This window comes from Caballeronia udeis (genome assembly GCF_044909315.1).
In the GTDB taxonomy this organism is placed as follows: Bacteria; Pseudomonadota; Gammaproteobacteria; order Burkholderiales; family Burkholderiaceae; genus Caballeronia; species Caballeronia udeis_A.
In genome coordinates, this window is sequence record NZ_JBIYEB010000014.1 from 111,608 (window position 1) to 169,278 (window position 57,671).

At 60.9% G+C, this 57,671-nt stretch carries 52 protein-coding genes and 1 pseudogene (1 of these 53 cut by a window edge); 34 read left to right on the forward strand and 19 right to left on the reverse strand.

Features of this window, described 5'->3' with window-relative positions; genetic code table 11:
* Positions 1-1,153 carry the 3' portion of a type II toxin-antitoxin system HipA family toxin gene (locus tag ABH944_RS22510; protein ID WP_404608934.1) on the forward strand. Its footprint begins 200 nt before the window's first position, so only the last 1,153 of its 1,353 coding nucleotides appear in the window; the start codon falls outside the window, past its left edge; the stop codon is at positions 1,151-1,153.
* Positions 1,154-1,223: 70 nt separating this feature from the next.
* On the opposite strand, the gene ABH944_RS22515 is transcribed toward ABH944_RS22510, so the two are convergent.
* Positions 1,224-2,519, reverse strand: coding sequence for an MFS family transporter (locus ABH944_RS22515; RefSeq protein WP_404608936.1), 1,296 nt, complete (start codon positions 2,517-2,519; stop codon positions 1,224-1,226).
* A 441-nt stretch (positions 2,520-2,960) separates the two neighbouring features.
* Here ABH944_RS22515 and ABH944_RS22520 point away from each other — a divergent pair, with 441 nt between their 5' ends.
* A complete protein-coding gene (locus ABH944_RS22520) occupies positions 2,961-4,004 on the forward strand; it encodes a DUF2891 domain-containing protein (RefSeq protein WP_404608937.1) in 1,044 nt (347 codons plus the stop codon).
* Between the two features lie 36 nt (positions 4,005-4,040).
* Here ABH944_RS22520 and ABH944_RS22525 read toward each other — a convergent pair whose 3' ends face one another.
* Positions 4,041-4,361, reverse strand: coding sequence for a YnfA family protein (locus ABH944_RS22525; protein WP_404608938.1), 321 nt, complete (start codon positions 4,359-4,361; stop codon positions 4,041-4,043).
* Positions 4,362-4,428: 67 nt separating this feature from the next.
* Positions 4,429-5,496 (reverse strand): alpha/beta fold hydrolase, encoded by a 1,068-nt coding sequence (locus ABH944_RS22530; protein WP_404609096.1) that lies wholly within the window; start codon positions 5,494-5,496, stop codon positions 4,429-4,431.
* Between ABH944_RS22530 and ABH944_RS22535 the strand changes: the two genes are divergently transcribed.
* From ABH944_RS22535 to ABH944_RS22550, 4 genes are read left to right on the forward strand one after another with little or no spacing between them, the layout of a single operon-like run.
* Positions 5,381-5,689 (forward strand): hypothetical protein, encoded by a 309-nt coding sequence (locus ABH944_RS22535; protein ID WP_404609111.1) that lies wholly within the window; start codon positions 5,381-5,383, stop codon positions 5,687-5,689. The two genes, ABH944_RS22530 and ABH944_RS22535, sit on opposite strands and share 116 nt — an antisense overlap.
* Before the next feature lie 54 nt (positions 5,690-5,743).
* The gene (locus ABH944_RS22540; protein WP_404608940.1) at positions 5,744-6,556 is read left to right on the forward strand and encodes a DNA/RNA non-specific endonuclease; all 813 of its coding nucleotides are present in this window, start codon (positions 5,744-5,746) and stop codon (positions 6,554-6,556) included.
* Positions 6,549-6,809 carry a hypothetical protein gene (locus ABH944_RS22545; RefSeq protein ID WP_404608941.1) on the forward strand — a complete coding sequence of 87 codons (261 nt, stop codon included), beginning with the start codon at positions 6,549-6,551 and terminating at the stop codon, positions 6,807-6,809. Before ABH944_RS22540 ends, ABH944_RS22545 begins: the two co-directional genes overlap by 8 nt.
* Positions 6,810-6,841: 32 nt before the next feature.
* Complete coding sequence (locus ABH944_RS22550; RefSeq protein ID WP_404608942.1) at positions 6,842-7,345, forward strand: methylated-DNA--[protein]-cysteine S-methyltransferase; 504 nt, start codon at positions 6,842-6,844, stop codon at positions 7,343-7,345.
* A gap of 137 nt (positions 7,346-7,482) precedes the next feature.
* Here the strand turns inward: ABH944_RS22550 and ABH944_RS22555 are convergent, their stop codons facing one another.
* From ABH944_RS22555 to ABH944_RS22565, 3 genes and pseudogenes are all read right to left on the reverse strand, one after another.
* Positions 7,483-8,184 (reverse strand): OmpA family protein, encoded by a 702-nt coding sequence (locus ABH944_RS22555; RefSeq protein WP_404608944.1) that lies wholly within the window; start codon positions 8,182-8,184, stop codon positions 7,483-7,485.
* Positions 8,185-8,573: 389 nt separating this feature from the next.
* Positions 8,574-9,274 (reverse strand): annotated as a pseudogene (locus ABH944_RS22560) (DUF2968 domain-containing protein).
* A 207-nt stretch (positions 9,275-9,481) separates the two neighbouring features.
* Positions 9,482-9,760 carry a hypothetical protein gene (locus tag ABH944_RS22565; protein WP_404608946.1) on the reverse strand — a complete coding sequence of 93 codons (279 nt, stop codon included), beginning with the start codon at positions 9,758-9,760 and terminating at the stop codon, positions 9,482-9,484.
* A gap of 209 nt (positions 9,761-9,969) precedes the next feature.
* Here ABH944_RS22565 and ABH944_RS22570 point away from each other — a divergent pair, with 209 nt between their 5' ends.
* The 4 genes from ABH944_RS22570 (at position 9,970) to ABH944_RS22585 (ending at position 12,596) form a co-directional block, all read left to right on the forward strand.
* Positions 9,970-10,176: a hypothetical protein gene (locus ABH944_RS22570; RefSeq protein WP_404608947.1), complete on the forward strand. Its 207-nt coding sequence runs from the start codon at positions 9,970-9,972 to the stop codon at positions 10,174-10,176.
* 215 nt (positions 10,177-10,391) lie between these two features.
* Positions 10,392-11,891, forward strand: a complete 1,500-nt coding sequence (locus ABH944_RS22575; RefSeq protein WP_404608949.1) for an RAD55 family ATPase — start codon at positions 10,392-10,394, stop codon at positions 11,889-11,891.
* A complete protein-coding gene (locus ABH944_RS22580; protein WP_404608951.1) occupies positions 11,888-12,244 on the forward strand; it encodes a response regulator in 357 nt (118 codons plus the stop codon). The genes ABH944_RS22575 and ABH944_RS22580 overlap by 4 nt, the downstream gene beginning before the upstream one ends.
* Positions 12,245-12,341: 97 nt before the next feature.
* Positions 12,342-12,596, forward strand: coding sequence for a CsbD family protein (locus ABH944_RS22585; protein WP_404608952.1), 255 nt, complete (start codon positions 12,342-12,344; stop codon positions 12,594-12,596).
* Positions 12,597-12,717: 121 nt separating this feature from the next.
* On the opposite strand, the gene ABH944_RS22590 is transcribed toward ABH944_RS22585, so the two are convergent.
* Entirely contained in the window at positions 12,718-14,217 is a 1,500-nt protein-coding gene (locus tag ABH944_RS22590; RefSeq protein WP_404608954.1) for an AarF/UbiB family protein, read from the reverse strand.
* 413 nt (positions 14,218-14,630) lie between these two features.
* On the opposite strand from ABH944_RS22590, the gene pqqA reads away from it, so the two are divergent.
* From pqqA to ABH944_RS22605, 3 genes are all read left to right on the forward strand, one after another.
* Positions 14,631-14,705: a pyrroloquinoline quinone precursor peptide PqqA gene (gene pqqA, locus ABH944_RS22595; RefSeq protein ID WP_404609098.1), complete on the forward strand. Its 75-nt coding sequence runs from the start codon at positions 14,631-14,633 to the stop codon at positions 14,703-14,705.
* A 640-nt stretch (positions 14,706-15,345) separates the two neighbouring features.
* Positions 15,346-15,894: a hypothetical protein gene (locus ABH944_RS22600; protein ID WP_404608955.1), complete on the forward strand. Its 549-nt coding sequence runs from the start codon at positions 15,346-15,348 to the stop codon at positions 15,892-15,894.
* Between the two features lie 197 nt (positions 15,895-16,091).
* Positions 16,092-16,457 carry a hypothetical protein gene (locus ABH944_RS22605; RefSeq protein ID WP_062090640.1) on the forward strand — a complete coding sequence of 122 codons (366 nt, stop codon included), beginning with the start codon at positions 16,092-16,094 and terminating at the stop codon, positions 16,455-16,457.
* Between the two features lie 113 nt (positions 16,458-16,570).
* On the opposite strand, the gene ABH944_RS22610 is transcribed toward ABH944_RS22605, so the two are convergent.
* The 5 genes from ABH944_RS22610 to ABH944_RS22630 form a co-directional block, all read right to left on the reverse strand.
* The gene (locus ABH944_RS22610) at positions 16,571-17,683 is read right to left on the reverse strand and encodes a porin (RefSeq protein ID WP_404608956.1); all 1,113 of its coding nucleotides are present in this window, start codon (positions 17,681-17,683) and stop codon (positions 16,571-16,573) included.
* A gap of 466 nt (positions 17,684-18,149) precedes the next feature.
* On the reverse strand, positions 18,150-19,406 hold the full coding sequence (gene boxA, locus ABH944_RS22615; RefSeq protein ID WP_404608957.1) for a benzoyl-CoA 2,3-epoxidase subunit BoxA: 1,257 nt from the start codon (positions 19,404-19,406) through the stop codon (positions 18,150-18,152).
* Between the two features lie 67 nt (positions 19,407-19,473).
* The gene (gene boxB, locus ABH944_RS22620) at positions 19,474-20,901 is read right to left on the reverse strand and encodes a benzoyl-CoA 2,3-epoxidase subunit BoxB (protein WP_404608959.1); all 1,428 of its coding nucleotides are present in this window, start codon (positions 20,899-20,901) and stop codon (positions 19,474-19,476) included.
* A gap of 67 nt (positions 20,902-20,968) precedes the next feature.
* On the reverse strand, positions 20,969-22,723 hold the full coding sequence (gene boxC, locus ABH944_RS22625; RefSeq protein WP_404608961.1) for a 2,3-epoxybenzoyl-CoA dihydrolase: 1,755 nt from the start codon (positions 22,721-22,723) through the stop codon (positions 20,969-20,971).
* 109 nt (positions 22,724-22,832) lie between these two features.
* On the reverse strand, positions 22,833-23,768 hold the full coding sequence (locus ABH944_RS22630; protein WP_404608962.1) for a helix-turn-helix transcriptional regulator: 936 nt from the start codon (positions 23,766-23,768) through the stop codon (positions 22,833-22,835).
* Positions 23,769-23,921: 153 nt separating this feature from the next.
* Between ABH944_RS22630 and ABH944_RS22635 the strand changes: the two genes are divergently transcribed.
* The 8 genes from ABH944_RS22635 (at position 23,922) to ABH944_RS22670 (ending at position 35,214) form a co-directional block, all read left to right on the forward strand.
* A complete protein-coding gene (locus ABH944_RS22635; RefSeq protein WP_404608964.1) occupies positions 23,922-24,395 on the forward strand; it encodes a DUF4863 family protein in 474 nt (157 codons plus the stop codon).
* Between the two features lie 42 nt (positions 24,396-24,437).
* Positions 24,438-26,033 carry a 3,4-dehydroadipyl-CoA semialdehyde dehydrogenase gene (locus ABH944_RS22640; protein ID WP_404608966.1) on the forward strand — a complete coding sequence of 532 codons (1,596 nt, stop codon included), beginning with the start codon at positions 24,438-24,440 and terminating at the stop codon, positions 26,031-26,033.
* A 140-nt stretch (positions 26,034-26,173) separates the two neighbouring features.
* Entirely contained in the window at positions 26,174-27,775 is a 1,602-nt protein-coding gene (locus ABH944_RS22645; protein WP_404608967.1) for a benzoate-CoA ligase family protein, read from the forward strand.
* 30 nt (positions 27,776-27,805) lie between these two features.
* Positions 27,806-28,633 (forward strand): alpha/beta fold hydrolase, encoded by an 828-nt coding sequence (locus tag ABH944_RS22650; RefSeq protein ID WP_404608969.1) that lies wholly within the window; start codon positions 27,806-27,808, stop codon positions 28,631-28,633.
* Positions 28,634-28,763: 130 nt separating this feature from the next.
* Positions 28,764-30,014, forward strand: coding sequence for an NRAMP family divalent metal transporter (locus ABH944_RS22655; protein ID WP_404608971.1), 1,251 nt, complete (start codon positions 28,764-28,766; stop codon positions 30,012-30,014).
* Between the two features lie 365 nt (positions 30,015-30,379).
* Positions 30,380-31,351, forward strand: a complete 972-nt coding sequence (locus ABH944_RS22660) for a ferritin-like domain-containing protein (protein ID WP_404608972.1) — start codon at positions 30,380-30,382, stop codon at positions 31,349-31,351.
* A 755-nt stretch (positions 31,352-32,106) separates the two neighbouring features.
* Entirely contained in the window at positions 32,107-33,858 is a 1,752-nt protein-coding gene (locus ABH944_RS22665; protein ID WP_404608974.1) for an ABC transporter permease, read from the forward strand.
* 12 nt (positions 33,859-33,870) lie between these two features.
* Positions 33,871-35,214, forward strand: a complete 1,344-nt coding sequence (locus ABH944_RS22670; RefSeq protein WP_404608976.1) for an ABC transporter ATP-binding protein — start codon at positions 33,871-33,873, stop codon at positions 35,212-35,214.
* A gap of 950 nt (positions 35,215-36,164) precedes the next feature.
* Here ABH944_RS22670 and ABH944_RS22675 read toward each other — a convergent pair.
* Entirely contained in the window at positions 36,165-37,562 is a 1,398-nt protein-coding gene (locus ABH944_RS22675; RefSeq protein ID WP_404608978.1) for an aminotransferase-like domain-containing protein, read from the reverse strand.
* Positions 37,563-37,707: 145 nt separating this feature from the next.
* On the opposite strand from ABH944_RS22675, the gene ABH944_RS22680 reads away from it, so the two are divergent.
* Together ABH944_RS22680 and ABH944_RS22685 are read left to right on the forward strand one after the other, a co-directional pair.
* Positions 37,708-38,016, forward strand: coding sequence for a DUF2917 domain-containing protein (locus ABH944_RS22680; protein WP_062086161.1), 309 nt, complete (start codon positions 37,708-37,710; stop codon positions 38,014-38,016).
* Between the two features lie 62 nt (positions 38,017-38,078).
* The gene (locus tag ABH944_RS22685; RefSeq protein ID WP_404608979.1) at positions 38,079-39,317 is read left to right on the forward strand and encodes a pyridoxal-phosphate-dependent aminotransferase family protein; all 1,239 of its coding nucleotides are present in this window, start codon (positions 38,079-38,081) and stop codon (positions 39,315-39,317) included.
* A gap of 18 nt (positions 39,318-39,335) precedes the next feature.
* On the opposite strand, the gene ABH944_RS22690 is transcribed toward ABH944_RS22685, so the two are convergent.
* The 4 genes from ABH944_RS22690 to ABH944_RS22705 all read right to left on the reverse strand — a co-directional run bounded on the left by ABH944_RS22690 (position 39,336) and on the right by ABH944_RS22705 (position 43,683).
* Complete coding sequence (locus tag ABH944_RS22690) at positions 39,336-40,250, reverse strand: ABC transporter permease (RefSeq protein ID WP_404608981.1); 915 nt, start codon at positions 40,248-40,250, stop codon at positions 39,336-39,338.
* A 1-nt stretch (position 40,251) separates the two neighbouring features.
* Complete coding sequence (locus ABH944_RS22695; RefSeq protein ID WP_404608982.1) at positions 40,252-41,166, reverse strand: ABC transporter permease; 915 nt, start codon at positions 41,164-41,166, stop codon at positions 40,252-40,254.
* 72 nt (positions 41,167-41,238) lie between these two features.
* The gene (locus ABH944_RS22700) at positions 41,239-42,477 is read right to left on the reverse strand and encodes an ABC transporter substrate-binding protein (protein WP_404609099.1); all 1,239 of its coding nucleotides are present in this window, start codon (positions 42,475-42,477) and stop codon (positions 41,239-41,241) included.
* Positions 42,478-42,624: 147 nt separating this feature from the next.
* Complete coding sequence (locus tag ABH944_RS22705; RefSeq protein ID WP_404608984.1) at positions 42,625-43,683, reverse strand: ABC transporter ATP-binding protein; 1,059 nt, start codon at positions 43,681-43,683, stop codon at positions 42,625-42,627.
* A gap of 319 nt (positions 43,684-44,002) precedes the next feature.
* Between ABH944_RS22705 and ABH944_RS22710 the strand changes: the two genes are divergently transcribed.
* From ABH944_RS22710 to ABH944_RS22745, 8 genes are all read left to right on the forward strand, one after another.
* A complete protein-coding gene (locus ABH944_RS22710) occupies positions 44,003-44,989 on the forward strand; it encodes a polysaccharide deacetylase family protein (protein WP_404608986.1) in 987 nt (328 codons plus the stop codon).
* Positions 44,986-45,705: a GntR family transcriptional regulator gene (locus tag ABH944_RS22715; protein WP_404608987.1), complete on the forward strand. Its 720-nt coding sequence runs from the start codon at positions 44,986-44,988 to the stop codon at positions 45,703-45,705. The genes ABH944_RS22710 and ABH944_RS22715 overlap by 4 nt, the downstream gene beginning before the upstream one ends.
* 116 nt (positions 45,706-45,821) lie before the next feature.
* Positions 45,822-46,412, forward strand: coding sequence for a flavin reductase family protein (locus ABH944_RS22720; RefSeq protein ID WP_404608988.1), 591 nt, complete (start codon positions 45,822-45,824; stop codon positions 46,410-46,412).
* A 17-nt stretch (positions 46,413-46,429) separates the two neighbouring features.
* Entirely contained in the window at positions 46,430-48,022 is a 1,593-nt protein-coding gene (locus tag ABH944_RS22725) for a gamma-glutamyltransferase family protein (RefSeq protein WP_404608990.1), read from the forward strand.
* 530 nt (positions 48,023-48,552) lie between these two features.
* Positions 48,553-49,833, forward strand: coding sequence for an MFS transporter (locus ABH944_RS22730; protein WP_404608991.1), 1,281 nt, complete (start codon positions 48,553-48,555; stop codon positions 49,831-49,833).
* A 78-nt stretch (positions 49,834-49,911) separates the two neighbouring features.
* Positions 49,912-50,166, forward strand: a complete 255-nt coding sequence (locus tag ABH944_RS22735) for an imidazolonepropionase-like domain-containing protein (RefSeq protein ID WP_404609112.1) — start codon at positions 49,912-49,914, stop codon at positions 50,164-50,166.
* Positions 50,130-51,257 carry a guanine deaminase gene (gene guaD / locus ABH944_RS22740; RefSeq protein ID WP_404609101.1) on the forward strand — a complete coding sequence of 376 codons (1,128 nt, stop codon included), beginning with the start codon at positions 50,130-50,132 and terminating at the stop codon, positions 51,255-51,257. The genes ABH944_RS22735 and guaD overlap by 37 nt, the downstream gene beginning before the upstream one ends.
* Positions 51,258-51,493: 236 nt before the next feature.
* Positions 51,494-51,934: a CBS domain-containing protein gene (locus tag ABH944_RS22745; RefSeq protein ID WP_404608993.1), complete on the forward strand. Its 441-nt coding sequence runs from the start codon at positions 51,494-51,496 to the stop codon at positions 51,932-51,934.
* 385 nt (positions 51,935-52,319) lie between these two features.
* On the opposite strand, the gene ABH944_RS22750 is transcribed toward ABH944_RS22745, so the two are convergent.
* Positions 52,320-52,754, reverse strand: coding sequence for a S8/S53 family peptidase (locus ABH944_RS22750; protein ID WP_404608995.1), 435 nt, complete (start codon positions 52,752-52,754; stop codon positions 52,320-52,322).
* 1,095 nt (positions 52,755-53,849) lie between these two features.
* Here ABH944_RS22750 and ABH944_RS22755 point away from each other — a divergent pair.
* The 3 genes from ABH944_RS22755 (at position 53,850) to ABH944_RS22765 (ending at position 56,998) form a co-directional block, all read left to right on the forward strand.
* Positions 53,850-54,629, forward strand: a complete 780-nt coding sequence (locus tag ABH944_RS22755; RefSeq protein WP_404608996.1) for a hypothetical protein — start codon at positions 53,850-53,852, stop codon at positions 54,627-54,629.
* A gap of 232 nt (positions 54,630-54,861) precedes the next feature.
* Positions 54,862-56,391 (forward strand): PLL family lectin, encoded by a 1,530-nt coding sequence (locus ABH944_RS22760; protein WP_404608997.1) that lies wholly within the window; start codon positions 54,862-54,864, stop codon positions 56,389-56,391.
* Between the two features lie 16 nt (positions 56,392-56,407).
* Entirely contained in the window at positions 56,408-56,998 is a 591-nt protein-coding gene (locus ABH944_RS22765; protein ID WP_404608998.1) for a hypothetical protein, read from the forward strand.
* A gap of 260 nt (positions 56,999-57,258) precedes the next feature.
* Here the strand turns inward: ABH944_RS22765 and ABH944_RS22770 are convergent, their stop codons facing one another.
* The gene (locus tag ABH944_RS22770; protein WP_404608999.1) at positions 57,259-57,591 is read right to left on the reverse strand and encodes a DUF4148 domain-containing protein; all 333 of its coding nucleotides are present in this window, start codon (positions 57,589-57,591) and stop codon (positions 57,259-57,261) included.
* Positions 57,592-57,671: the final 80 nt, after the last annotated feature.

The window sequence follows — 57,671 nt, forward strand, 5'->3', positions numbered from 1 at the left end:
CAACTACTTCGACAACCTGCTGCCGGACAGCGAGGCCATTCGAAAACGAATCGGCCGGCGATTCCGGACGGACACGCTGGATGCGTTTGATCTTTTGGAGGCCATTGGCCGGGACTGTGTGGGCGCGGTTCAACTGCTGGGTGCCGACGAAGAGCCTGCCGGTGTCGAACAGATCGACGGCACGCCGCTCAGTGACGGGGATATCGAGACCCTCCTGAACCAGACGGCGGGCAGCGGCACTTTTGGCCCCCAGGACGACGAAGACGACTTCCGGATTTCCCTGGCCGGCGCACAGGAAAAGACTGCACTCCTCTGGCACGAAGGCCAGTGGATGAAACCGCACGGCGCGACCCCCACCACGCATATCCTGAAGCTTCCGCTCGGCCTGGTGGGTAACCGGCGCGCCGACCTCACCACGTCGGTCGAAAACGAATGGCTATGCATGCATCTCCTGCAGGCCTACGGCGTACCGGTCGCCGAAACGGAGATCAAGACCTTCGGCAAGCAACGCGCGCTGAGCGTAAAACGCTTTGACCGCCAGATGCACTCAAGCGGCAAGTGGATCCTGAGGCTGCCACAAGAGGACTTTTGCCAGGTGATGGGGCTGCCCTCGCACAAGAAGTACGAGAACGAAGGGGGTCCGGGGGTGATCGATCTGGCGCAAGTGCTCCAGCAGTCCGAGACGGCCAGGGAAGACATAGAAACGTTGCTGACCACGCAGATACTCTTCTGGCTGCTGGCCGCCCCGGACGGGCACGCGAAGAACTTCAGCATCCGGCTGCTGGCGGGCGGACAGTATCGGCTGACTCCGCTTTATGACGTCATGTCCATCTGGCCGGTCGAGGGCAAGGGAGCGAACCAGTGGTCGTGGTTCAGGGCCAGGCTTGCCATGGCTGTGTCGGGTAAGAACCGTCACTACGCTTTTCGCGATATCCAGCGCCGTCACTTCAACGCAATGGCGCCGCGATGCTCATATGGGCAGGATGCGGAGCCGATCATCCAGCGGCTGATTGCACGGACGCCCGCTGTGATCGAGCGCGTGTCGGGTGAGTTGCCGGAGGGGTTCCCGGCCAGCGTCGCTGATCGTATCTTCGAGGGACTACGCCGGACCGTGGCCGCGCTCGAGGCAATGCCTGCGAAGGCGATTGCCTGAACGCTTCAATCAATTGCGCGGCACGCCGGTTGCGATGCAATCCAACGTGCACCGGGTTTGCATCACATCGTCAAGGCACGTCGCGCAAATACCTTTCCTTCGACGAATCGCGCATCCGCAGCGAGACTATTCCCGAAATCGCGCACAACGCCGTCACGTACCAGTAGAAGGTCGACTCGCTGCCGACTGACTTCAGGAACAGCGCCACATATTCCGCCGAGCCGCCGAACACCGCGTTTGCCACCGCATACGACAAACCCACGCCCAGCGCGCGCACTTCCGCAGGAAACATCTCGGCCTTGATCAGCCCGCTGATCGACGTATAGAGACTCACGATAGCCAACGCGATCACCACCAGCACGAACGCCAGGATGGGGCTCGTGACGTCCTTCAACGCGTGCAGGATCGGCACCGTGCAGAGGGTAGAGAGGCCGCCGAACCAGATCATCGACTTGCGCCGGCCGATCCGGTCAGACAACGCGCCGAATGCGGGCTGCATGATCATGTAGACGAAGAGCGCCGCGGTCATCACGTTGCTGGCCGTCTTTGCATGCATGCCGGCGGTATTCACCAGGTACTTCTGCATATAGGTGGTGAACGTGTAGAAGATCAGCGATCCGCCCGCCGTGAAGCCGACCACGGTGAGGAACGCGCCTTTATGCTGCATGAGTCCGCGCAGCGTACCGGCTTCCTTCAGCTTGCGGGATTCGGCGGTGGTGGTTTCATCGAGCGATTTACGCAAATACAGCGACACGACCGCCGCGAGCGCGCCAATCCCGAACGGGATGCGCCAGCCCCAAGCCCGCAGCTCTTCCGTGGTCAGCACTTGCTGTAACACGACCAGCACCAGCAACGCTGCAAGCTGTCCGCCGATCAGCGTCACATACTGGAATGACGCAAAGAAACCGCGCCGCCCCTGCAACGCGACTTCACTCATGTAGGTCGCGCTCGTGCCGTATTCACCGCCCACCGACAAGCCCTGGAACAGCCGCGCGATCAGCAGGAAAAACGGCGCCCAGGCGCCAATGCTCGCGTAGGTTGGCAGGAAGCAGATCACGAGCGAACCGGCGCACATCATCAGCACGGAAATCATCATCGACGTGCGGCGGCCGTGCTTGTCGGCGATACGGCCAAACATCCAGCCGCCGATCGGCCGCATCAGGAAACCCGCGGCAAACACGCCGGCGGTGTTGAGCAGCTGCGTGGTCGGATTCCCGCTTGGGAAAAACGCCGGAGCGAAGTACAGCGCGAGAAACGAGTAGATATAGAAGTCGAACCACTCGACGAGATTCCCCGATGAAGCGCCGACGATCGCGAGAACGCGCCGCCGGGTGTCAGCTGAAGTTGAGAGGGCGATGTCGGCCATGCTGGGTGAAACTCCTGTCGCGTGTTGAAAACGGCGGCTTGTGGCCGCTCTAGAGCCGGTCCGATGCAGGCGACGGCCCGCCCTGTGCGGTGGCGCGCAAGTTTATACGACGAGAAGCGGGTTGTTGCAACATGACGCTCAGTCCAAATTCTTCTTACACAATATTTTCAACTGAAAGATTTTTATCAAAAATAAATCGGACCTGATCACGTCAAAGCTTTTCTGCATTGAACTCCCGGTAAATCAAAGGTTTGCGATCGATAGGTAATTGTAATAAAAAACTCAAACAAAACTTACAACCACAAAACTGAAAGCCCCTGGTAATTACCCTATGCAGTGGAAAATGAACCCCTTGAGCCTGACGGAACGCTCTCCATTCAAGCGTTCCGCGAGCGGAAGTCTTGCCATAATTGCGGACGCCTGGTTTTTCTGGAGAACCGCATGAGCCCGCAGTCGTCTGATCACCCGTATCACACCCATCACACGCTCGACACCGCCCTCGCGTCGAAATTCGCCCGGCTCGCGCTTGGCCACCTGACGCGCGAATACCCGAACAAGCTTGACCACGTAATGGGCAGTGCAGCCGATGCCCAAGGCCCGCGCGCCCTCCATCCGATCTTCTACGGCAGCTTCGACTGGCACTCCTGCGTCCACGGCTACTGGTTGATCGCGCGGCTTGTCGACCGCTTCCCTGCCTTGCCGGAAGCGCCGGCAATTCGCGCGTTGATCGACTCGCATTTCACCCATGCCAACGTCGCCGCCGAAGTCGCGTATTTGCAGCGTCCCGAGGCGCGTGGTTTCGAGCGTCCGTACGGCTGGGCGTGGCTGCTCGCACTTGCCGGCCAGCTTCATTCGATGCAGTCAGGCGAAGGCCAACGCTGGTCCATGGCGCTGGCGCCGCTTGCGCACGCGTTTGTCGAGCGTTTCGAAGAGTACCTGCCGAAAATGACGTATCCGCTGCGGGTGGGCACCCATTTCAATACGGCGTTCGCGCTGACGCTGGCTATCGGTTATGCGCGGCAAGTGGGTGACACGGCATTTGAAACGCTGATCGTCAATACCGCGCGGCGCTGGTATCTGGACGATGCCGGTTGCCAGGCGTGGGAACCGGGGGGCGATGAATTCCTGTCGTCGTCGCTGATGGAAGCCGAGTTGATGCGGCGAGTGTTGCCCGCAGCCGAATTCGCCGGCTGGTTCGACAGCTTCCTGCCCCGGTTGGGCGCAGGCGAACCCGCCACGCTGTTCACGCCGGCCACCGTGACGGATCGCAGCGACGGCAAGCTGGCCCATCTCGACGGCCTGAATCTCAGCCGCGCGTGGTGCCAGCGTTCGCTCGCGCGTGCGCTGCCGGCGGGCGACGTGCGTATCGGCTTGCTCGACGCCACGGCGAACGCTCACCTGACGGCGGGCCTCGCGCATGTCGCAGGTGACTACATGGGCGAGCACTGGCTCGCGACGTTTGCGTTGCTGGCGCTGGAGGCCTGAGCAACTCGACGCCTGTGCGTCCCTATCTCACCCGCGTCACCCGCGCGGCTGAAACGCGATCACGCTCATGCCGGCCAGCGCGATCGCCACGCCGGCGAGATCCCAGGTGGTCGGGCGAATCCGTTCGACCACCCATAGCCACATGATCGCCACCGCGATGTACACGCCGCCGTACGCGGCATACACGCGGCCGGCGGCGGCGGCATGCAGCGTCAGCAGCCATGCAAAGAGGGCGAGTGACAGCGCACCGGGGATGAGGAGCCAGGGCGAGCCGCCCTCCTTCAGCCATCGATACGGGAAATAGCAGCCCACGATCTCGGCGATGGCCGTCACAACATAGAGAAGGAAAGTCTTCATCAGGGAGCCGGAGTTTCGTTCACAGGAGGCATTGACCAGGCAGGTTTCGCGAGCCGGCGAACCCCTCTCAATTGCCCTTCCCCAGCGCCGCCAGCCCGGCGAGCAAGGCTTGATGAAACGCGCGCGGATCCTGCATCTGTGGCGCATGCCCCAAGTCCGCGAACTCGACCAGCTTCGCACCCGGGATCGCCTCCACTGCATGTTTGGCCAGTTCCGGATAACGGCCGAGCGTCGGCCTGATATCCGGTGGCGCAAGGTCCTTGCCGATCGCGGTCGTATCTTTATCACCGATCAGCAATAAGGTCGGCGTCGTAATCTGCCCGAACTCATACACGACCGGCTGCGTATAAATCATGTCATAGAGCAACGCCGAATTCCACGCAACGACGTCCTTGCCCGCCCCGCGATACATTCCCGCCAGCATCTGCACCCACGGCTCGTAACGTGCGTCCCAGTGACCCGCGTAGTACGTAGCTTGCTCGTATTTGCGAATGCTGTCGGCGCTGGTCTTCAACTCGCGCGTGTACCAGTCATCGATCGAGATGGACGGCACGCCCTTCGCCTTCCAGTCCTCCAGTCCGATCGGATTCACCAGCACAAGCTGCTCGGTCTCCTGCGGGTACATCAGCGCATACCGCACGGCAATCATGCCGCCGGTGGAATGCGCGACGAGCGTCGCTTTTTTAACGCCGAGCGCCGCGAGCAACGCGTGCGTATTGCGCGCCAGTTGCTGGAACGTGTACTGGTACCGCACCGGCTTGGTCGATTTGCAAAAGCCGATCTGGTCCGGCGCAATCACGCGATACCCCGCGTCGGTCAGCACATCGATGCTCTCCTTCCACGTCGCCGCGCAAAAATTCTTGCCATGCAGTAGAACCACGGTGCGTCCGTTGGGATGCTTGGACGCAACGTCCATGTAGGCCATGCGAACGATTTGCCGCTGCGATGAAATCGCGAAGCGGCCGACCGGATACGGATAGTCGAAGCCCTGGAGTTCGGGGCCATACACGGGACCGTCGTTGTCGGACGGCGCCGAAGACGAAGAAGAAGATGAAGCGACCGCGGCATCGTCGGTGGAGGCGGCAAATGCGGGCGATGCAATCAATACGGCTAAAGCTAAAGCAGCGCAAAGCATGCGGCTGATCGGAGTCATGGGCACGGAAACTCGCAAATGGAAACAAAGAACAAACCAGCAAATCGGACAGAGACCGTCGCGGCCCCACGATGCACGCATGCACCATGCGACGGCGGGGGAATTTTATCGCGTGTGCGTTTTCGCCGCCGATAGTATGAATACCGTCGATACCACCCATCTCGTCGCCACGTGATGCACGCGAGCGCCTTATACTCGCGCCTCGACGAAACCCGACCTCGCCCGCCGCATGAAAATCCGCCTCACGCATTTCCAGCACGTCAAGCACTTCGCTTCGTTTTTCCCATCGCTGCTCATAGGGTTGCTGGCCACGCTGGGCGCCACGGTGTCCCTCAACGTCCTCGCGGCAAGCGACTGCCCGCAGTTCAGCCCCGGCGGCCGCGCGCCCATTGTCGCGAATGCGAAGATGCGCGCCTCAACGCAGCAACTTTGTTATTCCGACTTCGCCGTCCTGCATTCAGGTGTGACGCACGGTCCGTTGTGGTCCGCGGAACACCTGAGCGCAGAACACCTGGACGATGCCCGCGACAACACCCGCACCAACCGCTTCTTCGTCGATAAAAAACTGCCGCCCGGCGCCAGCGCCACGCTCTCGGACTACAAGAAAAGCGGTTACGATCGGGGCCACATGAGCCCGGCCGGTGACCGCTGGGACCAGAAGGGCATGGCGGAATCGTTTTCGCTCGCGAACGTCGTGCCGCAAAATCCGTCGAACAACCGGCGCATCTGGTCGCGTATCGAACAGTCCGTGCGCCGGCTGGTGGAACAATCCGGCGATGCCTACGTTGTCACCGGACCGCTGTTTTCCGGACGGCAGTTGCAGACGATCGGGGAGTCGCGTGTGATCGTGCCCACGCAGTTGTATAAGGTGGTGTACTTGCCCGGACGCGACCTGGCGTTTGCGGTCGTGGTCGACAACACCCCGACGAACGAATACAAGGTCAAGACGGTCCGTGAACTGGAAGCCATGAGCGGGCTGCAATTTCCAGGCATTCCGGACACGCTGAAAGACCAACGCATTGGAGGACTGAAAGGTGTTTAAGCCATTTGCCAACGATACCGACACACTCAACATCAATGGCGACGCGCTCGTGATCGCCAATGACACCGCGCGGCTCTCCATTTCCGGCGATCTGGAAATCGCACGCGACAAAACCGGCCTGGCCGCTGCGCTTGTGCTGCAAAAGGCGGTGAACGCCATCGTCGACGCGTTGCAGAGCGACGCAAGCTTACCCACGAAACTCGCCGATGAACCGCCGAAACCAACGGGCAAGACGGATAATCCGTTCATCTGAGCGTCAGCAAAAAAATTGGCCGGAGACATATCTTGATCGAATGCCACATTGCACCGAGTCCGCTCGGCCACCTCGCGTATCGAGCGGAAGACGACTGCCTCACGGGCTTGTTTTTTGTCGGGCAGAAACACTTCCCCGCGGGTCTTGTTGAAACAGGTCAGCCGAGCTCACGCGCGATCGTGGTGGCGAAGGAGCAGATCGCCGAGTACTTCGCCGGTGAGCGCACCGTGTTTTCCGTGCCGTTGCGGCTCAATGGCACCGCGTTCCAGCAGCGTGTGTGGGCGGCATTGCGAGAGATCCCGTTCGGCGCCTCCTGGACCTACGGCGATCTCGCGCGCCGGATGGGCGTGGCTGCGGGAGCATCGCGCGCAGTGGGCGGAGCAAACGGGCGCAACCCCGTGGGGATCATCGTGCCGTGTCATCGGGTGATAGGCGCCGATGGAGAACTGACCGGTTACGCAGGCGGCGTTGAGCGCAAGCAACATCTGCTGACGCTTGAAGGCGGACCGGGACGTGCGCAACTCACGTTGTTCTGAACGCTCTGCCCGATAGTGCGTGGAAGAGCATAAAAGACCCCCCGCAATCGCTACGCGATTGCGGGGGTTTTACGCTTCTGGACGCCAGGAAACGACGTCCAGGACGTCAAGACTCACAGCATGGGTTACCGCTCGGTTTACTGCGTGCTGACGCGAATTTCGACGCGGCGATTCTTTGCGCGGCCAGCAACGGTCGAGTTCGACGCGACCGGGTTCGACGCGCCATAACCTTGAGCCGTGTAGCTTTGCGAACGCAGGCCGTGGGTCTTCAAATACTGCACCACTGATTCCGCACGGCGTTGCGACAACTGGCGGTTATGCGAAGCCGAACCCGTTGAATCCGTGTAGCCCGCAACGACGACCTGCCGCAACGTCACGCCCTGGGCGGCGGACACGAACTCGTCGAGCGTGTCGGCCGCTTTCGGCGTCAGCGCAGCGCTGTCGGTAGCGAAGTTGGCGTCACCGCTCAAGTCGATCTGGCGGGGCATTTCCGGTGCGGCTTGCGGCACGGGAGCCGGTGCGGGCGCCGGAGCAGCTTCCGGCTGAGCGGGCGCGCCGCACTGGAACGTCAGGATACGCGGATCGCCCGACTCTTCAGACGTGGCGCGCAGGCGTTCCATGGTTTCAAGCTTGTACGCGGGCTTGTCACCGCAGATTTTCTGGGCTTGCTTCACGCATGCCGCCACGCTTTCAAACAAACCATGACATTCCACGCGATAAACCTGCGCGCCATTGGCGGTCTGGATCTCGTTAGCGTTGAAAGTGGGGCCGGACGCGGTCGAGCAACCGGCGAGTGCGCCAATTGACAACAGACCTGCAGAGATTAGTTTCTTGGACATTTTTTTACCATTCGTAAATTGAGTGTGACTGAGATATCGAGACAAATGCGTACTGGATGGGCCATCAGACAGTTACCCGATTTTCACAGCCACCTTATTCGCCTCAAGCCTTCGATCCGGATCTTGAAAATGATCTGGAATCCGAAATCGCGCGGCATGTTAGCACGTGAAAACTAGCATTCCTAAGTGGATAATTCCAAATTGATGAAACACTTTTGGGTGATTTTCGAAACAACGGATAAACGTGAACAATCGGAAAACTTTTAGCGCGCTATTGCAGTACGGGAAATGAAAAGCGGCCGCGAATGCGGCCGCTTTTTCAAAGCTTGAAATACCTGCGGAGGTTCGAAGCGCACACCCCGGACGACGTCCGGGCCGTCAGATGCGCCTTACTTCGGCAACGGCATCAAGTCGACATCCGACTGGCGTTGAAGATCCTGCACCTTGGTTTGCAAGGCACGCAGTTGCGCCTGCGCGGCATCCTGTTCCGCGCGCAGCGAACGAATAGCTTCCTGCTGCTCCGCCTGCCGGTCCGCCACCTGGCTTTGCTGCGCCCGGGCGACATCCAGGTCAGCCTGCAAGCGATTCGCGCGCCCTTGCTGGACCGCGATCAGCCGGTCAGCAAAGTTCTTCTCCGCTTCGAGCTTGGTCCGGCGAATCTCGGTATCGGCGAGCGCCGCGCTGTTTTTTGCAAAGTCCGCATAGATGGTTTCTGCACGTGAATCCACTTGAGTCTTGACCACCCGCCAGAATTTCTTTTGCTGAAACAACGCAATATAGAACGTCATTTCATCGGGTAAAACAGCATGCTCGCACCATAGCTGCCGTTATACGTGGTGCGCAATTCCTTTACCTTTCCGTCACGGATCATTTGCTGCAGTTCCGCGACGTTGCCATTCACCGTTGCCTGCGGCTCGTCGGCTGCCCCGTTGGTCAGCAGACTGCGGCGCGCGCCTGAATCGCCAAGTGCATCGGCTGCCGGCGCACTGCCTTGCATGGGCGCTGCGGGCCCGGCGGCACACGCTGCGCCGCACAGGACGAACCATGCCAAGACCAGTGCCCCGCCTCTCGTTGTATTGTTGGAGTTCATGGAATTTCCGGGTTGAACGCAATTAAGAATTCGAAAGCACCGGAATTATGGCAGATAGAAAAACTAAAGCGGAAAATGCGTGGGGCTGCTTTTTAAAGTCGCCCCTTCGGTTGAAACACTCGACAGTTTGAAACGATTCGTGAAGCGATTCATGCAATGCTCATCGCATACGCGTTAGACACTTCATTGCAGAATTTCTGCGGTGCTTTATATATCGTGACGCAAGCGCACGTCATCCTGAACGAACGTTGGAACGTGAGTGCCGGTGGTTGAGTTCGTGGGCGAGAAGATACGCTTGTCAACCTGTTGTGTCGGCACTGCAGAGAAGATTCCGCGATCCGCCTTGAAAACGAACGGCGTGCCCGAGTAGATGCCCGGGTCGACGGAGCTTGCCGCCATGCTCGGCGAGATCTGGAACAAACCAGCCAATGCAATCAGGCTGACGGCCGCGAAAACTGAACGGAATGAACGGACATGCAAGGACATGAGAAGGACTCGCGCAAAAAAGGCCTGCGCGCGAACAACCGCTGAACAGCGTACTCGTGACAGGCGTGGACCAAAAGAGAAGTTTGCGTGCACCCAATGACTGCGCTCGCGACCAAACACAATGAGACCATCTCCGTGCCGTCCGAACCATGAGCAAGTTCTGAATTTCTCCTGCATCGCCTTGATCGTTTCAATCTTCTGCGAGTCAGTTGATCCAGCACAAGATCATCGGCAAGCAGACCGGCGATGCGACGTGTTCACCCGCGCCCGACGCGGTGACGGCAATCGCGAGCGTCGTGCAAGCCCATCGAAAGGCCTTCGCCCAGGCGTTGGAACAGCAGCAAGGCAGCAGGAGCGTGACCGGGTGCGAAACGTGCTGGCGCTATCGGATTGACGCGGGATTGATTCGGGAGTGATGCGGGATCGACGCCGGATTTACGCGGTCGGGGCTTGGATCAAGCCTTCAAATCAGGCGCCCGCAGGCAACGATTCCCGGTCCTGTTCGATTCAATCAGCGGTTTAGTCGACGACTCCACAAAAATTTACACATGCCGGCATCGTTCGTCATCTCAGCGATAATCCGTTTTTACGCAATGCACGCACGGGCCAGACGACGGCACTCGAGATATCCATGACCGACCAAGCAATTCCATCCAGCCAGACCTATTCCGATCCGACCGCCGTGACGACCGGCGTGCCCGGCCTTGACGACATACTCGGCGGAGGCCTGGTCAAGGGCGGCCTATACCTGATCGAAGGCATGGCGGGAGCGGGCAAGACCATCCTGTCCACGCAGATCGGATTTCACCGGGTGACCGAGGGTGACACGGTGCTGTACATCACGCTGATCGCAGAGTCGCATTCGAAGCTGTTGTCGCATCTGAGAGGGCTCTCGTTCTACAACGCCGACGCTATCTCGGACAAAATGCTGTTCGTCTCCGGTTACCACGAACTGATGCGCGACGGACTGAACGGTTTCCTCGCCTTGATCGCCTCGACCATCAAGACAAGCCGGCCGCGTTTCATGGTGATCGACGGTTTTCGCAGCGCCCGCGAATTCAGTGCCACAGAGCTGGAGTTGTCGCAGTTCATCCACGAACTGAGCGCGTTCGTCACAGCCGCGGGCTGCACCACGCTGATCCTCGCGCCGCTGTCGGGCAACGAGCCACATCCGGAACACACGCTCGTCGATGGCCTGATCGAGCTCAACCGCTTCGCGACCGGCATGCGGCGCGCACGCGAAATTGAAGTGCATAAGCTACGCGGCCGCGATCATTTGCTGGGACGTCACTTCTTCAAGATCACCGCCGACGGCCTCGTCACCTTCCCGCGCCTGGAAGCGCGGGCGCTGCTGCTGGAAGGTGCGCCGGACCTTAAAACGAAGCTATCGTTCGGCCTGCCGGACTTCGACGCCATGCTCGGCGGCGGCCTGGTGAAGGGGTCGACCACCACGCTGATCGGGCCATCGGGTATTGGCAAGACGCTGCTGTCGTTGAAATTCCTCGACGCCGGCGTGGCCAACGGCGAGCGCTGCGTGTATTTCGGTTTTTACGAATCGCCGGAGCGGCTGGTCGCCAAGGCGGAATCCGTGTCCATCCATATTGCCGATGCGGTCGCCGACGGACGCCTGATCGTCGAATGGCGGCCGGCGGTGGAACTTGCTATCGATGAACTCGCAGCCGAGCTGATCTCCGTGGTGAAGCGCGCGGGCGCGTCGCGGCTGGTAGTGGACGGGATTGAAGGTTTCCACGATTCGGCGAACCGGATGGAGCGGTTCGGGCTGTTCCTGAACGCGTTGACGCACCGGCTACGCCAGGAAAGCGTCACGACGCTGCTCACCGAAGAGTTGCCGCTTTATGCCGACATGGCGCATGGGGGCTCGATCCGCGCGTCGGCGATGACCGAGAACATCGTGTTGATGCGATACGTGGAGACGACCACGTCGTTGTTTCGCATCATCTCCGTCATCAAGCAGCGCGAGAGCGCCCACGATCCGTCCATCCGCCGCTTCATCATCGATGAAAAGGGCTTGCATCTGACGGATGGCTTCGTTGGAACCAGCACGTTGCTGTCGGCGCGCGGCACGATCCCGCTGACACTGTCCGACCAGGACACCGGCACGCGGACATGAAAAAGATCCTCGTCGTAGACGATGAATTTGACCTCCTCACCACCTGGCGGCTTGTGCTCCAGATGGAAGGATACGAGGTCAGCACGGCGTCAAACGGCTTGTTGGCGCTCGAATCGGTGCGCGTAAATCCGCCCGACCTGATCATCACGGACTGGATGATGCCCACCATGGACGGCGTCGCGCTGTGCCACACGCTCGCCGCCGATGACACCCTTGCGCAGATTCCCGTCGTACTCTCCAGCGCCGCTGCGCGCACCCCGGCGGTCACGCACCCGCACCTCGAATTTCACCGGAAACCGCTTTCCATCGATGCGCTCATCGAGATCGTCACGCGTCTGATCGGCACAGCTTGACCCCCGGTTCTCGCGCCTGGGCACGAACCCTGCTCAAACAAACGCTCCGGTACGCCGGATTCTTCGATAAACCGCTTCAACTGGAACGGGAGGCACCATGGTGCAGGATCAGGTAGAAGGCGCGGCGCAAACCGTCGTGGGCAAGGTGCAGGATGCGGTCGGCGGTCTGACCGGCGACACGGCGACGCAGGCCGAAGGCAAGGTGCGCCAGGTGCTCGGCAAGCTTCAGTTCAACTACGGCGAGACCGTTGACCACGTGCGCGAGGCGGTGATTGCAAAGCCGATCAATGGCGTGCTGGTCGCGGGCGCAATCGGGTTTGTGCTTGGCGCGATCTGGGCACGGCAGCGATAAGTTGCGCTTTGCAGACTGGCTGGCAGTTTGGGTGGGCGTTGGGTAGGCTTTAGTCAGGAAGCGGCTGGCCGCACCAAATGGTGCGGCCAGTTTTTTTGCTTTGACAGGGTCGCGGTGCGCCCTACCGCGCGGAGCGCGAATCCGCGTTCCGGCGGTTTTGCCGCATCACCCAATCGTGCAGCAGATTCGGCACGCGCGGCAGCGCGTGCGGCCAGTGCACGGCTTCCTTCGCCAGTTGCGCGACGAGGCCGTGCGAGCTGAACTGATCGAGCGCCAGACGCAGGATCACCCGGCGCGCGATCGACCATACATCGATATCCGGTGCGAGCCGCCGCGCCGTTTCCTCGATGCTCTGCACCGAGCGCGCGAGCAACGCCGCGCGAGACGCGATGCCTGTATGGGCGTCGCCGAACGCATGCTCCAGCGGCCCTTTGCTCAGCGCCGTGAAGAGATCGGCGGCAGTCCGGTGGCGCTGGGCGTCGCTGGCAAATCGCTCCGCCTCCCGCCGATAGGTCGCTTCCACCCGCACCGCATGCTGCGGCTCGTGTTCGCCGGGCCGGCCATGTTGCATGTGCTCGCGGGCAGCCGCCTTGTGATCGCCGTGCAATAACGCGTGCGACCCGGCAACGAGGAAACTGCGCTCGTGGGCAGCGAAAAACGTGAGCGGCGAATCGCCGTCGAGCACGAGCGCCCCGAGGGTATCCGGTTCAATGCTGACCGCCGCGCCGGCCGCTTCCAGACCGGCGTGGAACACGCCCTCGCCCAGCGCGGTCTCGAAAAAAACCTCGATCCACGTGGCCATCAATCGGGTCGGGTCCAGGCCGTGGGCACGCAACGCGGCGGTGTCCGTAAGCGGCACGCTGCGCACCGCGCGCGTGACCAGCACCGTATCGCTGCAAAAATCCCAGAGCACCTCGGGCACGACAACGCGCGAGTCCTTGTTCACCTCGCGCAACCGGTAACGCAGAAAACTTTGATCGGCGGCACGCTGGCGCAAGTCGAGCATGCCGGTAATCGACTCGGTCAGACGGGCGATCAGGGCCCCGACGTTCTGCTCTCGAACCTCACGCGAAAAACGCCCGGCCAGGCGTGCTGCAGAGTTCGCGACGTCCAGGTCCTGTGCAAGTTCGGCACGTGTATCGGTGCGAATCAGCGTGATGCGCGCGGCCACCGGCGCCGTGCTCCCGGCGCTGCGGGAAGTCGTGTCCAGCACGATCAGCGCGCGATGCGTCTGCTGCGCGATGCCGCAGCACTCGGGCTCGGACTCCACGTCGATCAACGCGGCAGCCCGTCCCGGCGGCAGCGCACTTTCCAGCGCCCGGCGCAGCGGTGCGCCTTTCAGCGGCGTCTTGAGCGCGTCCAGCTCGGCAAGCGCGACGCGCACCGCTGTCTCCGCTAACCCCGGATGTTGCGCCAGCAGACCCGACGCCGTGCCCAGCACGCCGGACAGGTTCTGCAACACCGGCACTCGCTGGGTCAGGCGGGTTGCGTCACGGGAACGCACGCCCGCAGCGAAAGAGCGCAGGACGCGATGGATTGGGGCGTCGGCGGCGGACTTCACGCGGCTTTCCCGCATGAACAGCACCGCGAGCCGCCAGATTGCCCGTAGACGCTGCGTCATCGGTTCACCCCGCGGTTCACCCGGCAAATGCTCGAATAGCTGATTTTCCCCTCCTTGGGCGATGGTGGGTCGGATGGGACTCAGGTGTAGCACGCGACGGTTGAACCCTCAAGAGAACGATCGTTGCGCATTTCACGTTGGTCGCGCAAGCGTTTGGAGAGTTCTCATGCGCAACACCAGGGCCGCCGGCGGAAATAACGGTTTGGACACGATAACGCAGGACTATCCCGAGCGCGTCGAGCCATGACGGGACACGTTGAGGGGCGACATTGCGGAATTGAGAACGAAGCCGACTAATGAACATGTATTTCAAATGCTCTTTCCTGATCCATTATTAATTCGCGGATTCGTTTCGAATTTCGATTTTCAACCACGAACTCGTTCACAGGTTTCGTCCCGGCAAAGGAATGTCCATGCGGCAGATCAAGCCGGACTTTATCGATATGCGTTTCGCCTTTGAAATCACAGGGTATATAGCAATGCGTTAATCTCCTGACGGCCATCTCGCGGGGCCTTTTTCCGGCAGTCGGCTCCCGCGCGGCACCGGCACTCGGTCGCCAGCAGTGGTGAGTTCGGCACCAATCCTCCCAATGCGTCAGAATTTACAGTGATGCTCCGCCCGGATTTCCCTAATCCTCAGTTCAACGCGCAATTAGGCATCCAGGGCAATACGCGAGTGGTCAGGTTCTTACGCTTTGAATAATTTTCACGCTGAATGCAAATGAAGCGCGTATTGCGAGATGGCAGATACGGTTGGTTTTTCTCAACTCGAAATAAATCTTCCTGATACACGTTTTATCGATACGCAGATTTGAAGCTCAAGCGGCAACGGATCGAAAGTCTATTTCGTCAGGGAAAACGATTCGGCCCATTGATTCGGAATTTTTTTCTTGTTTCATTTTGCGTCGCACGTTTCGATAAGAACAATTTACTTAAATTGCCTTAGTGTCCGAAATGCGTTCTATTCAAACGCCATTGTTCCTTCTTCTGCCTGCCTTTGCGAGATAACGTCGAAGCATGCAGCGACTTTCCGAGCAGATCGTCTGCCTTGATTGGCATAAGTCATGCTTTCGTGACCGCACTACGTTGGTCATCGCGTCGGATTTTTGTCCACCGGTCCATATCACTATGCCAACTACCCCAGTGATCGAAACACATCTCAGCGCCTTCCATGAGGTGCTTGCAGAGTGCACCGACCTCAAGAGCCGCGTTGAAACCGAGAGAGAGGCGGTCCCGGCGATTACAGCGGCGATCGTTCAGGCGAGTGAAACCCTCGCGAGGCGCGGTTACATGACGCCGCAAAAGGTGGAAGGCCTCACCCTGTCGATGGAAGAAAACGCGCTCGATCTCAAAGCTGCGCTCGATGAAGTCGATGCGTCCATCCAGACGGCCATCGGTCCTGTCGAGAAGTTCGCCGCAGCGACGGAACGCATGAGGATGGCCCAACGGGGACCGCATCCTGATCACCTCGGACCGGCGGCAGCCGATCAATCGGGGAGACCTGAGCCCAGGATGTTCGATTCACTGGCGGCCCAGCATTCCGCCTTGTGCGAGCATCTGCTCGAAAGCGTGCGGGAACTGGCCGACAAAGCCACGTACCGGCTCGACGACCTGCGGGAAAAGATCGACCGGCTGCAGTCATCGTTTGGGGAAATCACAGCGGCGATGGCATCCTGACGCGTTAGGCCGCACCCGCCGCGGCGGGCGAATGTCGTCCCGCTCTCGGGCACCAATCCGTCGCCGAGTCGGTGCGCCCCTGAACACGCCGCGGCACCGCGGAAATGGAGGATTCCGCATTGCACCGTGGCGTGCTATCGTTTTCATGCCGGGATCAAAACGTCCGGCACACGTCAATCATCTTCGTGAGCTCCGCCATGAACGATGTACGCCACAATCTCAGCCCGACCGACCGCGTGGAACTGCTCTGCTGGCTCACCTGCGGGTGCCTGGGCGCTTATTATCTGAACGGCTCCTGGCCTACGGCGGCTTTTCACGTGCAAGCAGCTCACAAGTGGCTGGACAGGCACAAGCGCCAGGCTGAATGGCTCGCCATCGCGAAGCTCTCGGCCATTGCAGCCGACCTCGCCCAGCGGCACTCGGAACTCGTGGATGCCGACTGGGCCCGCGATGCCGTGGAAGAGATTCTCGACAGCGACGACCTCAACTACCAATCCGAGCTGGTGTTGCGCGTGCTCGATGAGTGCAAGCGCGCGCTGGCCGACAAACGGCCGGCCGACTGATCCGGCAAAACCAGGGACTTTCGTCGATTGAGCATTATCGATTCGACGAAAGGCCGGCACTGATTTTCACGACGGCACGGTGCGTACGTCGAGCGGTTTTCACTGCATCAGCTTCAGAACTTCGTACGCATGCCGATCCGGATCGCGGTCGACGAATCTCCCGAGCCCACATATATCCCGTTTGAAAACACCGGTGCCGACCCGCCGCCGAGAAACACCGGCGCGGCTCCTCCCGATACCCGCAAGTAGGTGGCGCTGGTATAGACGTCCGTGCGCTTGGACAGCGCGTAGTCAAGCAGCAACGTCCCATTCTGGAACTTCTGCTCGCCAAGCTTGCTGTACCAGTAGCCGCCCATCAAGGTTGTCGCCGGGGTCAACTGGAACACCTCGTTGAGCTCGTAGGTCGGCATTGAACCGTTGTCGTTGGCAATGCGGAAGTGGGTATCGGTGAAAAGCAGCCGTGTGAGGCTGCGTCCATACCGGTAGCTCGCACCCGCGCCGATCGTGCTGACGCTCGTGGCGATCACCGGGGCGCCGGACAAGTTCGGAAACAGCGTGGTACCGGCCTGGCTCGGACCGTTCAGACCGAGGTCGTGGGTGTCGGTATAGGCAACGCCTGCCTGGAAGGGACCACCGTCGTATCGTGCGCCGAACGCGATCACGCGACCGGTCCCGGCTGAGACGGATTGCGAAGGGAACGCATAGAGGGTGCCGAAAGAAAAACCATAGTAGGTCGGCGACTTGTACTTGACCGCGTTGTTGATGTGCAAGGTGCCGGCGAGATGATCAAAATCGCCGGGATGCCAGGAGTATTGCCCGGCGAACTGGCCCATCGCGAACTGCGTGAGGTTGTCCCAGAAGAAGTCGTATTGCTTGCCGAGCGTGAGCGTGCCGTGGCTGGTATCCGTCAGGCCGACCCATGCCTGGCGGCTGAAGAGCACGCCGGACTGGACCATGGTGCCGTTATAGAGATTAAAGCCATTCTCCAACTGGAAAATAGCCTTGGCGCCGCCGCCAAGATCTTCGCTGCCCAGCAGCCCCCACCGATTCGACTGGATCGAGCCGTCATTCGCCACGAAGGTCCCATGGCCGTTGAGGTTGCTGAAGTACGTGATACCGGCGTCGATAATGCCGTATAGCGTGACGCTGCTCTGCGCATAGGCGCAGGGGGCGGCCATCGCGGATATTGCCAATGCTGCGGCACTGCACATCCATCTCTTCTTCATCGCGTTGTCTCCATTGGGGTTTTTTTATGCAAAGCGGTTCCCCGCCCCTTCGTCGAGGGGATGTCGGGCGTCGAATGACGACTGCTAAAGGATCTCGGTATGACTCAAGCTGTATGACTCAAGCTGTATGACTCGGCCGGGGTGTCGGCCAGGCAAGAGGCGGTACGCGCGTGGCCGCGAATACCGGACTGTTCAGGTGCCGGGCGCAAGCCTGCCCGCGTCAAGACAGCCACCTGGGAGGAGTCGGTTCATCTTGTCTCTGTCTTTTGTTTTTGGGTTGAGACAGTATCGCCCGGCAAACAGTTTTGATTTATTCTTTCAATTAACGTTATTGATTTTTGAATCGAATCAATCAGTGATCTTGACGACCCTGGTGGATGACACGGGACATCAATGCAAAACGCCCGCATAAGCGGGCGTCAAGTGTTCGGCAAATCAATGCATAGCACTGCATTTTGGCAGGCGATCAATAGGTCTCGAGATGCAACCTTCCCTCCCGCTTGAGCGCTCGCCATAGCGGCTCCCATTCAATGCCGTGCTTCTCGGCAATATCCCGCAGCGCCTGAAGCACGCCATCCTCCATCCCCTTCAGCCCGCACACGTAGATAAACGTGTTGTCGTCGCGCAGCATCTGCCCTACGTCCGCCGCGCGTTCGCGCATCGCGTCCTGCACGTAACGCTTCGGCTGACCGGCGGTGCGTGAAAACGCCAGGTTTGTATCGATGAAATCCTTCGGCAGATTCACAAGCGGTCCGAAGTAAGGCAACTCCTCCTTGGTCCGCGCGCCAAAAAACAGCATCAGCTTGCCGGTCGCGCCCTTCAACCGCCTGCGCCGCCGGTACTCCGTCATTGCGCGCATCGGCGCCGACCCGGTGCCCGTGCAGATCATGAGCAGATGCGAGTCAGGATGATTCGGCATCAGGAAGGTACTGCCGAACGGACCGATCACACTGACCTTGTCGCCCTTCTTCACGTCGCACAGATAGTTCGAGCAGACGCCGTCTGCAACGTTCCCACGATGATCCTGCGTGACGCGCTTGACCGTCAGCGACAGGTTGTTATAACCCTCACGTTCGCCGTCGCGTGGGCTCGCAATGGAGTACTGGCGCGCGTGATGCGCCTTGCCGTCTTGCGCCGTGCCCGGCGGCAGGATACCGATCGACTGGCCTTCGACAACCGGAAACGGCTTCGTCCCGAAATCCAGCACGATGTGATGAATATCGCTTTCGGCAGACTCGGCGGTCAGGCGGTAGTTGCCGACCACCGTTGCCGCCAGCGGCAGCTTATGCGTGTACAGGTTCACGTACGGCTTGGCCGCCGACCAGGGCGGCAGCGTCGAGCCGCGAACCGTATCCACGTCGATGCCATCCGAGCTTTCACCAGCGTTGTCCGCTACGTTGGCGCCCGCCGCTGCCGCAGCGCCGGTATCCGGCGCGACACTTGCCGTGGTGTTCTGCGCGGGCAGTTCGTCCCAGGTGAACTGCTCTTCAATGCTGTACGCCTGCGACTTCAGCACCGTTCGCCAGTTATCGATAGAGCCGGTCGGGCACGGCGAGATACACGCCATGCAACCATTGCAGACCTCCGCCTTGACGACATAATTGTTGGAGTCGTGCGTAATGGCGTCGACCGGGCAGGTCTCTTCGCATGTGTTGCAGCGAATGCAGATCTCCGGGTCGATCAGATGCTGCCTGAGGACTTCCATGGGGGCTGGACCGTTCATTGTTGTCTCCTGCTGCGCCGGAACCGCAACGGCGTTGCGTAGCGGCCCGGACACACCTGCTAATGGCTTAGTTGAAGCGCACGTAATCGAAATCGATTGGCTGGCGATTGATGCCCATCGCCGGCGGTGCGATCCAGTTGGCGAACTTGCCCGGCTCGAGCTCGCGTCCCATCAGCGAAGCAACGTAGGCGCGATCCTCCAGCGTCGGCAGCCATTTCGCCTCGTTCGCTTTCCACTCGTTCTCATTCACCACGCGGCCGTCCGGCGCCACGCGCACGCCGGCAAAGGTGCCGATCTGGCGGTTGAAGGCCTTGTGCGGCACTGTCAGCCGAACGTCGATACCCGCCTTCTCCAGCACCTTGTTCCAGCGTCCGACTCCTGCCACCGAATCCCTGATGTAGTCATCGCGCAGCACTTCGTTCATGGCGTTTAGCATGGGCACTTCGCGCTCGACCAGCTTGCCGTCCTGGACGTCCAGCAACTTGTAGCTCTGGCCGTTCAACTGATGATCGTCGTCGCGTTTGGTTTCTTCGTACCGGCCCTTGAGTCCCGAGCTATAGAAGGTCGCCGCATTCGACGAATGATCCGCGCCGAACAGATCGATAGTCACCGAGTAGTGGAAATTCAGATAACGCTGGATGGTTTCAAGGTCGATCACGCCCGCCGCACGGATCTTGTTGACGTCGTCGGTCTTCAGTTCGTTCATGACCTGCGAGGTGCGCTGGACCACCCGCGAAACGCCCGATTCGCCCACGAACATATGATGCGCTTCTTCCGTCAGCATGAACTTGGTCGTGCGTGCGAGCGGGTCGAAGCCGGACTCGGCGAGTGCGGACAACTGGAACTTGCCGTCGCGATCCGTAAAGTAGGTGAACATGAAAAACGCCAGCCAGTCCGGCGTGCGCTCGTTGAACGCACCGAGTATGCGCGGATTGTTGTCGTCTCCTGAACGACGGTCCAGCAATGCTTCGGCTTCCTCACGACCGTCACGGCCGAAGTAGCGATGCAGCAAGTACACCATCGCCCACAAATGACGCCCTTCCTCCACGTTGACCTGGAACAGGTTGCGCAAGTCGTACATGGACGGTGCGGTGAGCCCCAGATGCCGTTGCTGCTCAACCGACGCGGGCTCGGTATCGCCCTGCGTGACAATGATCCGCCGCAGGTTCGCGCGATGTTCGCCCGGTACTTCCTGCCACGCCGCCTCGCCCTTGTGCTCTCCGAAACTGATCTGCCGGTCCGCAATTCCCGGCGTGAGAAAAATGCCCCACCGGTAGTCAGGCATCTTCACGTGATCGAAATGCGCCCAGCCTCCGGCGTCCACGCTCACCGCCGTGCGCAGATACACATCGTAGTTCGGCGAGCCTTCCGGCCCCATGTCGCCCCACCAGGACAGGAAGTTCGGCTGCCATTGTTCGAGCGCGCGCTGCAGCGTGCGGTCGTCGGCGAGATTGACGTTGTTCGGGATCTTTTCGCTGTAGTTGATCGTGGACATGGTTATTTCCTTAAGGCCGTGACGTTGATGAGCGCTGGATGTGTGCGGGAGCGGGATGCAAGACGCGTCAGACCCGATTGAGGTCGAACTGCGCCTTGCTGCCCTTGCCGTACACCTTGAGGGCGCCCTTCTCGCCCACTGCGTTCGGCCGGTTGAAGATCCAGTTCTGCCAGGCGGACAAGCGCCCGAAGATGCGCGTCTCCATGGTCTCGACGCCGTTGAAGCGCAGGTTGGCTTCAAGCCCGGTCAGCGCATCCGGCGACATGGCCGCGCGTTCTTCAATGGCAATACGGATCTCGTCGCCCCAGTCGATGTCATCCGGCGACGCGGTGACCAGCCCCAAACGCTCCGCCTCGACCGGCAAGACCCGCTGGCCGATCTGCTCGCGCGCGGCGTTCATCGGCTCGGTTTCGTCGTAGAAACGGCGGCCGAGACGCGACTGGCCGGTAATCATCGGGTAGAGACCGAAGTTCGCTTCCGAGAGCGTCAGCGCCGGCTCTTCTTCCTCGTTGCTCGGCAACGCCACCATGTAGCTGCGATCGCAAGCAAAGGCCAGTTCAGCGAAGGTGCCGGCGAAACACGAACCCGGCTCGATCAGCGCGAACAGCGTGCGCGACGAGACGTCAATACGCGCCAGCGTGCGGCGCAGCATGCCGATGGTTTCGCGTACGAACCAGTGGTCACGATGCTCGAGAAGCGTAGCGTCGGCGGCGAGCAGCTTGCGTGCATCGCCTTCGGTCTTGAAGATCCAGGTGCCGATATCGAGTTCATTCGTGCGCATGCACAGGATGGCGTCGTCGAGTTCGCGAGCGAACTGCAAGGGCCACCACTGCGCGCCGGCCGCGACGATTGCGTCTATATCCGCTTGCGGATTCGTCGACGGCGCCTTTGCGGTAAAGGTTGCGGTACGGCGAGCGCGATCGATGCTGACGTCGACGGTCGCATAGCTCAGTCCATCGTCGCGGTCCGTGCGCTCGATACGCGTCAGCACAATGCCTGACGCTCCGGCCGGCCGGTCGCTTTGCGCGGCCAGTTCCAACGCACGAGCCTGCACCGTTTCCTTGAATACGTTCGGCTTCACGACTTCATCGACCAGACGCCATTGCTTCGCGCGCTCGCCGCGCACCCCTTCAACAATCGTGCAGAAGATATCGGCGCGGTCGTGGCGGACCTTGCGTTTGTCGGTCACGCGGGTGAGGCCGCCGGTGCCGGGCAGCACGCCGAGCAGCGGCACTTCCGGCAACGCGACGGACGAAGAGCGGTCGTCGACCAGATAGATTTCGTCGCAGGCGAGCGCCATTTCATATCCGCCGCCGGCGCACGCGCCGTTGACGGCAGCGAGGAACTTGATACCGGAGTGGCGCGACGTATCTTCTATGCCGTTGCGCGTCTCGTTGGTGAACTTGCAGAAGTTGACCTTCCACGCATGCGATGAAAGGCCGAGCATGAAAATGTTGGCGCCCGAGCAGAACACGCGGTCCTTGAGGCTCGTCACCACGACCGTACGCACCTCCGGGTGCTCGAAACGCACACGCTGCAAAGCGTCGTGCAATTCGATGTCCACACCCAGATCATACGAATTGAGTTTCAGCTTGTAGCCGTCGCGGATACCGCCGTCTTCGGCAATGTTGATGCCGAGCGTCGCGACCGCGCCGTCGAACTTGAGCGACCAGTGTTTATAGCGGGCGGGCTCGGTGCGGTAATCGACCCGCTGACCAGCCGACGCCGCCCCTGCCCCTGCCTGTCCTGCGCCTGGCGCTGCCTGGCCCGCAGGGGCCGTGCCGTTGACGCCTGCCTGCTCCGCTGATTGCGCGACTGCCATGGATGTCTCCTTCGTACATTGGATCGAGTATATGTACAATAGTGCATCTCATGACTTCAATCAAGCATTTTAATGCTCTTACCGGGTTAATGCTAAGTCCGGCCGCCCGCTATTCGGACGCAAGTCGCGCCGCCAGCCGGTCTCGCAGCGATAAATAGCATTCTGCCAGCGACTTTCCGCTGGTGTCGAAGGTCATGTCGGCGCGGCCATACAGCTCGCTGCGCCCGGCCAGGATGCGCTTCAGGTCATCCATGGACTCCTTGTTACCTAGCATAGGGCGTAAATCCCCCTGCGCCACCACACGGCGCATATGGTCCTCAGGCGTAGCCTGGAGCCATACGGTAAAGCAGTGCGTCAGCAGCGCGTTCAAGGTAGCCGGCTCGGATACCAAGCCGCCCGGCGACGCAATCACCGCACGCGGATGCTCCTGGATCACCGCCTCCAGTGCGCGATGCTCATATCGACGGTAAGCGGTTGCTCCATATAGCGCGTGGATTTCCGACGGCGGGCAGCCGGCCAGTTGCGCAATCACGCGGTTGATCTCGACGAACGGTACTTTCAGCTCGTCGGCGAGCATGCGGCCGAGCGTCGATTTACCTGCACCGCGCAAACCGATCAGCGCAATCCTTTCCAGCCGATGCGGGTCCTGCGGCGCCGTGGCCAGCATCTCCTCCAGCGCGATCCGGGCGCGCTTGAGCGTGTCGTGATCGCGGCCGCTCAGTAACTCCCGGATGCGCAGCCAGTCGGGCGTCAACGTGGTTTCGTCCCCCACGATTTCCGCCAGAGTGCAGTTTAATGCCTTCATCAACTGCCGGAGAAACAGCACCGAGGCATTGCCAACACCCGATTCCAGGTTCGCCAGATATCGCTCGGACACGTCGGCCTCTTTTGCCAGCGCTTTTCTCGTCAAACCACGGCGCGCCCGCATCAGCCGAACGCGTTCGCCCATCCCGACCAGGAACGGATCGCGGCTCTCGCGCTCTTTTTCAACGTCAGCGCTCGGATCTCCGCCCTCAATTGGCTGCAAAACGGCGGTTTGCTTCATATCGATAGGTCTCAGCAGGGTACGTTGATGTACTATAGTGCTTGACATGTGGAATGTCGCACGCTAAGTTTAATGCACCCACTACTAAGGAAGCTGATCTGTCGCGGCAACAGGTTCAGCGTCGAACAGCGCTTTAGCGCCACGGAGATACGCATGTCCCCCATCGAGTTCAAGGGCCTTGTTGCGCGCGTGACCGGAGCAATCGCGTCCCGGCCACTCGATGCAAACCTTCAAGCGTGGTTGAACACCGAGTATGCGGCCGGCAGTGAGGGATATACCGGGCTCGCGGACGCGTGCCGCGCCGGTGTGGAGGAAGGCTGGCTTGCCGACCGCGAGGCGGGCGGCATTCGCTACGGGCGCATTTTCAAGGCCCTGCCCGATACCGACGGCTTTTCCGTCGATGTCGTGCATATGAACAATATCGCCGGTCCCCATCATGTGCATCCGAATGGCGAGATCGATCTGATCGTGCCGCTTGCCGATGGCGCCACGTTCGACGGTCATGCCGCCGGCTGGTGCGTGTATGGACCCGGCAGCGCCCATCGGCCAACCGTGGCGGGAGGCAGCGCAATCGTGCTTTATCTGTTGCCCGAAGGCGCCATCGAATTCAAGAAGCATGCGGCCTGAACCCATGCGTCGACTCAATCAATGACCACCAAGGGCTTTTGAATGGCCGAACTATTACGAAATTACGTTGCGGGCAAATGGATAGCGGGCAACGGCGAAGGCACGCTGCTCACCGATCCGGTCACGGGAGAGGCCCTGGCCCGCGTGTCGAGCGACGGCCTCGATCTGCGCGCCGCCTTTGACTACACGCGCACGTCCGGCGGCGCGGCATTGCGCGGTTTCACCTACGCCGCTCGTGCAGCACAACTTTCGGAAGTCGCGAAGCTGCTGCAAGCGCAACGCGATGACTATTACGCCATTTCACTCGCGAACTCGGGAACGACGAAGAACGATTCAGCGGTCGATATCGACGGCGGGATTTTCACGCTTTCTTATTACGCGAAACTGGGCGCCACGCTGGGCGACGTGCACGCGTTGCGCGACGGAACGCCCGCGAACCTGAGCCGCGACCAGAGTTTCACCTCGCAACATGTGCTCACGCCAACGCGTGGCCTGGCGCTCTTTATCAACGCGTTCAACTTTCCGTCCTGGGGCCTGTGGGAGAAAGCGGCGCCCGCGCTGCTCTCGGGCGTGCCGGTCATCGTCAAGCCCGCGACCGCGACGGCATGGCTTGCGCAGCGCATGGTGGCCGATGTCGTTAATGCGGGCATTTTGCCGGCCGGCGCGCTGTCCGTGATCTGCGGCAGTTCAGCGGGTCTGCTCGACCAGATCGAAACATTCGATGTCGTGTCATTCACCGGCTCCGCGAAGACAGCCGCGAAGCTGCGTGCCCATCCCGCATTCGTCGCACGGGGCGCCCGCCTCAACGTGGAAGCCGACAGCCTCAACAGCGCCGTCCTCGCGGCCGATGCCGAGCCCGGCACCGCCGCATTCGACCTGTTCATCAAGGAAGTCGTGCGCGAGATGACGGTCAAGTCGGGCCAGAAATGCACCGCGATCCGCCGCGCGTTCGTGCCTAAGGATCATCTGGGCGCTGCGGCGGACGCGCTTGTCGCCAGGCTCTCAGCCGTGAGCGTGGGCAACCCGCGCAACGAGTCCGTGCGCATGGGCTCGCTTGTCAGCCGCGAACAATATGACGCGGTTCGTGCCGGCATTGCGTCTTTGCGCGAAGAAGCACGCCTGGCGTTCGATGGTTCGCAGGTCCGGCTCGTTGATGCCGATCCGGCCGTCGCCGCGTGCATCGCGCCGCATCTGTTCGTGATCGACGACGCAAGCCACGCGGTACGCGTTCACGATGTTGAAGTGTTCGGTCCCGTGGCAACACTATGCGGTTATGAAGTTGCGACGGGTAACTCGCGTTTAGAAGAAGCTCAAGCCGTTGAACTTGCACGGCGTGGCCAGGGCTCACTGGTCGCTTCGGTGTATTCGAACGACGACACACGCCTTGCCCGCATTGCGCTGGAACTCGCCGACACGCACGGCCGTGTCCATGCCATCTCGCCCTCGGTCGCGCAGAGTCACACAGGCCACGGCAACGTCATGCCGATGTCGCTGCATGGAGGACCCGGACGCGCCGGAGGCGGTGAAGAACTCGGCGGACTCCGTGCCCTGAATTTCTACCATCGCCGTGCGGCAATCCAGGGACCCGCCGCTTCTATCGATGCACTCACGGAATCAACAGGCAAGGTCGAAATCTGAAGCAACGCGCTGACGGTTCGCGGCCGAGGCTCAATGCTCGCCGGCCCCCAACGATCTGCGCGTCACACAAAACCGAACGCATGGCGCACGGCACCTTTCGTAGCGCATAGGCGTCGCCCCACTATCAGGAAGGAGACAGCATGGACGCCATCATTGCGCCATCCGCTACCGGCGGACAACCGGCCGCCGCTGCACCGCCAGTCGAGTTCAACTTCGCCACGCACCTGTTCGCGCTGAATGAAGCGCGGGCGCAAAAAGTTGCCTACATAGACGATGACGGAACCACGACATATGGCGAACTGGCGGAGCAGGCGCGCCGGTTTGCTTCGGTGCTGAATACGCTGGGCATTCATCCCGAGGAGCGCGTCCTGCTGGTCATGCTTGACAGCGTGGACCTGCCTGTCGCGTTCCTCGGCGCGTTATACGCGGGTGTCGTGCCCGTTGTCGCGAACACCTTGCTGACGCCGGCGGACTACGCGTACATGCTCGATCACAGCAGGGCGCGCGCAGTCATTGCGTCCGGTCCGCTAGTGCCGGCCATCGCGCAAGCACTCGCCAATACCTCCAGCGAAGGCTGCACGCTGATCGTTTCTCATGCGCAAGACGACACCCTTCCGGGTGAACGCGTATTCAGGCGTCTGCTGGCCGATGCAGAACCACGGCGCACTCCATTCTTAAGTCATGCTGATGGAATCGCGTTCTGGTTATATTCATCGGGTTCGACGGGAAAACCCAAAGGCGCCGTCCATACCCATGCGAACCTGTACTGGACCGCGGAACTCTATGCGAAGCAAGTACTGGGGATCCGTGAAGACGATACCGTGTTTTCCGCGGCCAAATTGTTCTTCGCCTATGGGTTGGGCAACGCGCTGACCTTCCCTCTTTCAGTGGGCGCGACCGCGGTGCTCATGGCCGAGCGCCCCACGCCGGCCGCTGTCTTCACACGCCTGACGCAATACCAACCGACCATTTTCTGCGGCGTGCCCACGCTCTACGCCAACATGCTCGCTTCACCTGACCTGCCCACGCGCGCCAAGCTTCGCTTGCGGATGTGCACGTCAGCGGGAGAAGCGTTGCCGCGCGAGATCGGCGAGCATTTTGCAGCTCATGCGGGCTGCGAGATTCTTGACGGCATCGGCTCGACGGAGATGCTGCACATCTTCCTGTCCAATCGGGCAGGGCACGTTGCATACGGGACGACCGGCAAGGCCGTGCCCGGTTATGAAGTCGAACTCCGCGATGAAAACGGCCATCCAGTGCCGGACGGAGAGATAGGTGATCTCTACATCAGGGGACCAAGCGCCGCGCTCATGTACTGGTGCAACCGCGAAAAGTCCCGCGCCACGTTTCTTGGCGACTGGCTCAGGAGCGGCGATAAATATCGTCGATTGCCCGATGGGAACTACGTCTACGAAGGCCGTGGCGATGACATGCTGAAAGTAAGCGGCCAGTTCGTTTCACCGGTAGAAGTCGAGATGGTCCTGATGCAGCATCATGACGTTCTCGAAGCGGCGGTCGTCGGCATCACGCGCGACGGGCTTGTCAAGACGCGCGCGTTCGTGGTGGTCAAACCCGGCGTGCCGGCCACGGACAAACTCGCGTTGGAACTCAAGGAGTTCGTCAAGGCCAGGATGGCGCCTCACAAATACCCGCGCGAGATCCTGTTTGCTGGAGATCTGCCGAAAACCGCGACTGGTAAGATCCAGAGGTTTAAATTGCGCGAACCGGCCCTCGATGCCTGAACGTTCCTCTTCATTGCCTGGCTGCAAGTCATGAACCGATTGAACCAACACGCCCCCGCCATCTGCCTGGCCGACCTGCCCGCAACAGACGGCCGCGAAGCGCTTCGTCTCGAGTATCAATGGTTGAATGCCGGCATGACCGGCGCTCCCATCGCCATCTTTTTGCATGAAGGGCTGGGCTCCATTGCCATGTGGAAGGACTGGCCGCAGAAGCTATGCGAACAACTGGGATTCCGTGGCCTCGTCTATTCGCGACCGGGTTATGGCGGCTCCACCCCGCGCGCAGCGCAAGTGAAATGGCCGGTCGATTTCATGCACCGGCAAGCTCATGAAATTCTCCCGGCGTTGCTCGACGTCCTTGGCGTGGACAGCGCCGAACGTGCCCGGATGTGGGTCATCGGTCATAGCGACGGCGGTTCTATCGCATTGCTTTACGCGGCGGCTTTTCCTGACGCTCTGGAGGGCGTGATTGCCATTGCGCCGCATGTGTTCGTTGAAGATGTGTCCGTCAAGGCAATCGCGGAGGCAACCGCGCTCTACACGCAGGGCGACCTTCGGACCAGGTTGTCGCGGCACCACGCCGATGTCGATTCAGCCTTCTACGGATGGAACGATATCTGGCTGAACCCGGCGTTCAGGCACTGGGACATCACGGACTGCCTGTCTTCCATCCGGCGCCCGCTGCTCGCCGTGCAAGGCTATGACGACGAGTACGGGACCATGGCGCAGATCGACGCTATTGCAACACATGTGCCGCACGCCAGACTCGCGAAGCTGCCGGCTTGCGGACATTCTCCCCATCGCCAGTGTCCTGCCATGCTCGATGCCGCGATTCTGGCTTTCGTCGCGCGTAGCTAGTGTGTAGTTGACGCGCAGTTAAAGGCCGACACTGACCGTGCAGTGCTGAAGGGCTCGCCGCGCGGGCTGGCGAACCGAAATCTGGATACAATCGGTCACCCCTTACACCCGTCGCTTCCTTTCAAACTGCATGGCTGGTTCCTCGCTGCTCAAACCGAAGGTCTCGCCCAGCCTGCGTTGGCTCACCCTATGGGGACCGGGCCTGCTCGTCATGCTCGCCGACTGCGACGCCGGTAACGTGGTGACAGCGGCCCAGAGCGGCGCGCAATGGGGCTCTCAGCTCCTGCTGGTCCTGCTGGCGCTCATCCCCTTGCTTTACATGGTCCAGGAACTCACCGTCCGCCTGGGTATCTTTACCGGGCAGGGTCACGGTGAGCTGATTCGCACGCACTTCGGTCCTGCCTGGGCATGGGTCTCCGCAGCCGGATTGTGCGTGGCCGTACTCGGCTCGCTGGTGACCGAATTCACAGGGGTCGCCGGCATAGGAGAGATGTTCGGCGTCTCACGGTCCATCACGCTGCCGCTCGCCGCGGCTTTCCTCGTCGGGATTGTGTTCACCGGCTCGCACAAGCGCGTGGACAAGTTCGCCATCGTCATTGGCGCTTTCGAACTGTCTTTCTTCGCCGTCGCCTGGCATGCCCACCCGGATCTCCCCGACATGTTCCGGCAGATGACCCAGGTTCCGCTATCCGATCATCATTACGGTTATCTCGCCGCCGCGTTGATTGGCGCGACGTTCAATCCCTGGATGATCTTCTATCAGCAGGCCGCGATCGCCGATAAAAAACTGGGCGCCCAGGACTATTGCGCAGCGCGAATCGAAACTGCCGCCGGTGCGATTCTCACGCAGTTGCTCACCGCAGCGGTACTGGTCGCGGTGGCGGCAACCCTGTCGAGGGACGGTCAGCAACACGTCTTTGAAAGCGTCGGCCAGATCGGCGACGTCCTTGCGGCTGCAGTGGGACCACACGTCGGACGTTTTCTGTTTGGCGTGGGGGTCCTCGGGGCATCGATGGTGGCCGCCATTGTCTGCTCGCTGTCGCTGGCCTGGGGGCTGGGTGAAGTCGCGGGATACAAACGCTCGCTTGAAGACCGGCCTGCTAGTGCGCCATGGTTCTACGGAGTGTATGCAGCATCGGTCGTTGGCAGCGCGACGCTCGTCTGGCTGGCGCCCAACCTCATTTCGCTGAATGTTGCCGCGCAGGTCGTCAACGCGCTGATGCTGCCGCTGGTGGTGGGCTTGCTGATTGCTCTCAGCGTGACGGCGCTGCCGCCTCAGCATCGGCCTCGCGGCATCTATCTATGGCTTGTGTGCGGTATCGCGACGGCAGTGTCCGTGGCCGGCGTCCTGGGTGCGGGCCTGAGCTTCTTCTCGCCGTAAACTCCTGCGCGGTCCCGCGTCCGGTACAACGCCGGTGTCGCATGCCGGATCATGTCTTTGCAGTCCTTCAAAGTGATCGTCCAAAAAATTTCACTCTCTTCCTCCGGGTAATCACTCGGAATATTTTTGACCGCTCGCGCATCCGTCTCGCGGTCGGCATGCGTATCCATATGTACGTGACATGAGAGGCGCCGGATCAGTCCTACTGCTCCGCGTCGTGCTTCGTCACGCGTTCGCAATTCACGTTTGACACAGGCAGCCCGCCTGGCGGCCCGTCGGCTGCTGCCCGCTGCTTTTCCGGCTCTGGCTTTCATCGGGCGCAGTCGCCGTATCGGCTGGTTCACGGAACGGTTCAAGGAGATGTCATGTCAGAAGACTCAAAGGTCATGGATGTGCTCGTGCAGCGGGCGGACAAGCTCGCAAAACGCAGGCAGTTCTTCAGGAGTGCAGGAGGTGTCGGTCTTGGGCTCATCGGCGGCACGATCCTTGGCGCATGTGGCGGCGGGTCCTCGGGTGCATCGGCGCAAAGCAGTGGCCCGACAGACCCGGAAATACTCAACTTCGCACTCAACCTCGAGTATCTCGAAGCAACGTTCTATGCGTATGCAACTACCGGCGCGGGCCTTTCGGCCAGCCTGATGAGCGGTGCGGGTACCGCGGGGACAGTCATTCCGGGCCATGCGGTAACCTTCTCCGACCCCGTAGTCCAGGCGTATGCAAACGAGATCGCCAAAGACGAACTCGAACATGTCACGTTCCTGCGCATGGCGCTGGGGGCATCTGCGGTCGCCATGCCGGCTCTCGACGTCGGCTACCAGAATCCGAACGGCGCCTTCTCCAAGGCGGCGCAAGCGGCCGGACTGGTGCCCGCGGGCACGGCCTTCGACCCTTACCTGAACGATGAAACCTTCCTGCTCGCCGCCTTCATCTTTGAAGATGTGGGGGTTACGGCCTATAAGGGCGCGGCGCCGCTGATCTCGAACCCGACCTATTTGTCGGCTGCTGCGGGCATTCTCGCCGCCGAGGCTTATCACGCTGGTCTTGTGCGCACGGTGCTGTACGCCAAAGGCATTGCGAACCCGTCGCTCGGACTCATCACGTCGGCTAACGCAATCTCCGCTGCACGCGACTCGCTCGACAACGTCGGCAACGATGACCAGGGCATTTCCGGAGCAACGGCGGGCAGCTCGAACATTGTCCCGCTCGATTCCAACGGCCTCGCGTTCAGTCGGAATTACAGGAATGTCCTGAACATCGTCTACCTGACGAGTGCGGCGGTCACGCAAGGCGGTTTCTTCCCGGTAGGTGTCAACGGTACGCTGCACATGAGCGCCTGACAGAAGGCGGGAACATCCCGGCCGCACCGCGCCGGTTTTCATCATCCAGGGTGAAAACCGGCGCGGCTTTGATATCCTCGGCAACCGGATTGTAGGTTTCAAAAAACAAGGTATAACTAACTTCTTTTAATTAACACGGCACGGAAGCTAGACCGTTTCCTGAGCAGAGGCCGGGCGACCGTCATCCCGACGCCGGGCAAACGTGCGCTGCCACCACGGCCGCACCGGTTGACCTGAGATAAGTCCGACCGGACCTGGTTGCATCAAGTGCATTCGCCACATACTCGTAAGGCAATCGAAATATCTTCGGATCTCTCCAGCCTTCAAAACCCCAACAGATCCTCCTGCTTATCCCTGCATTAAGCGGATGCTGACCTGACCTCAGCGCTCCGTCAGGGTGCCCGCAGGTGTGCGATCTTCAAGAAACCGCCGTCATAGCCGGCCACGCCCGGAAAATATGGACAAGTTACGGCTCCGCGGTTGTGCCTGAAACACGGTTTGTAGTAGTGTCGGGCCGTCCAGAAAGAACGGTCGAAATTACCCGGGCAAATCGGTTCCGGGCTAGCCGCGTGCATGCTATTGCCTAGCCGTATTCCTTAACGATCAAACCTTACAGTTCAGTTTTTTATCGCGGCTCAGTCGCATGCCGATGCGCTCATCTGTCCGCATCGGTGAATCAACGCATGACGGCAACTCAAGGCCCGGACCCAGAAGGGCCGCCGTCATGTTTTCATGCATAGCTGTTCGGAGAATATATGGACTTCGGATTCAACCTGAACCGCACGGCCAACGCATCTGCCTGGCGCTTGTTGCCTAATCGATGGGACTTCGTCGCGTTCCCGCTGATCATCTGCGTGATTGCAATGACGGCCATCGGCTTCCATCAGACCATGGCACCGATCGCCACGCTCAAGACGCAAGTCATCTCGCTCGACCCGGCGAACCTGCCTGAATACGCACTGCGTACGACCTTGCGGATGCTCGCCGCCATGATCGCTTCGCTGCTGTTCACGCTCGTCTACGGCACCCTCGCGGCCAAGAGCCGTCGCGCGGAAAAGGTGCTGGTCCCGATCCTGGACATCCTCCAGTCGGTTCCGGTGCTTGGCTATATCTCGTTCACCGTCACGTTCTTTATCGCGTTGTTTCCGACGCGCGTGGCGGGCGCCGAATGCGCGGCGATCTTCGCGATCTTCACGAGCCAGGCGTGGAACATGACGTTCAGCTTCTACCAATCATTGCGCACGACGCCGCGAGACTTGCACGAAGTGGCCCGCAGCTTTCACCTGACGGGATGGCAGCGATTCTGGAAGCTGGAAGTCCCCTTCTCGATGCCGGGCCTCATCTGGAACATGATGATGTCGATGTCCGGCGGCTGGTTCTTCGTGGTTGCGTCCGAGGCGATCACGGTCGGCAACAACACGATCACGCTGCCGGGCATAGGCGCGTATCTCGCGCAGGCGATCACCGAAAGGAACATGGGCGCGGTGGGCTGGGTCATCCTCGCGATGACCGTCGTGATCCTCGGCTATGACCAGTTGCTGTTTCGTCCGCTGGTCGCCTGGGCCGACAAATTCCGCATGGAAACGAGCAGCTCCGGTGTCGCGCCGGAGTCGTGGGTGCTCGGCCTGGTTCGACGCACGCGCCTGATCCACCGCTTGCTCGTACCGGCCGGCTGGGTCTTCGCCACTGCGGCACGCATCCCGATGCGCCTGCCTTCGTTCAGTGGCGCGAGCTTGCGCATGTCGAAGCGCAAGACGCCCTCGCGCTTCGGCGACATCATCTGGAGCATCCTTGTCATCGCGCTGACGCTTTATGTGGTCTGGCGCGTGGTCAGCTATGTGCGCACCGGTGTCGGCCTGGATGAAGTAGGCCACGTGTTTGTCCTCGGACTGATCACGTTGCTGCGCGTGGTGATCCTGATCGCGATCTCGTCGATGATCTGGGTTCCGCTCGGCGTGATGATCGGATTGCGTCCCGCGCTCGCCGAGAAAGTGCAGCCGGTCGCGCAATTTTTGGCGGCCTTTCCGGCAAACCTTTTGTTTCCCATCTTCGTGATCGTGATTGTCCGCTTTCACCTGAATCCAGATATCTGGTTGTCGCCGCTCATCGTGCTCGGCACGCAGTGGTACATCCTGTTCAACGTGATTGCGGGCGCGACGTCGTACCCGAATGACTACCGCGAGGTGGCCACCAACTTCCGGATTCGCGGCTGGCAATGGTGGCGCCAGGCCATGCTGCCGGGCATTTTTCCGTATTACGTGACGGGTGCGATTACCGCCTCGGGCGGCGCGTGGAACGCCAGTATCGTGGCCGAGTTCGTCCAGTGGGGCGACACCAAGCTGGCCGCGCATGGCTTGGGCGCTTACATCGCGCAGACCACCGCTGCGGGCGACTATCCGAAGATCATCCTGGGCATCGCCGTCATGTCGTTGTTCGTCACGCTTTTCAACCGCCTGCTGTGGCGCCCCATGTACACCTTTGCCGAAGCCAAGCTTCGAGCCGATTGAGGACCTATCTCCATGCCCAATTCAGACTTCAACGTGGCTTCCCCCGTGACGCCGGCAAGCCCCGCTTCCCGCGCTGCTGAAGAGATACTGAACGTCAAGGATGTGTCCCGGGGCTTCAAGAAAAGCCAGGGCGACCTGCTCGTGCTCGACGGCGTGAACCTCTCGTTGCGCGAGGGTGAGATCGTCGGGTTGCTGGGACGCTCTGGCTCGGGCAAGTCGACGCTGCTGCGTATCATCGCGGGCCTGATCGAGCCGACCACCGGCAACGTCACCTATAAAGGCAAACCGCTGGAGGGCCCCGCCGACGGCGTCGCCATGGTGTTCCAGACCTTCGCGCTGTTCCCCTGGCTGACCGTGCTTCAGAACGTGGAAGCGGGGCTTGAGGCGCAGGGCGTGAGTGCTGCGCCTCGACGGGCGCGTGCGCTTGCCGCGATCGACCTGATTGGCCTCGACGGTTTCGAGAACGCGTATCCGCGCGAACTCTCAGGCGGCATGCGCCAGCGCGTGGGTTTTGCGCGCGCGCTGGTAGTCGACCCTACGCTCTTGCTGATGGACGAGCCGTTCTCCGCGCTCGACGTGCTGACCGCCGAGAACTTGCGTACTGACCTGCTGGATCTCTGGACGCAGGGCAAGATGCCGATCAAGTCGGTGCTGATCGTGACGCACAACATTGAGGAAGCGGTGTTCATGTGCGACCGGATCATGGTGTTGTCGTCGAATCCGGGGCGGGTGATTGCTGAGATCAAGGTGCCGTTCGCGCATCCGCGCAATCGTCTCGATACGGCGTTCAGGTCTCTCGTTGATGAAATCTACGCCAAGATGACTGCGCGGCAAGCTGAAGGGGCGACGAAGCAGACGCTCGAGTTTGGCAGCCGCTTGCCGCATGTGTCGACCAACTTGCTGGCCGGCCTGATTGAAACGCTTGCGGTGGCGCCCTACAACGGGCGTGCGGACATGCCGGTGATTGCGCGGTCGCTGCATCTGGAAGTGGACGACCTGTTCCCGATCGCGGAAATGTTGCAGCACCTGGGGTTCGCCGAACTGCGTGAGGGGGATATCTATCTGACGCCTGCGGCCCATGTGTTTGCCGAGTTGGGTACCCACGAACGCAAGATGATGTTTGCCGATCATCTCTTGAAGCACGTGCCGCTGGCCGCGCGCATCAAGAAGGTACTGAACGAGCGCCCGGGACACCGGGCTCCCCGGGTGCGCTTCGAACAGGAACTGGAGGATTTCCTGACCGATGGCGCCGCGGAAGACACGCTGGATTCGGTGATCAACTGGGGGCGCTACGGTGAAGTGTTCTCCTACAACGACCAGACCGAACTGTTCAGTCTTGAAGACGTAGAGTCCTGAAGGTTTTCGCTCGCGCCGGTGGACGGGTTTGGGGGGTTGGGGGGTTTGGGGGTAGCGGTTGGGGTGGGGGTCGGGTTGCCAGGTTGTGGGGGTAGCGGTCGGGGTCAGTGCCGGGTCGCTGCTTTCAGGGTTAGTGGTCTGCGAGAGTCGGATTTTCTCTTTATCACTATTAGCCACTGTGCGTGGCGGCACGTCATTTTTTTGTCCAAAGCGACAAAGAAACGAAGCAAAGAAAACGCTTTAACCGCTCTACCCTAAGTGTCCACAGCGTGCAGTTCCCATTCATAGGTGCCCCAAAAGCACGGTGCTCGCCAGAGCGACGGACAGTTGAACCCCTCTTTCTCGCGAATCCTGACATGAACACGCTTCGCCACCAGTGCTCTCGGGCAAGCACCAGCACCCCACGGTCAGCACGGCCTCACGCGTTTTTGGGACCTTGTTTCTCCGTGGGTTGGCGACGTGGTTCGACGTGTGTACAAATTCGGTGGAAGGTTGTTCGCGGATAGCGCGGGGTGAACCTTGGGCAGGTTCAATCACTGGTGGCGAAGCGTGTGGGTATCTGTGTTCGGAGAAGGAGGGGTTCACACATCCTTCGCTCTGGCGAGCACCGTGCTTTTGGGGCACCTATGAATCAAAACTGCACGCTGTAGACACTTAGGGTAGCGTGGTTTGAAAGCGTTTTCTTTGCTTCGTTTCTTTGTCGCTTTGGACAAAGAAATGACGCGCCGCCACGCGCAGTGGCTAATAGTGATAAAGAGAAAATCCGACCCTTGCAGACCACTAACCCTGAAAGCAGCAACCCGGCGCTGACTCAGACCGCTACCCTTGGAACCTACAACCCGGCATAGACCCCAACCGCTCCCCCCAGAACCTGGCAACCCGGCCTAAACCCCGACCGCCACCCCACCCCCGCCAAAGCCCCAACCCCGTCCACCGGCGCGAGCGAAAACCTATCGCCCCATATGTTCGAAGAACCGGATAGCACGCGGGTCGTCGGTATGAGCCGTGTTGATCCGCACCCATGCCGACACTTCACCGTTGGGACGGTAGTAGCTCCCCGGCGCAAGCGTGATGCCAAACTTCAGCGCGTCGTCAACCAGGACCATGGAGTCCTCTATGCCGGGCACGCTCGCCCACACGAAATTGCCGCCGCTGGGTTCATCAAAAACCTCCCAGCCATTTTCCTCAAGCCGCTGAACAGCCGTCGACAGTGTGTCGTGAATCCGGCGACGCAAGCGCTCGAGATACTTGCGGTACGTGCCGCGCTCGAGCAACGCCGCCACTACGCATTCACTGAAGCGCGAACCGCCCAGGCTGGTAAGGACCTTCACGTCAACCAGGTCCTTGATCAGGTCGCGCCTGGCCGCCAGATACCCAATCCGCAGCGACGACGACAACGTCTTCGACAACCCGCTTACGTAAATCACATGATCGAGTTGATCGAGCGACGCAAGCCTCTGGGTCGGCGTTGACTGGAAGTCTGCGTAAATGTCGTCTTCTACAATCGTGAAGTCATGCTGCTGCGCGAGTTGCAGCAACTTGAACGCAACCTGCGGCGCGACATTCGTCGCGGTCGGGTTATGAAACACGGTATTGATGAAGAACAGTTTCGGCTTGATGGTCTTGAGCAGATGTTCCGCCACCTCGACATCCGGCCCGCTCGCCAGGCGCGGAACACCGACAATCCTGACGCCTTGCAGCTTGAGCAAGCCAAACAGGTTGTAGTACCCAGGGTCTTCCACGAACACGGTGTCGCCCGGCTTCAGCATGAACCGGACGATCAGATCGAGCGCCTGGCTCGCACCGCTCGTGACAATGATGTTCGAGATGTCCGCTTCAATGCCGACTATCGCGAGGCGCATCTGGATCTGGTGCCTCAGGTTCGCATCGCCATGCGGCATGGCGTAGTCGATCACGCAACTCGGATCCATCCGCATGACCTGACGCACCGTCTGGGCAATGCCTTCGATGTCTCGCCACGCCTCGGGCACAAACCCGCTGCTCAACTTCAAGGTCTCGCCGGGATAGTTGAACTGCTGCAGGATCTGATGCGACTCTTCCTCGGCCAGACGAGGGTCCGAACCGCCCGACGCGCCGTTCTCGGCTCCCATGTGATTCGCCACGTAAAAGCCCGAACCATGCTTCGGCACGATAAAACCCAGCGACGAAAGCCGGTCATACGCCTCGATCACCGGAAAGCGGCTGATGCTCTGGCTGGCCGCAAGCGCCCGGATGGACGGCAGCTTCACGCCGGCCAAAAGCTGACGCGAGCGGATCAAGCCCGAAATACCGGTCACGAGCTGGTCGGTCATGGGAACGCCATTGTGCGGATCGATGACGAGGTTCATGGCGTGATCTCTTCAAGTGTGCAGGGAAAATCACTGAACAGTGCGGCACAACTGTTCGCGACTGTACATTCCTAAGATTGAAGTTTAAATAAATAATGTAGTCAAGAGGCCGTCTCTCTGTGAGCGGCCATGATGGGAGAGGGACATGCGTGAAATCCGGACCTTGGAGCAGGAACCCCATGATGCGCCAGCCTGCTGGCTCATCGATCGGCCTCATACCCTGACGGTTTGCCGGGGTACGGTATGGCTGACCATTGAAGGTGAATCCGAAGACTGGTGGCTGCGGGCAGGCGAAACGCTGGAGCTGGCTCCGCGTTCGAAGGTCTGGATCAGCACATCCGAGCCGAATAGCCGTTTCGTTTTGGCCTCGGCACCGGTATTCTCACCTACCCGGCGATTCGCTTTCTACTGGCTGCTGATCCGTTTCGGCCAGCGCAGGACGCGGGCAATGTGAGCGCGTTGCGCCCGTCGCCGGTCGCTTGGCCACCCAACAACGCCCTTTTTGAACGAGCCTCGATGAACGACCGACATACCTTCTCCGCAGATTCCGGCACGCCGGACACGTTCAGCATCGCGTGCCCGACGGTCCTGCCGCTCTCTTCAATTCTTCCCGAAGAACCTCTGCTGATGATGGGCGCCGGCCCCGTACCCATTCCCGACGCCGTGGCCAAAGCCAACGGTGTCGTGATCAACCATCTGGGCTCGACCATGGCCGCGGTTATCGGACAGGTCAAGACCATGGCGCGGTACGTGTTCCAGACCGAATCGAAATGGGTGATGGGCGTAGCGGGACCGGGGTCGGCTGCCATGGAAATGGCCATCACGAATCTCGCGTGGAAAGGCTCGCGCGTGCTCTGCATCTGCAACGGCTTCTTCAGCGAGCGCATGGCGGAGATGGCGAGGCGAACCGGCGCTCACGTGGAAACGCTGAACGTGGTCGACGGCACCGCCGCGGACACCCGGCAAGCGGCGGACGCGATCGACCGGTTTCGTCCGGAGATCGTGACGATCGTGCATGGCGAGACATCGAACACGGTCTGGAACCGCAGCCTCGAATCAATCGCGTCGGTGGCCCGCGCCGCCGGCGCGCTGGTAATCGTGGACGCGGTCTGCACGCTGAGCACCATGCCGCTGCCAATGGACGCGTGGGGTATTGACGCCGTGATCACCGGGGGCCAGAAAGGGCTGTCGTCCATTCCCGGTGTCTCGCTGCTCGCGTTCTCGGAAGCGGCATGGCAACGCATCATGACGCGCCCTGTCCCGCCCACGCACTGGTGCCTGGATGCGGCGCTGGCAACGAACTTCTGGCATAACGCGTCCTACCATTACACGGCCCCGGTGTCAGGCGTGCTCGCGCTCCACGAAGCGCTGCGGCTGGTGTGCGCGGAGACGCTCGAGCGCCGGTTCGCGCGTCATCAGCGCTGCTCGAACGCGCTGCAAGCGGGCGTTGAAGCGCTGGCATTGAAGCTCTATGTGCCGAAGCCGAGCCGGCTGAATTCCGTTGTGGGTATCGCGTTGCCGCAGGGTGTCAGCGGTTCCGACGTATGCGCCCATATCTCACGCCATCATCACGTCGAGATCGCAGGCTCGTTCGGCGCACCGATCGTACGGATCGGCCAGATGGGCGAGCAATGCCGTGAGCATCACCTCTTCAGGACCATCCATGCCCTCGGCCGGACGATGATCGACCTCGGCGTTGCGGTGGATCTTCCCGCCGGCGTGGCGGCGCTTGAGCGGTCGTTATCGGCTGCCTGACCCGCGAGGATCTGACAGTCAGCCGGCAAGCGCCCGCGAACGCCGGCGGCTCAGCCACCGCGCCGTCAGAAGCCCCACCACCATCACGGTAAGCGAGAGCATCGTGGTCATCGTGCCAAGCGCATAGATCACGGGCGTGGTGACGGAGGTCGTGAGCCCCTGCAATTCCAGCGGCAGCGTGTTCTGGTCGCCGATCGCCTGCGACGTGCGCGCGATCTCGTCCCACGACAGCGTGAAACCAAACATACCCACCCCGATCACCGATGGCCCGATGATCGGCAACACCACATGCCGAAAGCTCTGCCAGGGCGAGGCGCCCAGATCACGCGCCGCCTCTTCATAAGCCGGGTTGAAACGGTTGAAGACAGCAAACATCACGAGCAGCCCGAAGGGCAACGTCCACGTCAGGTGCGCGCCGAGCGCGGAGGTATAAAGACCCATCGACGTGGTGTAGTTGTCGACGAACGATTGATGACCCCACACGCCCGCAAGATACTTGACGCCATTGTCGAGCAACCGGAACGTCAGTCCGATTCCCAGCGACACAATGATCGACGGCATGATCAGGCTCGCGACGGACACGTAGAACACGGCGGTGTCGCCACGAAAGCGCTTGCGAAACGCGAGCCCCGCCGCGACCGAGAACAGCACCGTCAACACCGTGACGACGGCGGCGAGACGCACCGAACGTCCGAACGCGGCCCAGATGTCGATGTCCCCCACACCCTGGCGCAACACCGCGAACCAGTGCAGCGAAACCCCGCGCATGGGGAACGTAAGACCGCCTTCCGGTCCCTGGAACGACAGGATGAAGATTGTGATGACCGGTCCGTAGAGGAACAGCACGAACAGCCCGAACACCAGCGCGAGCCAGTAGAAGCTGGCGGGACGCCGCTCGCGATGGTGCTTGAGACCCTGACGAATTGCGGCCATGTCAAAGCTCCTTGCGGATATCGACTACACGCGTGAGGGCCCAGACAATCATCAGCACGACGGCCAGCAGGATGATCGCGTTGGCCGCCGCGGCGGGAAACTGAAGATAGCCGGTCTGCACCTGGATGATCTTTCCGACCGATGCAATCTGCTGGCCGCCCATCACGCCGACCGTCAGGAAGTCCCCCATGACGATGGTGATCACGAAGATCGAGCCAATCACAATGCCGGTCTTCGACAGCGGCAACACCACTTCGCGGATCACCTGCCAGCCGCTCGCTCCCGCGTCGCGCGCGGCTTCGAGCAACGACCGGTCAATGCGCATCATGGCGTTGAAAATTGGCACGATCATGAAGAACGTATACAGATGCACGAACGCAAGCACGACCGAGAAGTTCGAATAGAGCAGCCATTCAAGCGGTTTATCGATCATGTGCGATGAAAGCAGCGCCTGGTTCACGAGCCCGTTGCGTCCGAGCAGCGGTATCCACGAGATCATCCGGATCACATTCGAGGTCCAGAACGGAATCGTGCAGACAAGGAACAATACCGTCTGCATACCTGACGAACGGATGTGAAACGACAGGAAATACGCGATCGTAAAACCAAGCACCAGCGTCACTGCCCAGACTATTCCGCAAAACTTGATGGTCGACCAGTAGGTCTTGAAGGTCACGCACACATCGGTCATCGAAGAACAGCCATCGAAGATCGCCGCGTAGTTCTTGAACGTGAACGCCGGGATGATCTGGTATTCGTTGAAGTCCCAGAAACTCACGATCAGCGTGATGACCAGCGGCACGAGAAAGAACAGGATGAAAGTCAGCGCGAGCGGCGTCGCCTGCAGCCAGGCGGCCGCGCGCCGGTGCTTGACGCTCGCCTCCAGCGGTTGGATGGGAAGCTCGATCGATGCCATCGCGGATTACCTGTTGGATAAACGAAAGGCGGCCGGCGCGCATCACGCACGCCGGCCTTGCGCCAAACCAGACTAGGCAGCGATGAACTCGTTCCACTTCTGGACCATGTAGATGTTCTCGTCCATCACCGCGTTCCAGCACGCTATTGCCCCCATGCGCTGGTTGTACGAACCGCCATCGCGCACCGTGCCGACCTTTTCGAGCAACTGGCCATCGGGTGCCTTGATATCCTGCGCGGCCGGCTTGCCTTCGATCCAGTAGTCCCATTCATACGGCTGCATATGGGGCTTCGCGGTCTCGAGCACACCGGCGTAATAGCCCTGGCGCATCAGGTATGCACCCGCCCAGCCGTCCTGGAACCAGTTGATGAACTCGTAGGCGGCGTCGAGCTTGCGGCCCTGCAACGAACGCGGCAGCCCGAAGCCCGACGCCCACGAGCGATACCCCTCCTTGAGCGGCTGGAACTTGCACGCAATCCCCATTGTGCGGACCTTCGTGACGGCGGGCGACCACATCGACTGGATCACGACTTCGCCGGACGCCATCAGGTTCACGCTTTCGTTGAAGTCCTTCCAGAACGCCCGGAACTGGCCCGCGCGCTTCGCCTCGATCAGGATCTTGATGGTCTGGTCAATCTCGGCCTTGGTCATGTTGCCTTTGTCGCCGTACTTGACATGACCCATTGCCTCGATCGCCATCGCCGAATCCATGATGCCGATAGCGGGAATATTCAGGAGTGCGGCACGTCCCTTGAACTCGGGGTTCAGCAATTCGGACCAGCTATTGATCGGACGCTTGATCAGGTCGGGGCGAATGCCGAGCGTATCGGCGTTGTAGGTGGTCGGGATCAGCGTCATCCATTCGGTGGGCGTCGCGGAGAACTCGGTCGAGCGTGCGCCCGTCAGGAACATCACCTTCTTGGGTGCCGTGCCCTGGTCGCCAATCTTCTTCCCGTCGACTTCACCACGAGTAAGCACCGGCGTGATCTTGTCGGCGAGCTTGATCTTCTTTGCGTCCATGCCGGCCAGCGTGCCGGCGGGGATCAGCTTCTTCAGCGAGAAGTACTCGGTGTCGACAATATCGAATGAATTCGGCTGCGTGATGATGCGCTTGGCGACGTCGTCGGTGGTGACCGGGATGTACTGGATCTGGATGCCGGTATCTTCCTGGAATTTCTTCGCAATATCCGAACTCTGGTTCACCGCCGTGCCCAGGTAGCGAAGCGTGATCTTTTCCTGCGCATGCACGTACGGGAACCCCGCAATGCCGGCCGCGGCGACCGCGCCCTTGAGCAGGGTGCGGCGTGACATACCCTTGCCCGCGCCCAGGCTGGATTCCGTCGTGGCGGCGCTCGCGGGTGTCTCGCTCGTGCTGGGTTCGGACGGGTGTTCGTAACGCTCGGTCATGGCCTTTTTCCTTGGTTGAAATTGTCGTTCACTGCAACGCAAAGCGGTCGCTTATGCCGCCAATGCATGGGCGTCCTGCTCGTTCCACCAGACCACGACACGCGCATCGGGCGCGAGGCGCTGCGGGTCGTATTCGTTATCGGGTAGCAGGGAAACCAGGTCGGGTGAACCGTCGAGCGGCGCGAGCGTCATGCGCAAATGAGTGCCCTGGTATTCAGTTTCGCGGACCGTGCACGGAATGCCGCCGATCCGGCTGAACCCGCTCTCGCTCGCGGGCGACTGGACCGGCGTGGAGCCGTGCGGCGCTATACGCAGATGATCGGCACGCACGGTAAACGAACGGCCGTTTGCGCCGAACACGTTATGTCCGCCAAGGAAACGCGCGACGAATTCCGTGCGGGGCCAGTTAAATACTTCGTGCGGCGAGCCGCTTTGCTCGATGCGCCCGTGGCTCATGACAACGACCATATCCGCGAGCGCGAGCGCCTCTTCCTGTGAGTGCGTCACGTGCACGAAGGTGATGCCCAGCTCCTTCTGCCAGCGCTTGAGCTCGGCGCGCATCTGCACGCGCAGGAACGGGTCGAGTGCGGACAGAGGTTCGTCGAGCAGCAGGCAACGCGGTTCATTGAGTAGTGCGCGGGCGAGTGCAACACGCTGCTGCTGGCCGCCCGACAGTTGCGACGGCTTGCGCTCGGCATAAGCGCTCATCGCGACAAGTTCCAGCAGTTCACCCGCCCGCTGACGGCGTACGTCCTTCGCCACGCCGCGCATCTTCAGGCTGAACGCGACGTTGTCGAGCGCGGACAGATGCGGAAACAACGCATAACTCTGGAAGACCATCGCGGTGCCGCGCGTGGCGGGTTGTGCGCGCGTGACGTTGCGCTGGCCAATGAGAATGTCGCCGTCGCTGATCGATTCATGCCCGGCGATCATCCGCAACGTCGAGGTCTTGCCGCAGCCCGACGGCCCGAGCAGGCAGCAGTACTGGCCGCCGGGAATCCGCAGGTCGATCGAATCGACGGCAAGCGAATCGCCATATTGTTTCGATACATGCACCAGTTCGATATCGGCAGGCTCGGTTTTAAGCACGGCTGAAGTGGGCTGGGTCATAGGCTTGAGGTCATGCAGGGCGTTTCCTTAATAGGGGCGGCGGTCGGCGGCACGGGCAAGGTCTCTGCAAGACGCCGAATGCAAGACATGTGCCACTTTGTCCGCATACCGGGGATTTGATCGCAAGCCATCGAATCTATTGAACGTAGACGATATGGCGTGTAAATTGCACACGATTGCGCACCGAACTGTCGGCAATCAAACTCGCCAATCCGCACAATCGCGGTGCGCCGCGGGTCCGGCACGGGGCGCAATCCCCCAAAAAGGTTCACGCACGGCACGCCCGTGCGCAGCACGTTTGTCACCAGGGCATTTGCACATGGACATCATCCGCACCGTTCGCGCGCCGCACGATCCTGCGTTCGGCCCGCTCGCCACGCACGGTCGCTTTCCGTACCGGCCGATCACCGACACCGACGCGTTTCGGTGGCCCGGCGACACCGGGCTCGCCGTCTACCTCGGCTTCAACATCGAGCACTTCGCGTTCGGCGAAGGCCTGGGCGCCGCACTCGGCCCGGTCTCGCCGCAGCCCGATGTGCTCAACTACAGCTGGCGTGAATACGGCAACCGTGTGGGCGTATGGCGCTGCATCGAACTCTTCGACCAGCTCGACCTGCCGTCGGGCACGCTGATCAATACGTCGCTCTACGACCACTGCCCGGAGGTCATCGACGCCTGTCTCGCACGCGGCGACGAACTGATCGCGCATGGCCATACGAATGCGCATCGCCAGAGCGACCTGGACGAAAACAGCGAGCGCGCGTTGCTGCGGCATTGCCGGGAGCGTCTGGCCGCCCATGCCGGCACGCCGCCTGCGGGCTGGCTCTCGCCCTGGATCTCCGAGTCGCGCGTCACACCCGACCTGCTCGCGGAAACCGGCTACCGCTACACCCTGAACTGGTGCCACGACGACCGCCCGGTGCGCATGGCGACGCGCTCCGGTTCGTTGTGGTCCATCCCCTACCCGCAAGAACTCAACGACTTGCCAATGATGGTCGGCCGCCATCTCGACGCGCGCGCCTTCGCGGACATGATCATCGACCAGTTCGACGAAATGCTCGAACAGGCGAACCGCAGCCGCCATGCGCAGGCACTCGTGATGGGTATCGCATTGCATCCCTATCTCGTCGGACAGCCCTACCGGCTGCGGCATTTGCGGCGCGCACTGCAGCACATTGCCGCCGCGCGCGCGAACGGCGACGTGTGGATCACAACGCCCGGCGCCATCGCCCGCCATATGGACGAGATGGAGCGCACGGGCCTCGTCGGTACTTCGCAGCAAGCCCGGCTTTCAGCAGAAAAATGACGCCGAAATCCCCATTGAAGGTGGCGGCAAAGCCCGCCAAAGAAGCTGTGCAGGACGCCGATGCCCGCCTCTACCAGGCTATCTTCGACGGTGTGCTCAACCATCGCCTGACGCCCGGCACCAAACTTCCAGAGCCAGAGTTGTGCCAGTTGTTCGGCGTCGGCCGCGCGGTCGTGCGGCGCGTGCTGGAGCGGCTCGCCTACGACGGCATTGTCGTGTTGCGGCCGAACAAGGGCGCGGTGATCGCCGAGCCGACGCCCGAGGAAACACGCGAGATTTTCGAAGCGCGCCGCTCGATGGAACGGGTGCTGGTGGAGCTCGCCGTGCAACGTGCGACTGCGCACGACATCAAGGAACTGCGCCGCCAGCTGGCCGACGAGCACGAAGCCATGCATCGCTTCGACCAGCCCTCGTGGGCGCGGCTTGCAAGCGACTTTCACCTGCGTATTGCGGCACTTGCCGGCAATTCGATCCTGCAACGTTACCTGACGGAACTGGTATCGCGATGCTCGCTGATCGTGGGCGTCTACGAGCCGCCGGGCCATGCGCCCTGCGAGCACGACGAACATGCGGCGATTGTCGACTGCATCGAGGCGCGCGACGCGGCCGGCGCGATTGCGCGCATGGAAGCGCACCTTCGCGAACTGGAAGAGCGCCTTGAGACGTCGCGCATGCAGGGCGAGAAAAGCCTTGGGCAACTGCTCGGCATGAGTTGAATCCAGGTGTAAGCCCTGAATGTCAGCCCTGAGTGTCAGCCCTGAGTGTCAGCCCTGAGTGCCAGCCCTGAGTGCCAGCCCTGAGTGCCAGCCCTGAGTTACTGATCCGGACCATCATGGAAATAGACTTCGAAACCATCACCGAATATCAGCGATACAAGCTCATGGCGAGCCTGATCGTGCCGCGTCCGATCGCGCTGGTCACGACCTTGAGCGCAAGCGGCACGATCAACGCGGCGCCCTTCTCGATGTTCAATATGCTGGGCGAGGAGCCGCCCATTGTGATGATCAGCATCAACCGCCTCAACGATGGCTCGCTCAAGGACACCGCCGTGAATATTGCGCGCAGCCGGGAGTTCGTCGTGCATCTGTGCGACGAAGCGATGGCTGAGAAGATGCATCGGTGCGGAGAACGTCTGCCGCCCGATGTCAGCGAGCTCGAGAAGGTCGGGCTGACGCCGACGCCAAGCTCGCGAGTCGCGCCGCCACGGATCGCAGAAGCGCCGGTGGCGTTCGAATGCACGTTGTGGGAGACGCTGGAAACCACGAGCCGGCAGATATTCATCGGATGCGTTCACCGCCTGCATGCACGCGACGAATTGATCGATATCGAAACATGGCGTGTGCGGCTTCAGCACTACTTCCCGGTCGGACGGTTCGGCGCGAGCGACTATGTGACCACCCGCGAGCGCTTCACGCTCGGCTGACCGACCACGGAGCCTCCATGTCCCTGCACAACACGACCCTCGCCACGTCCACCGAAGGGATGGTCACCAGCCCCCATGCGCTCGCAAGCGAAGCGGGACTCGAGGTGCTGCGCGCGGGCGGCAACGCCATTGAAGCAGCCATTGCAACAGGCGCGGCGCTGAGCGTGACCTATCCGCATTTCACCGGTCTTGGCGGCGATGCGTTCTGGGTCATCGGCGACCGGACGGGCATGCTGCGCACGTTATCGGGCATCGGGCAGGCGGCGCAGACCTTGCCCGCGTTCTCCGCCGCCATCCCGTTGCGCGGCGCCGGCTCGACGCTGACCACGGCAGCCACGGCCGATACCTGGCATCAGGCGTACGCGATCAGCCAGGCGTCATGGGGCGGTCAACGCACATGGTCGTCGCTGTTCGACCGCGCTATCGGCCATGCATCCGAGGGATTTCCGGTCACCCCTTCGCAGCACTTCTGGCAGCAGTTTCGCGCCGATGAATTACGCGCAATGCCGGGCTTTTCAGCAGTATTTGCGCCCGGCGGACAAACGCCTGCGATCGGCGAGCGCTTCGCTCAACCGGCGCTCGCGCGCAGTCTTGAACGCATTGCAACCTACGGCGCGCGCGAATTCTACGAAGGTGAACTCGCTGAGCGCATTGCACGCGGCTTGCGGCAAGCGGGTTCGCCGCTGACGCAGGCCGACCTCGCGAAGACCCGCGCACGCGATGAAACACCGCTGCGCGTGGCGTATCGCGGTGGAGAACTCGTGAGCCTGCAACCCCCTACGCAAGGCGTCACCACGCTGCAAATCATGGGCACGCTGGCGCGCTTCGACCTGTCGGCCATTGCGGAAGGCAGCGCCGACTACTACCACCTGCTGGTGGAGGCGGTGAAATGCGCGTTCGTGGACCGGGACCGTTTCGTCTGCGACCCGGAGTTCAACCGCGTTCCTGTGAACGAGATGCTCTCCTCCGACACGCTCGACGCTCATGCGCGCTCGATTAACCCTCACCAAGCGCGGGCGTGGCCGCACGTATTCCGCCCCGGCGATACGGCGTTCATCGGCGCATCGGACGCGCAAGGCCGCAGCGTCAGTCTGCTGCAAACGGTCTACTTCGACTGGGGCAGCGGCATCGTGGCCGGCGACACCGGTATTCTCTGGCACAACCGAGGCGCGTCGTTCAGCGTGGACGCCGCGCATCACAATTCCGTGCAGCCGGGCAAGCGGCCATTTCATACGCTCAATCCGGGTATGTACCTGAAAGATGGCCGGCCGCATTTGCTGTTCGGCACGCAGGGCGCGGACGGCCAGCCGCAGACCCTGGCAGCGGTGTTGACGCGGTTGATCGACTACGGGATGGACCCGCTGAGCGCGCTGGCTCGTCCGCGATTCCTGCTTGGGAAAACCTTCTCGGATACCCGCGATGCACTGAAGCTGGAAGAAGATGCCGGCGCCGATGTGTTCGCCGCGCTAGCCGCGCGCGGGCATGAAGTGAGCACGATTGCCGCGCAGAGTCCGCTTGCCGGGCATCCGGGCGTCATTCGGATTGAGCCGGACGGCGCATTGTCCGGAGCGCATGATCCGCGTAGCGACGGCCAGGCAATGGGCATCTGAGAATCGGCATCTAAAACGGGCGCGCTTTTGACGGCGCGTCCGACTCGCTATCGCTACTGCGCTTCTCTTCATTTCCTGATTCCGTTCCGCTTGATCGCACCGGTTTTATCAATCGTCAATGCGAACGTTTTATATCTCGCCACCATAATCTCTGTTTCAGCTTCCATCCGTTAATCACGGAACAATCGCAACATGCGATTTAATCGCTTTTTCGAATTAAAAATGACATTCGAACGAATCCGTCAACCTGCCAATTAAAGGCTTGTAGAAATCGATATCAGTTGTTAAGTTCACTGAATTGCCGATCCACGCGCCGTTCCGTCCATGCTCAAAGCAGCCACCCGCTTTACGTGCCCCGAGTCATATTGACTGAGCGGGGCGAATACTCGTCTAAATTCGTTGCCGGATAGATCCGGCATAAATCTTCGCTCATTCATTGAATCGACAACCTGAAGTCCGGGTAGATTTTATTTCATTTTAAAAAACGCGATTATTTCGAGCGCGGAGTTGTATTCGCCTGGAGAAGACCTATGAACGCGGTTTCATCGAAGCAAATTCCAGTAGCGCCCTTTCAGCTCGGTGGCGCGCGAGCGTGGTGGATCTGGGCGCTTTCCGTGGCATTCGTCATCTATCTGTTCAGCGTGCAAACCGGGTATTCAATCGTCAACTCCGAGGTACAGAAAAGCGCGTCGCTGACTGTCAAGCAGGTCGCCGGCGTGGCGGCCGTCTACACGTGGGTGTTCGCCATCTGCCAGTTCTTCGGCGGCGCATTGCTGGATCGCCTGGGGGTACACAAGGTCTTGCCAATTTCGGTGGTGCTGGTCACCGCAGGCGTATTCCTGTTTGCCAATGCGGACAGCTACAACACGCTGCTCGTCTCGCAGTTCGTCATGGCGGTGGGCGCATGTACCGGGTTTGTGGGGGCGGGCTACATTGGCGGCCAATGGTTCGGCATGTCCCGCTTCAACTTCATGTTCGGGCTGGTGCAGTTCTGCGCGTCGCTGTCCTCGGCATTCTCGGTCAATGCATTGCAACTCGGGCTGAATGCAATGCCATGGCGGGAAGTGTTCAACCTCGTGGGCGCAGCCGGGGTCGTGCTGTCCGTTCTTGCCTTCTTCTTCCTGAAGAATCCGACACCCGTCGAATCATCGGGTGCGGGCGGTGCCGGGGCTTTTGTGCGTTCAGTCCTGACTGCGTTGCTGCAGGGGATCAAGATTCCCCATGTCTGGTTGTCGGCGTTGATCTGCGCCGCGTTGTTCGGCAGCATGCTGGCGGCTGGCGTGGTCTGGACACCCAAGCTCATGGAAATTCGCGGTGCATCCCCCGCTACGGCCGCGTTCAGTTCCTCTCTCCTGTGGCTCGGTCTTGCGGCAGGCTGCCTCGTGATTCCCGCGCTCTCCGACAAGATCGAACGGCGCAAGATGCCGATCGTGGTCGGCATAGCCGTCCAGGTGGCCTGTGCGGGCGCCCTGCTTTATCTGCCGTCGGTATCCATTCCCGTCGCGATGGCACTGAACTTTCTTTTCGGCTTCGCAAACGCGGCGCACATGCTTACGTTCAGCACCGCCGCGGACGTCGTCCCGCCGGAATTGATCGGTACATCGGCTGCGTTTGTGAATGGCCTCGCGTTCATTGCCGGCGGCATCATGATCGCCGCGCCGGGCTCGAGAGTGGTCTCCGGAGTCGCTGCGGGGCTCACGGACCAGACGATGGCCATTGCCGAATATGCAGCCGAACCCATCATTGTTTCCCTGATCGCGGCGTTCGTGATCTCGCTGATCATGAAGGAATCGCATCCGGCGCGGAGCTGACCCGGCCCGTGCCCCTCGCCACGCTTTTCGCTTCGGTCGCCCACGCGACCAGCACGCCCCACCATCAGGAAGATTGACATGACGACCTTCAAAGCTTTGCGCGCCGACGTGATTACCTTCAGCGGCGACCCCTTTCTCGAACCCGCCGAAAAATGCCTGGTCCACATTCCCGACGCGATCGTTGCAATCGACGGCGGTCGTATTGTCGACGTCGGGCCTGCTTCGGAAGTGGCTCGCGGCTGCCTCCGGGCGTCGCGGTCCAGCACTATCCGGATTCCATTATCTCGGCCGGGTTCATCGATACGCACATCCACTATCCGCAGACGAAAGTGATCGGGGCGTTCGGCCAGCAACTCCTCGAATGGCTCAACACCTATACCTTCGTCGCGGAGCAGAATTTTGCGGATCAGGGCCATGCGCAGAAGATCGCAAAGATCTTCTTGCGCGAGCTGTTGCGTTGCGGCACGACCACCGCCGCGGTCTACTGCACGGTCCATCCCGGATCGGTGGATGCATTCTTCGAGGAGTCGGCGCGTTTCAACACGCGCATGGTTGCGGGCAAGGTGTTGATGGACCGCAACGCACCGGCAGCCCTGCTCGATACCGCCGAACTCGCGCACACACAAAGCTCGGCGCTGATCGCGAAGTGGCACAAGCACGGACGGCAGTTGTATTGCATTACGCCGCGCTTCGCGCCCACCAGCACGGAAGCCCAGCTGGACGTATGCGGCGCCTTGCTCAGGGAGCATCCCGACGCCTACGTACAGACGCATCTGTGCGAGAACGTGGACGAGATCAAGTGGGTGATGGAACTGTTCCCGGCACGCAAAAGCTATCTGGACGTCTATGCGCACGCGGGCATTGTGGGACCGCGTTCCATCTACGGTCACGGCGTTCATCTGACGGAAGACGATCTTTGCACGTGCCACCAGACCGGTGCGGCGCTGGCGCATTGTCCGACGTCGAACCTGTTCCTGGGCAGCGGGCTGTTCCGTCTGTTCGATGCCAAGAATCCAAAACGGCCGGTGCGTGTCGGACTGGGTACCGACGTGGGTGCGGGTACGAGCTTTTCGCAATTGCAATCGCTCAACGAGGCCTACAAGGTCGCGCAAATGAACCAGACGAAGCTCAACGCAATCCAGGCTTTCTACCTCGCAACGCGAGGCGGCGCCGAGGCCTTGTACTTGCAGGACAAGATAGGAACCGTGGCGAAAGGCTATGAGGCCGACCTTGTCATACTCGACCGCAAGGCCACGCCGCTGATGTCATTCCGATCGGGATACTGCAAGGACATCGTCGAACAGCTGTTCGTGCTCATGACTCTTGGCGACGATCGCGCGATCAAGGCGACCTATGTAGCCGGTGAGCAGGTGTATGAGCGCGGTCTCTCGGGAGAGGATTTCCGTTATCCAGCGGCTGCTTAGTTGCATGTCGTGAACGGCGCGCGGCGACCAGCCAGCGCCGGTTGCCGCTGAACCTCCCATCAAGTCTCGCGCAACGTCGCCCGCATGACGGCAACCTGCCAAAAATCGGGCCGACTTCGCCCCTCGACCCGCAACCAGGCCACCTATACTGAAAGCGGTGGTCCTTCACGACAGCCTGTCGCGGATTGTCATCGGGCCGCCAAGGTCGAATGAGAAATGGGAAATGGAGCCACTCCATGACAAGCGTTGCGCAAATCCTCAAGTCGAAACCGAACCAGAGCGTCTACACGGTCACCGCGTCCGAATGCGTCTACGACGCGATCAAACTCATGGCGGAAAAGCACATTGGAGCACTGGTCGTCACCGACGGCGACAGCATTGCCGGGATCATCACGGAGCGTGACTATGCGCGAAAAGTGGTGCTGAAGGACCGCTCGTCGAAGGTCACGCCGGTGCGGGACATCATGACCCGGGCAGTGCGTTTCGTGCGGCCTGACCAGTCAAGCGAAGAATGCATGGCGCTGATGACCGAATACCGCATGCGCCATCTGCCAGTGCTCGATCACGAGCGGCTGGTCGGCATGATCTCGATCGGCGACCTGGTGAAGAACATCATCGAGGAACAAGAATTCACGATCCAGCAACTCGAACACTACATTACGGGCGAGCGGGCCTGAGCCGGCGACCGGCCCAGGCGCAACGATCCTGGACTGTCTTCAGCGCTCGACCTCGCCAGGAGGGTGGTGCCTCGCCCAGGCCCGCCTGAAGAGCCGTGCCGTTCACGCCCCCCATCCCCGTGCATGCGTTCCAGCCAGCCGTGGCCGGATAGCCGGTCGTTCCGTCGAAAGAATTGTTGGCGGGTCCGGGTGGACCCGAAACGTCACGGAATACGCCGCTCCCGAGGCTGTACAGGCTTGGGGTGATGAATCCCACCGAATGGCCCAGGTTGGCGTTCATGATCGCAATAAGGCCCGCATATAAGGGTGCCACCGCGCTTTGGCACCTCGGCATTGGCCTGATCGCTGGGAACCGGGAAACGCGCGCTCACGCCACCGCACGCGATCACCCAGGGTTCGGTTGCCGGATAGCGGGCCTGAGCCTGCTTTCGTGTCCCCAGAAAAGCACCTGAGTCCCCGAGGGGACCAGCACGGTGACGCCGGCACTCGCTGCGTCCTGAAACAACTGGTCAATTGCCGTGAACTCCTGGTCGGAGAAACTTTGGGCATTCTCGTCGCCCGGTCCCCATCCATAGCTGATGGACAGGACCGCCGGCACGGGGTCGCCCGTTCCCGGGTGGATCATTCGCTGAAGGGCATGAATGATGTTCTGCGTAGTCCCGCCCGTGAAATACACGGCGATGGTCGCGTCCTGCACAATGGCGCTCGCGACCGTGATGTCCAGCACCGTTTCACCGTCCGACACACCGGCGTTACTCACGCCGTCGACGGCGACATCCACGGGTACCGGCACGGTCAGGCTGCCGCCGAATGCTTGCATGATGACATTCCAAATCAGCCGCCAAAGGGCGGAATCGGGAAGAAGATTCGGACCACTGGCGAACCCTTTGGGCGCCACGGCCAATCCGTGAAACCGGAGGTCTGCTGGCCTTCGGAGGGGAACCATTTTGGTGCGTGCGGACGTGCCTCGCATTCAAGGCACTGGTTCACGATAGGTCGCCCAAGTTGCGAAGTCAAGACGCGCACGGAATCGAAAAACACACAATAACTCGGCGGATCTTGCTCAATCACACACACCTTCCAGGCAACAAAAAGCGAAGCGATGCAGGCAGGAATAAAAGCCATGAATCGCTTGGAGAAGAGCGCCGAAAGATCGCATCGAATGGCTGAAAATAACAGTACGTAGTCCGAAAATAACAGTTAACCATTAAATCTCCGCCGCGGAGCCCGCGCCAACCATTTCCCGGCCGGTTCCTGATATCGCGATTCATGCTGCCATTATCGCTAACAGGTCCGGACGCGTTCAATGTCAGGCCAGCATCGCCCACGCTGCAAGCGCACCGTTATAGCTCGTGTAAAAGCCGTACGCGTCGTACACCACACTGCCCCCAATTTCCCTAAATGCGGATAAGTGACGCTGAATTGCTATCCCGACAGCCAAAAAAAATCAATTCACGTTGTGTCGCCGTTTAACAGGACACCATGTAGTTACTCCCTTCGCTTTGGGCACTTTAAGCGCTCGATCGCGTCTCCAGTCATCACCGCCCAAGTGCAATATCCCCCTCCTGGGAACTATGTGTGTTTGGCCTCATTTCCGGTGAAGTGGGTCTTAAGATCATTTGGATTACTGAGCTATCCTGAATTGCCGTTGCTGCACCTTCTCGATCGATATTTTTCGTTCGAGGGGGGCGTACCCAGGCAGGGAGACTTGTGTCCGGGCGCGCAAACGTTCAACTGTTAAGCGACTTCCGAGTCCGCATATCGAAGACAAGACGACCGTTCGCCGGCTGCTTGCGTGGCCAGCGCGGATCGAACTCGTGTCCACCGAGGCGGTCTTTCCGGGTGCCGTTCCATGCCCGGGCAGCACCGCTCCACAACCGGATTCTGGGAGCGCTTCAACCTGAGGAGAAGACAAATGACTGCTTACAAGCTCGGCCGCCTGCATCGCACTTATGATCCGCGGGTACCCCACATGAGCGCGCTGCTCGCGGGGCAGACGCCCGCGCCGCCACCCGCGGAAATCGACTACACGAAAGGCATGCCGGATAACCTCGGCATGATGCTCAATAACACGCTTGGGGACTGTACGTGTGCTGCGTTCTATCACGCGCTGCAAGTGTGGAGTTTCAACACCACGTCCACGATCGAAACGGAGCCCAACAAGGATGTGGAGCAACTTTATGTCCTCGGGTGCGGCTACAACCCGAAAGCCGGTGGCGAGGGTCCGGGAGGCAACGAGCAGCACCTGCTCACCTATTTGCTCAAGACCGGTGCACCAATGGGTAATAGCGAGACGCCAAAGAAAATCGCGGCTTTCGTTGAAGTGGATCCGCGCAACGTGGACGACGTGAAACGCGCCATTGTCGACTGCGGCGTCGCCTACATTGGTTTCAATGTGCCGCAATACATTGTTCCCGCTCCGCCCGCGGTGCCGCCGGAGGTGTGGGACGTGCAGAACAGTAACGATGCAATCGTCGGTGGCCATGCCGTCGTGCTGGCCGGATACGACAACTCCGGTGCGCACCTCATATCGTGGGGCAGCTTCTACACCATGACATGGGCCTTCTTCGCGAAGTATGTCGACGAGGTTTACGCCATTGCCGACTCCACCTGGTTCACGGCCAAGAAGATGACGCCTGGCGGCCTGACCCTGGCTCAACTGGAAGAGCAGATGAAGGCCCTGAAGGCGAACTAGCTGAGCCACCACGCGATACCACGAAATGCCGCCGGCCCTGCCATGGGTCTGCCGGCATCCATGAATGAGCCTGAACAGAGGCCTCTGCGGCACGTATCAGAGACAACCAGGCAAATCGATTTTCCCAGGCGCGCCGGCAGCGCGGCAGGAAATCCGGTCATACGCAGTAGCCGGAATTGCCTGCCGCACTCCTCGCGCTTGACCTGGCGCCTCAATCATCTTGGGAGAAATCATGTCAGCACCAATATCAGTAGCACTGAGCACTGCCGTTACGGCGGCATGCAACGTCGATGGCCGCCTGGAGGTCTTGGGCATTGGCACGGATCGCGCGCTGTGGGATATCTGGCAGACAGCGCCACATGCTGGTCCATGGTCCGCCTGGACCTCGCTCGGTGGAATCCTCACCAACGAACCGTCAGTCGCAGTCAACTCCGACGGGCGGCTCGAAGTGTTCGCCCGCGGCGCGGACGACGCGCTGTGGCATACCTGGCAAACAGCGCCGCATGCAGGGCCGTGGTCGGCCTGGAGCTCGCTGGGCGGGTCGATCACCAGCGATGCCACGGTCGCCGTCAACTCCGATGGACGGCTTGAAGTATTTGCCCGCGGCACGGACAACGCGCTGTGGCACACCTGGCAAACGGTCCCGCATGCGGGACCATGGTCCGCGTGGAGTTCGCTGGGTGGATCGATCACCAGCGACATAGCGGTCGCCGTCAACACCGATGGTCGGCTTGAAGTGTTCGCTCGCGGCACGGACAACGCGCTGTGGCATATCTGGCAAACCGTCGCGCATGCCGGGCCGTGGTCCGCCTGGAGTTCACTCGGTGGAACGATCACCAGCAATGCGGCAGTTGCCGTCAACACCGACGGCCGGCTTGAAGCATTTGCGCGTGGCACGGACCACGCGCTATGGCATGTCTGGCAAACGGCGCCACACGCAGGGCCATGGTCCGACTGGAGCTCGCTGGGCGGCACCATCACCAGCGAGCCGACGGTCGCGGTCAACACCGATGGGCGACTCGAAGCGTTCGCACGCGGCGAAGATGATGCTCTATGGCATGTCTGGCAAACCGTGGCGCACGCGGAGCCGTGGTCCGCCTGGGCTTCACTCGGCGGAACGACCACAAGCGACGCGGCAGTCGCCGTCAACAGCGATGGCCGGCTTGAAGTGTTTGCCCGCGGCACGGACAACGCGCTGTGGCACATCTGGCAAACCGCGCCACATGCCGGGCCGTGGTCCGCCTGGGCATCTCTTGGGGGGACGCTGGTCACGCCGGCGGTGTATCTTGGCCTGAACGAGCAGTATCAAACGCAAAGCGAATGGTGCTGGGCGGCCACGACAGCCAGCATCACCCTTTACTACGATCCCGCTTCAACGTGGACACAGTGCTTGCTCGCAAACCAGCAACACAAGCAGACCACTTGCTGCGTCAACGGCGGCAGCACTGCATGCAATCAACCCGGTTACGGCGATCAGGCATTAGCCACGACCGGCCATCTCGCTTCGGAGTCCTCGGGCAAGCCGTCGTTCCAGACGATCACCAACCAGCTGGAAGCGGCGCATCCGGTGTCGATCAATATTCAATGGAATGGCGGCGGCGGTCACAACCCGGCGACCGACGGGTACGATAATACTGACCCTGCTACACCGACGATCAATATCGAGGACCCCATATACGGCCCGTCGATCCAGGACTTCAATACGTTCCCGGGCAGCTATAACGGTGGTGCTTCCTGGTACGCGTCCTACTATACGAAATGAGCCGCAGGAGAAAATCATGACACTTCATTTTGCAACCGGGCCGAGGAACGGAAACGCCCTCGTCCAGCAGGGCATGAACAAGCTCTCAAAGCGGCACAACCCCCTCTCGGCGCTTGCGCTCGATTACAGCACCCTCACGGTGCAACAGCCTCACGCTGTCTACGATCTTCGCGCTGATCTTGTCGCCGACGGTGGCGGCCTGGAGTCGGCCGCTGCTTCGGGTTTCCGGTATCTCGTCGAAGGGAACGGAACGAGCGTTGCCGCTGCGGAAGTTCTCGCCGATGCGGCCGGCACCGCGACGCTTCTCGCGAACATCAACTTCGGTCAATTCGTAGGCGCCACCGCGCAGGCCCTGGCGCAGGTCGCCACGCTCCCCGATGTGCGGGCGAACTCGTATGAAGTCCGGCTGTTGCGGTTTTCAGCAATCGCCCTCATGGCGCTCTGGCTGAAGCCCGACTCCGGCGGGGCCGATATTATTTTCCCACTCGCGCCCGCACCAGGTGGTCTTCACGCAGGGCAGTCGTACTCGGAAGCGGATTTCATTAAGGCGATTCGTCCTCTCGCGCAAAAACGTGCGTCGAAGAAGGACCGGACAACGGTCCCATGAACCCGGCGCCGTGAATCCTCTGTGAATCTGCTGTAAATCCGCAGGCCCCGGCGAACAGTGCTGTCGCCGGGGCTTGTGTGCTCGCAAGATTGTTTTGTATGCGATCGGCGAGGTCAGGATAAAGCTGCGGCAATACCCTTGGCGGACACGCCCGCTATGGTGGATTAGCCGTATCAAGGCGGCTTGATCATCCATGACCTGCAGCGCATCGGTACGCTGCAGGGACGGGGCTAATGACACATCTGACTGCAGCCGATGTCCTACTGTCCCTTGTAGATCGATTGTGTATCGACGGGCACTTCTGGCCGGCCCGCTTGCGAGCTGCCGCTGGACGACGTGCCGTATTCGCTGTCTTGCGGAGCCGCTTGCACTTGTGCTTGTGCCTGGTTTTGTGCGGCCACACGCGCTAAGGCGGCTTGCAAGTCGGCAGGGTAGGTTGTGTCGCTGGCGTTTCCGTTATAACCGGCCTGTTGTAGCTGGATGAGTTCAGCGCGCACTTGGTCGCGCGTGACCGGTCCGTTCTGTTGAGCAAACGAAGCGATGGGAACGGCCAGGAACGCGGCCGCAAGAACTGCATGGATCGACGATTTCATGTTACCTCCAGAAGAGTGCGTCCTGCGCCTGAAAGCCAGATTCGCAGGGTATTTCCCCGGGTTGATAGAGAGGTAGTCGT

Coding starts and splice junctions, on each gene's coding strand:
- ABH944_RS22565 (WP_404608946.1), bottom strand. CDS start 9,760: ATGTCCTTGCATGTCCGTTCATTCCGTTCAGTTTTCGCGGCCGTCAGC.
- ABH944_RS22590 (WP_404608954.1), bottom strand. CDS start 14,217: ATGACGCAGCGTCTACGGGCAATCTGGCGGCTCGCGGTGCTGTTCATG.
- ABH944_RS22650 (WP_404608969.1), top strand. CDS start 27,806: ATGAACCGATTGAACCAACACGCCCCCGCCATCTGCCTGGCCGACCTG.
- ABH944_RS22580 (WP_404608951.1), top strand. CDS start 11,888: ATGAAAAAGATCCTCGTCGTAGACGATGAATTTGACCTCCTCACCACC.
- ABH944_RS22585 (WP_404608952.1), top strand. CDS start 12,342: ATGGTGCAGGATCAGGTAGAAGGCGCGGCGCAAACCGTCGTGGGCAAG.
- ABH944_RS22690 (WP_404608981.1), bottom strand. CDS start 40,250: ATGGCCGCAATTCGTCAGGGTCTCAAGCACCATCGCGAGCGGCGTCCC.
- ABH944_RS22660 (WP_404608972.1), top strand. CDS start 30,380: ATGTCAGAAGACTCAAAGGTCATGGATGTGCTCGTGCAGCGGGCGGAC.
- ABH944_RS22730 (WP_404608991.1), top strand. CDS start 48,553: ATGAACGCGGTTTCATCGAAGCAAATTCCAGTAGCGCCCTTTCAGCTC.
- ABH944_RS22710 (WP_404608986.1), top strand. CDS start 44,003: ATGGACATCATCCGCACCGTTCGCGCGCCGCACGATCCTGCGTTCGGC.
- ABH944_RS22695 (WP_404608982.1), bottom strand. CDS start 41,166: ATGGCATCGATCGAGCTTCCCATCCAACCGCTGGAGGCGAGCGTCAAG.
- ABH944_RS22705 (WP_404608984.1), bottom strand. CDS start 43,683: ATGACCCAGCCCACTTCAGCCGTGCTTAAAACCGAGCCTGCCGATATC.
- ABH944_RS22630 (WP_404608962.1), bottom strand. CDS start 23,768: ATGAAGCAAACCGCCGTTTTGCAGCCAATTGAGGGCGGAGATCCGAGC.
- ABH944_RS22670 (WP_404608976.1), top strand. CDS start 33,871: ATGCCCAATTCAGACTTCAACGTGGCTTCCCCCGTGACGCCGGCAAGC.
- ABH944_RS22635 (WP_404608964.1), top strand. CDS start 23,922: ATGTCCCCCATCGAGTTCAAGGGCCTTGTTGCGCGCGTGACCGGAGCA.
- ABH944_RS22750 (WP_404608995.1), bottom strand. CDS start 52,754: ATGCAAGCATTCGGCGGCAGCCTGACCGTGCCGGTACCCGTGGATGTC.
- ABH944_RS22700 (WP_404609099.1), bottom strand. CDS start 42,477: ATGTCACGCCGCACCCTGCTCAAGGGCGCGGTCGCCGCGGCCGGCATT.
- ABH944_RS22645 (WP_404608967.1), top strand. CDS start 26,174: ATGGACGCCATCATTGCGCCATCCGCTACCGGCGGACAACCGGCCGCC.
- ABH944_RS22575 (WP_404608949.1), top strand. CDS start 10,392: ATGACCGACCAAGCAATTCCATCCAGCCAGACCTATTCCGATCCGACC.
- ABH944_RS22605 (WP_062090640.1), top strand. CDS start 16,092: ATGAACGATGTACGCCACAATCTCAGCCCGACCGACCGCGTGGAACTG.
- ABH944_RS22765 (WP_404608998.1), top strand. CDS start 56,408: ATGACACTTCATTTTGCAACCGGGCCGAGGAACGGAAACGCCCTCGTC.
- ABH944_RS22760 (WP_404608997.1), top strand. CDS start 54,862: ATGTCAGCACCAATATCAGTAGCACTGAGCACTGCCGTTACGGCGGCA.
- ABH944_RS22600 (WP_404608955.1), top strand. CDS start 15,346: ATGCCAACTACCCCAGTGATCGAAACACATCTCAGCGCCTTCCATGAG.
- ABH944_RS22520 (WP_404608937.1), top strand. CDS start 2,961: ATGAGCCCGCAGTCGTCTGATCACCCGTATCACACCCATCACACGCTC.
- ABH944_RS22655 (WP_404608971.1), top strand. CDS start 28,764: ATGGCTGGTTCCTCGCTGCTCAAACCGAAGGTCTCGCCCAGCCTGCGT.
- ABH944_RS22665 (WP_404608974.1), top strand. CDS start 32,107: ATGGACTTCGGATTCAACCTGAACCGCACGGCCAACGCATCTGCCTGG.
- ABH944_RS22745 (WP_404608993.1), top strand. CDS start 51,494: ATGACAAGCGTTGCGCAAATCCTCAAGTCGAAACCGAACCAGAGCGTC.
- boxC (WP_404608961.1), bottom strand. CDS start 22,723: ATGGCAGTCGCGCAATCAGCGGAGCAGGCAGGCGTCAACGGCACGGCC.
- boxB (WP_404608959.1), bottom strand. CDS start 20,901: ATGTCCACGATCAACTACAGCGAAAAGATCCCGAACAACGTCAATCTC.
- ABH944_RS22755 (WP_404608996.1), top strand. CDS start 53,850: ATGACTGCTTACAAGCTCGGCCGCCTGCATCGCACTTATGATCCGCGG.
- ABH944_RS22515 (WP_404608936.1), bottom strand. CDS start 2,519: ATGGCCGACATCGCCCTCTCAACTTCAGCTGACACCCGGCGGCGCGTT.
- ABH944_RS22530 (WP_404609096.1), bottom strand. CDS start 5,496: ATGCTTTGCGCTGCTTTAGCTTTAGCCGTATTGATTGCATCGCCCGCA.
- ABH944_RS22720 (WP_404608988.1), top strand. CDS start 45,822: ATGGAAATAGACTTCGAAACCATCACCGAATATCAGCGATACAAGCTC.
- ABH944_RS22725 (WP_404608990.1), top strand. CDS start 46,430: ATGTCCCTGCACAACACGACCCTCGCCACGTCCACCGAAGGGATGGTC.
- boxA (WP_404608957.1), bottom strand. CDS start 19,406: ATGAACGGTCCAGCCCCCATGGAAGTCCTCAGGCAGCATCTGATCGAC.
- ABH944_RS22675 (WP_404608978.1), bottom strand. CDS start 37,562: ATGAACCTCGTCATCGATCCGCACAATGGCGTTCCCATGACCGACCAG.
- ABH944_RS22610 (WP_404608956.1), bottom strand. CDS start 17,683: ATGAAGAAGAGATGGATGTGCAGTGCCGCAGCATTGGCAATATCCGCG.
- ABH944_RS22735 (WP_404609112.1), top strand. CDS start 49,912: ATGACGACCTTCAAAGCTTTGCGCGCCGACGTGATTACCTTCAGCGGC.
- ABH944_RS22640 (WP_404608966.1), top strand. CDS start 24,438: ATGGCCGAACTATTACGAAATTACGTTGCGGGCAAATGGATAGCGGGC.
- ABH944_RS22540 (WP_404608940.1), top strand. CDS start 5,744: ATGAAAATCCGCCTCACGCATTTCCAGCACGTCAAGCACTTCGCTTCG.
- ABH944_RS22685 (WP_404608979.1), top strand. CDS start 38,079: ATGAACGACCGACATACCTTCTCCGCAGATTCCGGCACGCCGGACACG.
- ABH944_RS22555 (WP_404608944.1), bottom strand. CDS start 8,184: ATGTCCAAGAAACTAATCTCTGCAGGTCTGTTGTCAATTGGCGCACTC.
- ABH944_RS22680 (WP_062086161.1), top strand. CDS start 37,708: ATGCGTGAAATCCGGACCTTGGAGCAGGAACCCCATGATGCGCCAGCC.
- ABH944_RS22525 (WP_404608938.1), bottom strand. CDS start 4,361: ATGAAGACTTTCCTTCTCTATGTTGTGACGGCCATCGCCGAGATCGTG.
- ABH944_RS22770 (WP_404608999.1), bottom strand. CDS start 57,591: ATGAAATCGTCGATCCATGCAGTTCTTGCGGCCGCGTTCCTGGCCGTT.
- ABH944_RS22715 (WP_404608987.1), top strand. CDS start 44,986: ATGACGCCGAAATCCCCATTGAAGGTGGCGGCAAAGCCCGCCAAAGAA.